The sequence below is a fragment of the Belliella calami genome (genome assembly GCF_022549695.1).
Classification (GTDB): Bacteria; Bacteroidota; Bacteroidia; order Cytophagales; family Cyclobacteriaceae; genus Belliella; species Belliella calami.
Window position 1 is genome coordinate 1 of record NZ_JAKZGS010000009.1, and the last position, 56,469, is coordinate 56,469.

At 38.1% G+C, this 56,469-nt stretch carries 63 protein-coding genes and 4 tRNA genes (1 of these 67 only partly in view); 49 read left to right on the plus strand and 18 right to left on the minus strand.

Annotated features, from left to right (window positions below):
• Positions 1-247, plus strand: a 247-nt coding sequence (locus MM236_RS11590) for a hypothetical protein (protein ID WP_241275152.1), incomplete at its 5' end; no start/stop codon positions are given.
• A gap of 1,008 nt (positions 248-1,255) precedes the next feature.
• Here the strand turns inward: MM236_RS11590 and MM236_RS11595 are convergent.
• Complete coding sequence (locus MM236_RS11595; RefSeq protein ID WP_241275153.1) at positions 1,256-2,122, minus strand: lysophospholipid acyltransferase family protein; 867 nt, start codon at positions 2,120-2,122, stop codon at positions 1,256-1,258.
• A 300-nt stretch (positions 2,123-2,422) separates the two neighbouring features.
• Between MM236_RS11595 and MM236_RS11600 the strand changes: the two genes are divergently transcribed.
• From MM236_RS11600 to trxA, 5 genes are all read left to right on the plus strand, one after another.
• Positions 2,423-3,016 (plus strand): sigma-70 family RNA polymerase sigma factor, encoded by a 594-nt coding sequence (locus MM236_RS11600; protein ID WP_241275154.1) that lies wholly within the window; start codon positions 2,423-2,425, stop codon positions 3,014-3,016.
• Positions 3,017-3,068: 52 nt separating this feature from the next.
• On the plus strand, positions 3,069-3,341 hold the full coding sequence (locus MM236_RS11605) for an anti-sigma factor (RefSeq protein ID WP_241275155.1): 273 nt from the start codon (positions 3,069-3,071) through the stop codon (positions 3,339-3,341).
• A 5-nt stretch (positions 3,342-3,346) separates the two neighbouring features.
• Positions 3,347-3,919, plus strand: coding sequence for a guanylate kinase (gene gmk, locus MM236_RS11610; protein WP_241275156.1), 573 nt, complete (start codon positions 3,347-3,349; stop codon positions 3,917-3,919).
• A gap of 2 nt (positions 3,920-3,921) precedes the next feature.
• The gene (nadD, locus tag MM236_RS11615) at positions 3,922-4,488 is read left to right on the plus strand and encodes a nicotinate (nicotinamide) nucleotide adenylyltransferase (RefSeq protein ID WP_241275157.1); all 567 of its coding nucleotides are present in this window, start codon (positions 3,922-3,924) and stop codon (positions 4,486-4,488) included.
• 259 nt (positions 4,489-4,747) lie between these two features.
• Positions 4,748-5,068, plus strand: a complete 321-nt coding sequence (gene trxA / locus MM236_RS11620; protein WP_241275158.1) for a thioredoxin — start codon at positions 4,748-4,750, stop codon at positions 5,066-5,068.
• 77 nt (positions 5,069-5,145) lie between these two features.
• On the opposite strand, the gene MM236_RS11625 is transcribed toward trxA, so the two are convergent.
• The 8 genes from MM236_RS11625 to cmk form a co-directional block, all read right to left on the minus strand.
• Positions 5,146-5,706, minus strand: coding sequence for a DUF502 domain-containing protein (locus MM236_RS11625; protein WP_241275159.1), 561 nt, complete (start codon positions 5,704-5,706; stop codon positions 5,146-5,148).
• Between the two features lie 85 nt (positions 5,707-5,791).
• Positions 5,792-6,403, minus strand: coding sequence for an NADH:ubiquinone reductase (Na(+)-transporting) subunit E (gene nqrE, locus MM236_RS11630; RefSeq protein WP_241275160.1), 612 nt, complete (start codon positions 6,401-6,403; stop codon positions 5,792-5,794).
• 14 nt (positions 6,404-6,417) lie between these two features.
• Entirely contained in the window at positions 6,418-7,098 is a 681-nt protein-coding gene (locus MM236_RS11635; RefSeq protein ID WP_241275161.1) for an NADH:ubiquinone reductase (Na(+)-transporting) subunit D, read from the minus strand.
• Between the two features lie 25 nt (positions 7,099-7,123).
• Entirely contained in the window at positions 7,124-7,900 is a 777-nt protein-coding gene (gene nqrC / locus MM236_RS11640) for an NADH:ubiquinone reductase (Na(+)-transporting) subunit C (RefSeq protein WP_241275162.1), read from the minus strand.
• Positions 7,887-9,101: an NADH:ubiquinone reductase (Na(+)-transporting) subunit B gene (locus MM236_RS11645; RefSeq protein ID WP_241275163.1), complete on the minus strand. Its 1,215-nt coding sequence runs from the start codon at positions 9,099-9,101 to the stop codon at positions 7,887-7,889. The genes nqrC and MM236_RS11645 overlap by 14 nt, the downstream gene beginning before the upstream one ends.
• Positions 9,102-9,106: 5 nt before the next feature.
• Entirely contained in the window at positions 9,107-10,492 is a 1,386-nt protein-coding gene (locus MM236_RS11650) for a Na(+)-translocating NADH-quinone reductase subunit A (RefSeq protein ID WP_241275164.1), read from the minus strand.
• Between the two features lie 130 nt (positions 10,493-10,622).
• The gene (locus MM236_RS11655; RefSeq protein ID WP_241275165.1) at positions 10,623-11,525 is read right to left on the minus strand and encodes a 4-hydroxy-3-methylbut-2-enyl diphosphate reductase; all 903 of its coding nucleotides are present in this window, start codon (positions 11,523-11,525) and stop codon (positions 10,623-10,625) included.
• Positions 11,526-11,540: 15 nt separating this feature from the next.
• A complete protein-coding gene (gene cmk / locus MM236_RS11660; RefSeq protein WP_241275166.1) occupies positions 11,541-12,218 on the minus strand; it encodes a (d)CMP kinase in 678 nt (225 codons plus the stop codon).
• Between the two features lie 307 nt (positions 12,219-12,525).
• Here cmk and ade point away from each other — a divergent pair, with 307 nt between their 5' ends.
• The gene (gene ade / locus MM236_RS11665; protein WP_241275167.1) at positions 12,526-14,163 is read left to right on the plus strand and encodes an adenine deaminase; all 1,638 of its coding nucleotides are present in this window, start codon (positions 12,526-12,528) and stop codon (positions 14,161-14,163) included.
• Between the two features lie 234 nt (positions 14,164-14,397).
• Positions 14,398-15,537: an acyl-CoA dehydrogenase family protein gene (locus MM236_RS11670; RefSeq protein WP_241275296.1), complete on the plus strand. Its 1,140-nt coding sequence runs from the start codon at positions 14,398-14,400 to the stop codon at positions 15,535-15,537.
• Between the two features lie 577 nt (positions 15,538-16,114).
• Here MM236_RS11670 and MM236_RS11675 read toward each other — a convergent pair.
• The 3 genes from MM236_RS11675 to MM236_RS11685 all read right to left on the minus strand — a co-directional run bounded on the left by MM236_RS11675 (position 16,115) and on the right by MM236_RS11685 (position 20,275).
• Entirely contained in the window at positions 16,115-16,861 is a 747-nt protein-coding gene (locus MM236_RS11675) for an MIP/aquaporin family protein (protein ID WP_241275168.1), read from the minus strand.
• The gene (gene glpK / locus MM236_RS11680) at positions 16,861-18,351 is read right to left on the minus strand and encodes a glycerol kinase GlpK (RefSeq protein WP_241275169.1); all 1,491 of its coding nucleotides are present in this window, start codon (positions 18,349-18,351) and stop codon (positions 16,861-16,863) included. The genes MM236_RS11675 and glpK overlap by 1 nt, the downstream gene beginning before the upstream one ends.
• A gap of 361 nt (positions 18,352-18,712) precedes the next feature.
• Positions 18,713-20,275 (minus strand): glycerol-3-phosphate dehydrogenase/oxidase, encoded by a 1,563-nt coding sequence (locus MM236_RS11685; RefSeq protein ID WP_241275170.1) that lies wholly within the window; start codon positions 20,273-20,275, stop codon positions 18,713-18,715.
• Positions 20,276-20,400: 125 nt separating this feature from the next.
• Between MM236_RS11685 and MM236_RS11690 the strand changes: the two genes are divergently transcribed.
• A complete protein-coding gene (locus MM236_RS11690) occupies positions 20,401-21,162 on the plus strand; it encodes a DeoR/GlpR family DNA-binding transcription regulator (protein ID WP_241275171.1) in 762 nt (253 codons plus the stop codon).
• A gap of 88 nt (positions 21,163-21,250) precedes the next feature.
• On the opposite strand, the gene MM236_RS11695 is transcribed toward MM236_RS11690, so the two are convergent.
• From MM236_RS11695 to MM236_RS11720, 6 genes are all read right to left on the minus strand, one after another.
• A complete protein-coding gene (locus tag MM236_RS11695; RefSeq protein WP_241275172.1) occupies positions 21,251-21,757 on the minus strand; it encodes a SixA phosphatase family protein in 507 nt (168 codons plus the stop codon).
• Between the two features lie 108 nt (positions 21,758-21,865).
• Positions 21,866-22,600 carry an RluA family pseudouridine synthase gene (locus tag MM236_RS11700; RefSeq protein WP_241275173.1) on the minus strand — a complete coding sequence of 245 codons (735 nt, stop codon included), beginning with the start codon at positions 22,598-22,600 and terminating at the stop codon, positions 21,866-21,868.
• Between the two features lie 173 nt (positions 22,601-22,773).
• Positions 22,774-24,354 (minus strand): peptide chain release factor 3, encoded by a 1,581-nt coding sequence (locus tag MM236_RS11705; protein ID WP_241275174.1) that lies wholly within the window; start codon positions 24,352-24,354, stop codon positions 22,774-22,776.
• Positions 24,355-24,657: 303 nt separating this feature from the next.
• Positions 24,658-25,218 carry a ribosome recycling factor gene (frr, locus tag MM236_RS11710; protein WP_241275175.1) on the minus strand — a complete coding sequence of 187 codons (561 nt, stop codon included), beginning with the start codon at positions 25,216-25,218 and terminating at the stop codon, positions 24,658-24,660.
• An 18-nt stretch (positions 25,219-25,236) separates the two neighbouring features.
• A complete protein-coding gene (pyrH, locus tag MM236_RS11715; protein WP_241275176.1) occupies positions 25,237-25,947 on the minus strand; it encodes a UMP kinase in 711 nt (236 codons plus the stop codon).
• A gap of 102 nt (positions 25,948-26,049) precedes the next feature.
• Positions 26,050-26,544 carry an acyl-CoA carboxylase biotin carboxyl carrier protein subunit gene (locus MM236_RS11720; RefSeq protein WP_241275177.1) on the minus strand — a complete coding sequence of 165 codons (495 nt, stop codon included), beginning with the start codon at positions 26,542-26,544 and terminating at the stop codon, positions 26,050-26,052.
• 47 nt (positions 26,545-26,591) lie between these two features.
• Here MM236_RS11720 and MM236_RS11725 point away from each other — a divergent pair, with 47 nt between their 5' ends.
• The 40 genes from MM236_RS11725 to secY form a co-directional block, all read left to right on the plus strand.
• Positions 26,592-29,183: a M1 family aminopeptidase gene (locus tag MM236_RS11725; protein WP_241275178.1), complete on the plus strand. Its 2,592-nt coding sequence runs from the start codon at positions 26,592-26,594 to the stop codon at positions 29,181-29,183.
• A 143-nt stretch (positions 29,184-29,326) separates the two neighbouring features.
• Positions 29,327-29,409, plus strand: a tRNA-Tyr gene (locus MM236_RS11730).
• 121 nt (positions 29,410-29,530) lie between these two features.
• Positions 29,531-29,603 (plus strand) — tRNA-Gly (locus MM236_RS11735).
• Positions 29,604-29,636: 33 nt separating this feature from the next.
• A tRNA-Thr gene (locus MM236_RS11740) sits at positions 29,637-29,708 on the plus strand.
• A 67-nt stretch (positions 29,709-29,775) separates the two neighbouring features.
• Positions 29,776-30,963 (plus strand): elongation factor Tu, encoded by a 1,188-nt coding sequence (gene tuf / locus MM236_RS11745; protein WP_241275179.1) that lies wholly within the window; start codon positions 29,776-29,778, stop codon positions 30,961-30,963.
• A 116-nt stretch (positions 30,964-31,079) separates the two neighbouring features.
• Positions 31,080-31,150: transfer RNA gene (locus MM236_RS11750), tRNA-Trp, on the plus strand.
• An 18-nt stretch (positions 31,151-31,168) separates the two neighbouring features.
• Positions 31,169-31,357 (plus strand): preprotein translocase subunit SecE, encoded by a 189-nt coding sequence (gene secE / locus MM236_RS11755; protein WP_241275180.1) that lies wholly within the window; start codon positions 31,169-31,171, stop codon positions 31,355-31,357.
• Positions 31,358-31,374: 17 nt separating this feature from the next.
• Entirely contained in the window at positions 31,375-31,932 is a 558-nt protein-coding gene (nusG, locus tag MM236_RS11760) for a transcription termination/antitermination protein NusG (RefSeq protein ID WP_014772283.1), read from the plus strand.
• Between the two features lie 3 nt (positions 31,933-31,935).
• Complete coding sequence (gene rplK, locus MM236_RS11765) at positions 31,936-32,379, plus strand: 50S ribosomal protein L11 (protein WP_241275181.1); 444 nt, start codon at positions 31,936-31,938, stop codon at positions 32,377-32,379.
• A gap of 10 nt (positions 32,380-32,389) precedes the next feature.
• Entirely contained in the window at positions 32,390-33,088 is a 699-nt protein-coding gene (rplA, locus tag MM236_RS11770) for a 50S ribosomal protein L1 (RefSeq protein WP_241275182.1), read from the plus strand.
• A 2-nt stretch (positions 33,089-33,090) separates the two neighbouring features.
• Positions 33,091-33,627, plus strand: coding sequence for a 50S ribosomal protein L10 (gene rplJ, locus MM236_RS11775; RefSeq protein ID WP_241275183.1), 537 nt, complete (start codon positions 33,091-33,093; stop codon positions 33,625-33,627).
• A 51-nt stretch (positions 33,628-33,678) separates the two neighbouring features.
• Positions 33,679-34,059: a 50S ribosomal protein L7/L12 gene (gene rplL / locus MM236_RS11780; RefSeq protein ID WP_241275184.1), complete on the plus strand. Its 381-nt coding sequence runs from the start codon at positions 33,679-33,681 to the stop codon at positions 34,057-34,059.
• Between the two features lie 152 nt (positions 34,060-34,211).
• Positions 34,212-38,087: a DNA-directed RNA polymerase subunit beta gene (rpoB, locus tag MM236_RS11785; protein ID WP_241275185.1), complete on the plus strand. Its 3,876-nt coding sequence runs from the start codon at positions 34,212-34,214 to the stop codon at positions 38,085-38,087.
• Positions 38,088-38,134: 47 nt separating this feature from the next.
• Positions 38,135-42,442 carry a DNA-directed RNA polymerase subunit beta' gene (rpoC, locus tag MM236_RS11790; protein WP_241275186.1) on the plus strand — a complete coding sequence of 1,436 codons (4,308 nt, stop codon included), beginning with the start codon at positions 38,135-38,137 and terminating at the stop codon, positions 42,440-42,442.
• Positions 42,443-42,608: 166 nt separating this feature from the next.
• Entirely contained in the window at positions 42,609-42,932 is a 324-nt protein-coding gene (locus MM236_RS11795; RefSeq protein WP_241275187.1) for a DUF3467 domain-containing protein, read from the plus strand.
• 101 nt (positions 42,933-43,033) lie between these two features.
• The gene (rpsL, locus tag MM236_RS11800) at positions 43,034-43,417 is read left to right on the plus strand and encodes a 30S ribosomal protein S12 (protein WP_014772291.1); all 384 of its coding nucleotides are present in this window, start codon (positions 43,034-43,036) and stop codon (positions 43,415-43,417) included.
• A 23-nt stretch (positions 43,418-43,440) separates the two neighbouring features.
• On the plus strand, positions 43,441-43,908 hold the full coding sequence (rpsG, locus tag MM236_RS11805; RefSeq protein ID WP_241275188.1) for a 30S ribosomal protein S7: 468 nt from the start codon (positions 43,441-43,443) through the stop codon (positions 43,906-43,908).
• Positions 43,909-43,913: 5 nt separating this feature from the next.
• On the plus strand, positions 43,914-46,034 hold the full coding sequence (gene fusA / locus MM236_RS11810) for an elongation factor G (protein ID WP_241275189.1): 2,121 nt from the start codon (positions 43,914-43,916) through the stop codon (positions 46,032-46,034).
• A 13-nt stretch (positions 46,035-46,047) separates the two neighbouring features.
• Positions 46,048-46,353 (plus strand): 30S ribosomal protein S10, encoded by a 306-nt coding sequence (gene rpsJ / locus MM236_RS11815; RefSeq protein ID WP_241275190.1) that lies wholly within the window; start codon positions 46,048-46,050, stop codon positions 46,351-46,353.
• Between the two features lie 252 nt (positions 46,354-46,605).
• On the plus strand, positions 46,606-47,238 hold the full coding sequence (rplC, locus tag MM236_RS11820) for a 50S ribosomal protein L3 (protein ID WP_041779291.1): 633 nt from the start codon (positions 46,606-46,608) through the stop codon (positions 47,236-47,238).
• A 4-nt stretch (positions 47,239-47,242) separates the two neighbouring features.
• A complete protein-coding gene (gene rplD / locus MM236_RS11825) occupies positions 47,243-47,872 on the plus strand; it encodes a 50S ribosomal protein L4 (protein WP_241275191.1) in 630 nt (209 codons plus the stop codon).
• Positions 47,873-47,876: 4 nt separating this feature from the next.
• The gene (rplW, locus tag MM236_RS11830) at positions 47,877-48,164 is read left to right on the plus strand and encodes a 50S ribosomal protein L23 (RefSeq protein WP_241275192.1); all 288 of its coding nucleotides are present in this window, start codon (positions 47,877-47,879) and stop codon (positions 48,162-48,164) included.
• A gap of 13 nt (positions 48,165-48,177) precedes the next feature.
• A complete protein-coding gene (gene rplB / locus MM236_RS11835) occupies positions 48,178-49,002 on the plus strand; it encodes a 50S ribosomal protein L2 (RefSeq protein WP_241275193.1) in 825 nt (274 codons plus the stop codon).
• Positions 49,003-49,004: 2 nt separating this feature from the next.
• The gene (gene rpsS / locus MM236_RS11840; RefSeq protein WP_009034213.1) at positions 49,005-49,283 is read left to right on the plus strand and encodes a 30S ribosomal protein S19; all 279 of its coding nucleotides are present in this window, start codon (positions 49,005-49,007) and stop codon (positions 49,281-49,283) included.
• Between the two features lie 2 nt (positions 49,284-49,285).
• A complete protein-coding gene (gene rplV / locus MM236_RS11845) occupies positions 49,286-49,675 on the plus strand; it encodes a 50S ribosomal protein L22 (RefSeq protein WP_241275194.1) in 390 nt (129 codons plus the stop codon).
• A gap of 9 nt (positions 49,676-49,684) precedes the next feature.
• Positions 49,685-50,419, plus strand: a complete 735-nt coding sequence (gene rpsC, locus MM236_RS11850) for a 30S ribosomal protein S3 (RefSeq protein ID WP_241275195.1) — start codon at positions 49,685-49,687, stop codon at positions 50,417-50,419.
• Between the two features lie 22 nt (positions 50,420-50,441).
• Complete coding sequence (rplP, locus tag MM236_RS11855; RefSeq protein WP_241275196.1) at positions 50,442-50,861, plus strand: 50S ribosomal protein L16; 420 nt, start codon at positions 50,442-50,444, stop codon at positions 50,859-50,861.
• Between the two features lie 8 nt (positions 50,862-50,869).
• A complete protein-coding gene (gene rpmC / locus MM236_RS11860) occupies positions 50,870-51,064 on the plus strand; it encodes a 50S ribosomal protein L29 (protein ID WP_241275197.1) in 195 nt (64 codons plus the stop codon).
• Positions 51,065-51,072: 8 nt separating this feature from the next.
• Positions 51,073-51,336: a 30S ribosomal protein S17 gene (rpsQ, locus tag MM236_RS11865; RefSeq protein ID WP_241275198.1), complete on the plus strand. Its 264-nt coding sequence runs from the start codon at positions 51,073-51,075 to the stop codon at positions 51,334-51,336.
• A 1-nt stretch (position 51,337) separates the two neighbouring features.
• Positions 51,338-51,706 (plus strand): 50S ribosomal protein L14, encoded by a 369-nt coding sequence (rplN, locus tag MM236_RS11870; RefSeq protein WP_075349330.1) that lies wholly within the window; start codon positions 51,338-51,340, stop codon positions 51,704-51,706.
• Positions 51,707-51,708: 2 nt separating this feature from the next.
• Positions 51,709-52,053 carry a 50S ribosomal protein L24 gene (rplX, locus tag MM236_RS11875; RefSeq protein ID WP_241275199.1) on the plus strand — a complete coding sequence of 115 codons (345 nt, stop codon included), beginning with the start codon at positions 51,709-51,711 and terminating at the stop codon, positions 52,051-52,053.
• Positions 52,046-52,606, plus strand: coding sequence for a 50S ribosomal protein L5 (gene rplE / locus MM236_RS11880; protein WP_241275200.1), 561 nt, complete (start codon positions 52,046-52,048; stop codon positions 52,604-52,606). Before rplX ends, rplE begins: the two co-directional genes overlap by 8 nt.
• 2 nt (positions 52,607-52,608) lie before the next feature.
• The gene (gene rpsN, locus MM236_RS11885; RefSeq protein ID WP_076501213.1) at positions 52,609-52,878 is read left to right on the plus strand and encodes a 30S ribosomal protein S14; all 270 of its coding nucleotides are present in this window, start codon (positions 52,609-52,611) and stop codon (positions 52,876-52,878) included.
• A gap of 83 nt (positions 52,879-52,961) precedes the next feature.
• The gene (gene rpsH, locus MM236_RS11890) at positions 52,962-53,357 is read left to right on the plus strand and encodes a 30S ribosomal protein S8 (protein ID WP_241275201.1); all 396 of its coding nucleotides are present in this window, start codon (positions 52,962-52,964) and stop codon (positions 53,355-53,357) included.
• A gap of 9 nt (positions 53,358-53,366) precedes the next feature.
• Positions 53,367-53,924, plus strand: a complete 558-nt coding sequence (gene rplF, locus MM236_RS11895) for a 50S ribosomal protein L6 (RefSeq protein ID WP_241275202.1) — start codon at positions 53,367-53,369, stop codon at positions 53,922-53,924.
• Between the two features lie 5 nt (positions 53,925-53,929).
• Positions 53,930-54,277 carry a 50S ribosomal protein L18 gene (rplR, locus tag MM236_RS11900; protein WP_241275203.1) on the plus strand — a complete coding sequence of 116 codons (348 nt, stop codon included), beginning with the start codon at positions 53,930-53,932 and terminating at the stop codon, positions 54,275-54,277.
• Positions 54,278-54,285: 8 nt separating this feature from the next.
• A complete protein-coding gene (rpsE, locus tag MM236_RS11905) occupies positions 54,286-54,804 on the plus strand; it encodes a 30S ribosomal protein S5 (protein ID WP_241275204.1) in 519 nt (172 codons plus the stop codon).
• A 4-nt stretch (positions 54,805-54,808) separates the two neighbouring features.
• Complete coding sequence (rpmD, locus tag MM236_RS11910; protein WP_241275205.1) at positions 54,809-54,988, plus strand: 50S ribosomal protein L30; 180 nt, start codon at positions 54,809-54,811, stop codon at positions 54,986-54,988.
• Positions 54,989-54,990: 2 nt separating this feature from the next.
• A complete protein-coding gene (gene rplO, locus MM236_RS11915; RefSeq protein WP_241275206.1) occupies positions 54,991-55,437 on the plus strand; it encodes a 50S ribosomal protein L15 in 447 nt (148 codons plus the stop codon).
• A 3-nt stretch (positions 55,438-55,440) separates the two neighbouring features.
• A protein-coding gene (gene secY / locus MM236_RS11920; RefSeq protein WP_241275207.1) for a preprotein translocase subunit SecY crosses the window boundary here: on the plus strand, positions 55,441-56,469 show its 5' portion. 294 nt of this gene lie beyond the right edge of the window; the window shows 1,029 of its 1,323 coding nt (coding positions 1-1,029); its start codon is at positions 55,441-55,443; its stop codon lies off the right edge, out of view.

Sequence of the window (56,469 nt, forward strand, 5' to 3'; positions counted from 1 at the left end):
TGGATTTTTTATGTTTTTGTACTTTCTGCGTAAATCTGTGGTATCTGCGGGAGAAGAATTATTGCCCGCTGATTACGCTGATGTTCGCAGATTTTTATGTTGTGTTTTGGATTTTTTATGTTTTTGTACTTTCTGCGGAAATCTGTGGTATCTGCGGGAGAAGAATTATTGCCCGCTGATTACGCTGATGTTCGCAGATTTTTATGTTGTGTTTTGGATTTTTTATGTTTTTGTCCTTTCTGCGTAAATCTGTGGTATCTGCGGGAGAAGAATTATTGCCCGCTGATTACGCTGATGTTCGCAGATTTTTATGTTGTGTTTTGGGTTTTTTATGTTTTTGTCCTTTCTGCGGAAATCTGTGGTATCTGCGGGAGAAAAATTATTGCCCGCTGATTACGCTGATGTTCGCAGATTTTTATGTTGTGTTTTGGATTTTTTAAGTTTTTGTACTTTCTGCGTAAATCTGTGGTATCTGCGGGAGAAGAATTATTGCCCGCTGATTACGCTGATGTTCGCAGATTTTTAAATTGGATTTTGGATTTTTTAAGTTTTTGTCCTTTCTGCGTAAATCTGCGGTATCTGCGGGAGAAAAATTATTGCCCGCTGATTACGCTGATGTTCGCAGATTTATATGTTGTGTTTTGGATTTTTTATGTTTTTGTACTTTCTGCGTAAATCTGCGGTATTTGTGGGAGAAAAATTATGGCCCGCTGATTACGCTGATGTTCGCAGATTTATATGTTGTGTTTTGGATTTTTTATGTTTTTGTACTTTCTGCGTAAATCTGTGGTATCTGCGGGAGAAAAATTATTGCCCGCTGATTACGCTGATGTTCGCAGATTTTTAAATTGGATTTTGGATTTCTTCAAGTTTTTGTACTTTCTGCGTAAATCTGCGGTATCTGCGGGAGAAGAATTATTGCCCGCTGATTACGCTGATGTTCGCAGATTTTTATGTTGTGTTTTGGATTTTTTATGTTTTTGTACTTTCTGCGTAAATCTGCGGTATCTGCGGGAGAAAAATTATTGCCCGCTGATTACGCTGATGTTCGCAGATTTTTATGTTGTGTTTTGGATTTTTTATGTTTTTGTACTTTCTGCGTAAATCTGCGGTATCTGCGGGAGAAAAATTATTGCCCGCTGATTACGGCTGATGATCGCAGATTTTTAATCAATATATCTTCTATTTCTTTGTGAATCAGTGGTAAATGAGGGAGTAATTCAGGAGCACAAGGGAAAAATTAGTATTTATTTCTTCAATCAATTTTGTCTGGATTAAATTCCCTACTCACTTTCCATCTATTATGACTCCATAGATAGAGACTTGGACTGTGTCTGATAGTATGCTCGGTACGTCGGATGAATTCATCGGTGATGCTATGTTCTGCAGCTTGGTCATAGGGAGGATTATCCATTAGACTATAGGTGAAAATGTAATGCCCTCGTTTTGGTTTGCGAACATCAGAATAGATTACGGTATGCCCAAAGCGCTTGGCAAGTTTCTCTGCACCTTCAAAGAAAATCGTTTCTCTATTCATAAAAGGTGCCCAATAGCGGATTTCAGCTTTTGTGGGTCTTTGGTCGGCTGCTAGGACAATCAGCCGAGGTACCTCTCGATTCCTCAAATATTCTCTTTGAAAGGAAGCTCTTTCCACCAACATACCTCCAAATCTCCCTCTGATGTTTTTCATCAGTTTCTCGAAAAATGGGCTGTTTACTTTTAGATAGACCACTTCACACTGTGTGCTTATATTGCCCATCATTTGAAGCAAATGCATTTCCCAATTGAAAAAGTGTCCTGTCATTCCTACCACAACTTCGCCTTTTTTGATCAATTCAAGTGGTATATTTACATTTTCTATTTGTACCCTTTTTGCTAATTCTTTCTTGGAAATGGTGTACATTTTGAAAGTTTCGGCAAAAGAATCTGTCAAGTTTCTGAAAAACTCCCTTTCAATTTTAAGTCTTTCTATTTCTGTTTTTTCAGGGAATGCATATTTTAAATTTTCCTTAATTACTTTTTTTCTATACCCAACTATATAATAACCAATCAAATACAAGATATCCGAAAAAATGTAGAGGATACTCAGTGGGAGGTAGGATATTAGTTTGAAAAAGATCATTTTATAGGTAGGTTTCTTTTACGTGAAAGTGTTTTATTGGCAAATATCTAAATATCCTATGTTAATACCTGTATCCTAAGCAATAAGTTTAAAAAATTGCAATGGAAAAGACTTTTATAAAATTCGTTTCGCATCCATTATCTCAGTATCTAGTTTCGATCAATACCAAAATGATGGCAGCCATATGAATTTGAAAATCAAACTATCATTAATCAAATTTTTATTTGAGAAAATGGATTGTCAACCACTTTCTTCAAAAAAATTAGCTAAAATTTATTGCAATGATTACTTTTGGTACTTATGTCTGAAGTGCAGAGAAAAAAATATTCCGATCAGGAAAAAAACAGGATTTTTGACGGGGAATTTATGCCACACATAGATTCCATGTATAATTTTGGTTATAGGTTGACCTTTGATGAGGACGATGCCAAAGATTTGGTGCAAGATACTTATCTTAAGGCATACCGATTTATCAATTCCTTTGAGCAAGGTACAAATGCAAAGGCATGGTTGTTTAGGATATTGAAAAATAGTTTTATAAACGATTACAGAAAGAAAAGCAAGCAGCCAGCCAAAGTTGATTATCAGGAAGTTGAAACTTATTACAACTCTGATGATGTTGACTATGGTATCACCTCAGATTTACGTGTGGATTCTCTCAAGGATATGCTTGGGGATGAGATTTCAAATGCACTCAACAGTCTTGCGGTGGATTTTCGAACAGTTATCATTCTATGTGATTTGGAAGGATTTACTTACGAAGAAATGGCGAAGATTTTGGATATTCCGATCGGAACAGTTAGGTCTAGGTTGCATAGAGCGAGGAACTTATTGAAAGAGAAGTTACGTTCATATGCTCAAAACATGGGATATAAAACCGATGAAGAGGAATAGTTTCAGATTAATTATGAATAAGTATTAAAGATTACCCTAGATTAATATTAAAATGGAGAATAATTTAGAAGGAACAGGAGAGAGGAAATTGCAGTGTGATGATGTGAGCAAATGCTTTCAATTGCTGGAAAGTATTCTAGATGGGAATGAAAGCGCCGATTCGCAGGAAGTCCTCAAATCAAAACTTGCAAAATGTCAACCATGTTTTGAGCACTATCATTTGGAACAGGCGATCAAAGAAGTACTACGTACTAAGTGTACTAAGCATGAAGTGCCATCTCAGCTGGTAGAAAATATCCGTCAAAAAATCGAAGAGATAAAATAAGGGATATGTCATCAGGAAAAGCAATTATTTTTTCAGCACCGTCAGGTTCAGGCAAAACAACAATAGTTCGTCATTTAATAGGGAAAATTCCGAATCTAGGTTTTTCTATTTCTGCTTGTACGAGAGACAAGAGAGGTAGGGAAGAGGAGAATGGCAAGGATTATTATTTTTTGAGTCCGGATGAATTCAAATCCAAAATAGATCAGGATTCATTTATAGAATGGGAAGAGGTATATGAAGGTAATTTTTATGGTACTCTCAAAGAAGAAATTCAGCGTATTTGGGATTCAGGAAAACATGTGATTTTTGATGTAGATGTCAAAGGAGGGCTAAATCTAAAAGATTATTTTGGAGATAAAGCTTTGGCTATATTTGTAAAAGTACCTTCCATGGATGTACTTACGGAAAGACTTAAAGACAGGGGAACAGAATCGGAAGAGAGCTTATCGAGGAGGTTATATAAAGCAAAGTTTGAAATGGGCTTTGAGAATAAATTTGACGTTACTATCGTCAATGACGACATGCAAAAGTCATTCATGGAAGCAGAAGCAATCGTAGGGAAATTCTTAGAACAGTAATTTTGAAAATCGGCTTATTTTTCGGATCTTTTAATCCTATTCATATTGGACATTTGATTATAGCCAATGTGATGCAGGATCAGACTGAATTGGATGAAGTCTGGTTTGTAGTCAGTCCTCAGAATCCTTTCAAGACAAAGAAATCACTATTGCACGAATTTGATCGGCTTAGGATGGTAGAGCTCGCCATCGCCGATCATTTTCATTTTAAGGCCTCTGACGTAGAATTTCACATGCCTAGGCCAAGCTATACAATCGATACACTCACTTACTTAAGTGAAAAATACCCAAAGCACGAATTCAAACTTATAATAGGTAGTGATAATCTAACCCATTTTCACAAATGGAAAAATCATGACCTTATTTTGGACAGATATGGGCTATACGTATATCCAAGGCCAGGTGATCATCAGACATTCGATCATCCTAAAATCAAATACATAGCAGCACCAATGATGGATATCTCAGCTACATTTATTAGGAAAGCAATCAAGAACCAAAAATCTACTCGCTATTTAATTCCAGAAAGTGTAGACGAATATATAAAAGACAAAAAACTTTTTGTCTAAATATCTTCATAAGGATAACTAAACTTACTCCACATAAGTTGCGTTTACACTTTCCATAAAAAACATTTTAGAAAAGACATATTCATTGCTGCAGTCAGTTTATGATGGTCAGCAACGTGAAGGATTACACTTATAGTCAAAAAAGCAGACTATCTTATTCCTTTTTATGAATTATTTACAAGCAAAAGGAACTAATTAATTTCGAAATTACTTTTGTAGTATATTTGAGAATTTAGAAATAACATAAATCATATAAAAAATGGCAAAAGCAATAGAAATTACTGATTCTAATTTTGAAGAAATTATGAAAACTGGACAGCCTATCCTTGTGGATTTTTGGGCTGAATGGTGTGGACCATGTAAAATGATCGGTCCGGTAGTTGAAGAACTCGCTGGTGATTACGATGGCAAAGCTGTAGTTGGAAAAGTAGATGTAGATGCAAATCCTGGAGTTGCTGCTCAGTTTGGTATCAGAAGTATTCCAACCTTACTATTCTTCAAAGATGGTCAAATTGTAGACAAACAAGTAGGGGCTGTACCTAAGTCAGTATTGGCTCAGAAACTTGATGCGCAATTGTAATAGCTTTTAAATAGAGCAAAAAAAAACCGCTAAGAGTAATCTTAGCGGTTTTTTTAATAAAGGCAATTTTTTTAAACTTATAATCTTTCCAGATTCGAAACCCCACCTGAAACAATAAATTTCATTACATCCGAACTTTTGACATTGGTAAGGATTCTGACATTGTCTCTTGGTACGAGATAAAGGTTTCCTGAGAAGTTATAGCTGTGAGGAAAATAGATGGCTACCAAGCTTTCCTCCTCTAGTGAAGCCAAGTTATCCTGTGTTATGAAGCCAAGTCGAGACATACCTTCGGAAAGTTTTACTATGACCGGCGTATTGAATTTTTTCTTGTCACCTACAAAGGCTGACATCAAGTCCTTGATACTTGTATAAACGATATTTATCAAGGGAATTTTAAAAATCCATTTCTCAAATAAGTCAAATAGAGGTTTGGTGATGAATAGACTAGCCAAATACCCTACAAATGTAATAAATCCCAGCATGACTAAAATGCCCAGTCCTGGTACAGGAATAGGTATGATGCCATCCAAAAAATTTATTGTCAAGATGATCACATAAATAGTCAAACCCAAAGGGACTACAAAAAGTAACCCTCGCAGAAAGTATTTTATAAATCTTTTGTAGGTAAATGCCATTTTGAAAATTTGTTAAGTTCGTAAAACTACAAAAAAGCCCCAGATTACTCTGAGGCTTTTTTTAATTTTATTTATGACTATGTTATTATAAGTCAATTCCCATAAATGACATAAAGGCAATTCCCATCAACCCAGTAAGGAGCATGGTAATACCAAGACCTTTAAGACCATTAGGTACATTTGAATATTTCAATTTTTCTCTGATAGCTGCCAAGGCTATGATAGCCAAGAAGAAGCCAGTCCCCGAACCGAAACCATAAACAGCTGATTCAGCCAATGTATAGTCTCTCTGAGCCATGAACAAAGAACCACCAAGGATTGCGCAGTTTACAGCGATCAAAGGAAGGAAGATACCCAAAGCTCCGTAAAGTGCAGGAGCAAATTTCTCAACAACCATCTCTACCAACTGAACCATAGCTGCAATGATGGCGATGAACATAATGAATCTCAAGAATGAAAGGTCAATAGTAGCAAATGTTTCACCTGCCCAAGACAATGCACCTTCTTTCAATACAAATTCATTCAAAAGCCAGTTGACAGGTACTGTTACAGTCAGTACGAAAATTACTGCTGCACCAAGACCCAAAGCTGTGCTTACTTTTTTGGATACCGCCAAGAATGAACACATTCCTAGGAAGTACGCAAATACCATGTTGTCAATAAATATTGATCGTATAGCTAAATTAAATAATTCCATATCTCTTTTATTTATTAATGTTCAACATATCCAGTTTTGGTACGCTGTACCCAAATGATCAATCCAAGAATGATAAATGCACCTACTGGAGATACCATCAATCCGTTGGTAGCCAAGCTGAAATCTTCTCCAAACAATCCAGAGATTGGTTCATATATGGCAACACCGAAAACTGACCCTGAACCTAATAGCTCTCTAAAGAAAGCAACGGCCAGGATAATCCACGAATAACCCAAAGCACTACCAAACCCATCAAGAATGGCGTCATATGGCTTGTTTCCTAATGCAAATGCTTCCAAACGACCCATTACGATACAGTTGGTGATGATCAATCCAACAAATACTGAAAGCTCTTTGTACATATCAAATGCAAATGCTTTCAACACTTCATTTACCAATGTCACCAAAGTAGCCACTACCGCAAGTTGCACGATAATCCTTACCCTTGAAGGAATGGTGTTTCTCAAAAGTGAAATTGTCAGGTTTGCCATAACAATTACGAAAATAACCGAAATTGCCATTACCAAGGTTGGCTGCATCTGAGTTGTAACCGCTAGTGCCGAACAAATTCCAAGTACTTGAATGGTAATTGGGTTATCGTCAACCAATGGGTCAGATATTAATTTTTTTCTTCTTTTCGACAGAAGCGCCTCTGAGGACTTTTTTACTTCTGCTTGTGCTGTTTCTGTACTCATTATATAAAGATTGAAACGTTCAAAATCAATTTAAGACTGCTACTTCCGTAGAGTTTCCGGATTTTTTCTTTTCGATGTAAGATTCGTAGTAGCTGATGTAGTTTTTCAACATGTCATTTACACCATTTGCAGTAATAGTTGCACCTGATAAGCCATCTACTTTGTGTTCTTCTCCATCATAATCCTTTCCTTCACCCTTTTGCATGATCACGGCTCTCAATTCCCCACTCTCGTCAAAGATTTTTTTCCCCTGATATCTTGCCTGAACATTGTTTTCTGTGATTCTTGCACCTAGACCAGGCGTTTCACCTTTGTGTGAGAAAGTAACTCCTTCTACTGTGTTAAGGTCTGTTTGAAGTGCCAAATAGCCCCATATTTCGTCCCATAGTCCCGCTCCATATACTGGAAGGATATATGAATCAACTGCATCTTCATTTCCTTCTTCGTGATAGATAAAGATTGGATATAATCGATCTTCAGGAGATTTCTTGTAGTTTTTACCTACATCTACTGACTCCGCTACTATACTATTTCCCTCAGAATCTTTTTCTACTTCATTTCCTTCAATATCAACTACTTTTGAAGCAATTCTAGATTCATAATATTCTAATACTTCTTCAGGACTCATTGCTCTCAAATCCTCAGGTGCCATTACAGCTCCCAAAATCTGTTTTTTATTGTCGAGATCCTGCGCTTTCTTTTGTATAGGCCCAAGTACTTGAGATGTTCCCGATAGCAATAATCCAAGTACTACTGTTAGGATTACTGAGAAAGTGATGATATAACCGTTAGACTGTTGCACGTTGTAACCTCCTTTTCTTGTTTGCTTTTACTACATAATAATCTACCAAAGGTGCAAATACATTCATAAATAGAACTGCTAGCATAATTCCCTCTGGATACGCTGGATTAGTTACCCTGATGATTACTGTCAAAACACCAATCAAAAGACCATAAATCCATTTTCCTGTTTCTGTTTGAGCTGCCGATACTGGGTCAGTAGCCATGAATACGATTCCAAAAGCTAATCCACCCATTACCCAGTGGTATTCCGGTCCCATCGCCATATATTCATTTACAGCAACTAGATTCATGATAAATCCCATGATATAAGCACCTGCAAATCCACTTACTATTATTTTCCAACTTGCTACACCTGTTCCAACCAAAATTGCTGCTCCGATCAATGCCATCAGTGTGGAAGTTTCGCCTATTGAACCTGGAATCCAACCCATAAATAAATTTGCAAATTCATAAAGTCCAGACCCGATTGCGCTATTGTGCGAGGAAAGTGCTGCATTTACAGTTTCTCCTTCTACACCTGCTGTATATGCAACTGCCAATGCTGTGGCTCCTGAGAATCCATCTACAGCTGTCTTATCTCCCAAATATGTCCATACTTGATCTCCTGAAATTTGCGCAGGATATGCAAAGTATAAGAATGCTCTTGCTGTCATGGCTACGTTGAGAATATTCATCCCTGTTCCGCCAAAAACCTCTTTTGCTATAACTACAGCAAATATAGTTGCCAAAGCTACTTGCCATAATGGCATCGTAGCTGGTACTACTAACGGAATCAACATTCCTGTCACTAAGAAGCCTTCGTTGATCGGGTGCTTTCTGATTACTGCAAATGCTGCTTCCACCAGACCACCAGCTGCGTAAGCAACAATAACGATTGGTAAAACTAATGTTAGACCTAAAATTGCCTTGTCGGCAAAGTTATCCCACAAACCAGCTGTCTGACCAGTAGCCAAAAAGTGCTGATGTCCTGTATTATATATACCAAATAGCAAACAAGGAATCATTGCAATCACAACCGTGATCATCATTCTCTTCAAGTCAATGGCATCTTTTACCTGAGCTCCTTTTATACCGTTTGTATGGTTTGGCGAAAACAAAAATGTCTCACCAGCCTCAAAGGCATAATATAGGTTCTCTAATTTTCCTCCTTTGTGAAAAAGGGGTTTCTGCTTATCCAACAGATCTCTTAGAAACTTCATATTGATTAACTGTATTGAATTAAATCTATTCCTTTTCTAACTATTTCCTGCACTGGGTGTTTAGATACATCTACGAATTCGCATAAGGCTAAATCCTCTTCCACGATTTCATAAATCCCCAATTCTTCCATTTCATCAAAATCTTCAGCCATGATAGCTTTCAATAAGTAAACTGGAAGGATGTCCATTGGGGTAACACTTTCGAATACACCTGTCTGTACAAATGCTCTTTCTTCACCTCTTACGTTGGTGTCCAATACAAATTCTTTGCTTGGCTTCAAAAAAGACAAGAGTCCTAGCGCTCTATGATAGCTTAACTTTTCTGAAGTTGGTTTCATCCAACCTAAGAATTCATAATATTCACCTTCAGGTAGCAAGGTAATTTGGTTATGATAATAGCCTAAGTAGCCATCTTTGTTGATTTTTTCGCCAGTCAAGACATTTCCTGAAACTACTCTCGTGTCAGGAGCAATTTCTGATTTTTCGTCTTCTTTCAAGTTTCCGTTGACTAATGGGTCTACACATGCTCCAATATAGGTTTTTGTGTATGCCGCTGTTTTTGCTCTAGAACCTGTGATTGCGATTGTTTTTGAGGCGTCATATCTGCCTTCCAGAAAAAGTTTCCCTATCTGAGAAACTCCATATGGACTGATAGTCCAAGCTACTTCTCCTTTGTTGATAGCGTCAATGTGATGGATTTGTACTCCAACATTGCCAGCAGGGTGTGGTCCTGAAAATTTATTGATTTGGGCATTTTGTATATTTGCGAAAATAGCAGGTACTTCAGCATTTCCATTCAAGTTGAGATGAACTGTGCCCTCTGTAAGCTTTTTCAAAATATTTATCCCCGTTTGGAAGTATTTTTCTTCACCTTTTAATGTCACAGCATAATCTGGCGCCAATGGATGTGTGTCGAATCCTGAAATAAATATTGCCTTTGGTTTGTCATCTGGGTTGGCAACAATTCCGAAAGGTCTTTGGATCAATTGAGGCCATACGCCACCTTTTGTAAGATTGGCAATGGCATCTTCTCTGGAAATCGATTTGATGGAAGATTCTGCATATTTCTCGAAACTTTCATAGCTTATTTCACTATCTGCAAGAATCTTGATCTCTAGCAATTTCCTCTTTTCACCTCGTTTGATCTCGACGATTTCGCCGGACACAGGCGCGACATATTGAACTTGATCCAACGCTTTGTCGAATAAAATCGGAGTTCCAGCCTTTACGGTATCACCCTCATTTACAGTGACCTTTGGTCTTTGTAGACCAATGAAGTCTGTAGGTTTGATAGCAAAGGTTTTCGCTGACTGGAATTCTACAAGCTTTTTCTCAGCTTTTCCAGCGAGCTTAATGTCGAATCCCTTCTTAAGCTTAACTAGTTTTGACATATTATATGAACTGTATGGTCTTTTGAAAAACGCCTCAAATCTAATAAAATACATCAGTTATTAGAAGATAATTTTGGTATTATTTATCACCTTCTTGCTAAGTTGACATACTTTTGAGTTGTCGTTCAAATTAATTATTTTCAAATTCAAGGTTTGTTTCAAAGGTATTGATGTGCTTCATGACTTGTTCCATGAGCCACATTGGTGTAGAGGTAGCTCCACAAATACCCACTTTATCTTCAGTTGTAAACCACAAAGGGTCTATCTCTGTTTCATTTTCTACAAAATAACTTCTTTCGTTTTCTGCTTTGCATACTTGGTAAAGCGCTTTTCCATTTGAACTCTTCTTGCCGGAAACAAAAATAATTACATCATTTTCCTTTGAGAAATTCAATAATTGGGGTTCTCGGTTGGAAACTTGACGACATATGGAATCATTGGCATTGAAATCAACTTCATTCAGTTCGCCTTTGGCTTCTTTGATTCTGTTTTCAATTTTTTCTTTTAATTCATAAAAGCCCTTAGTGCTTTTGGTTGTTTGACTAAATAGTGTGACTGATTTTGTAAAATCAATCTTATCTAGGTCTTTGTCTTCCATGACTACAATCGCTTTTTCTAAAGTCTGCCCAGTCAACCCGATAACCTCGGCATGGCCTTTTTTGCCATAGATCACTATTTGACCTTTCTCCTTCTCCATTTTGTCAAATGCAGTTTTGACTCTATGCTGAAGCTTCAATACTACCGGACAAGATGCATCTATAAGCTCAATATTATTTTCTATCGCAGTTTTGTAGGTCTCAGGAGGTTCGCCATGAGCCCTGATCAAAACTTTGCAGTTGCTTAACTCTTGTAGCTTTTCTCTATCGATTACCACTAGACCTTTTGCGCTTAGTCTCTTGACTTCCATGTCGTTGTGTACAATGTCTCCAAGACAATACAATTGGTCAGATACTTCCATCTCATCTTCAGCCATTTTTATGGCGAATTCTACCCCAAAACAATATCCTGAGTTTTTATCTATGGTAACTTTCATAATTCAAATTGATTTTTAGCCAATTTTCTCTTTTGCCAGTGAAACTATCCTATCTACTTGATCATCAAATTCCAATAAGCTTGTGTCAATTTCAACGGCATCTTCAGCCTTTTTTAACGGACTTTCTTTTCTTGTGGAATCTATCTTGTCTCTTTCGTCTAGATTTTGGATGATCTTTTTGATTTCTACCAAATCACCCTTCTCCAAGATTTCTTTTTGCCTTCGTACGGCTCTTATATTCAGATCGGCTGTCATAAAAACCTTGAGCTCTGCTTCAGGAAAAACTACTGTGCCTATATCTCTTCCATCCATCACAACCCCCTTTTTCTTGCCAAGTTTTTGTTGTTGGGAAACGAGCTCTTGTCTTACTTCTTTTATTTTGCTTACTTCACTCACATAGTTTGAAACCCGCATACTACGTATCTCTTTCTCAACATTCAAACCATTGAGATAGGTTTCTTGTTTTTGATTAGCTGGATTGATTTGAAAACTTACATTTAAGCTTTCAAGAGCATTTCTTATATCTCTGGGATTGGTTAATACAGTTAGTTTATTCAAGAAGTGGAGTGTAGTGGCCCGATACATGGCTCCAGAATCTATATAGGTGTAATCCAAAGCTTTTGCTACTGCTTTTGCTGTAGAGCTCTTGCCACATCCAGAAAATCCATCTATTGCAATTACGATTTTACTCATTTACTAAAAGTTGACTTTCGCTTTTCTTTTCAGGTGCAAATATAGTAGTTTTAAATCTAATTCTTCTAGGAACTAATTGTAATCCTTAGATCTACGTTATTACAACTGAATTCTGTTGAAAATAATTATAAATTTTCGTGCTGAGATCATATACAAATTATAGTTTGTATGGGTTTTCATAGTGGTATCATTTCTCGATTAACAATCGTTATCATTTAAAGGAAAAATATTGGATATAAATTCAAATCCTTTTTGCCACTTAAAATCATCTTAAAATTCAAATCCTCAAAAGTTTAAAAGAAAAAATATGACAAATTGTTTTAGTGTTGAAGGAAAATTGATTGATATTGAAATAGGTGAAATATATCCTGCAGAAGTCAAAGTAGGTGATGGGAAAATCATTTCCATTCGCAAAATTCAACACAACGATCAAATGCCATATATTTTGCCTGGCTTTATAGATGCACATGTACATGTGGAATCGTCCATGTTGGTCCCTTCAGAATTTGCCAGGTTGGCGGTAGTGCACGGTACTGTGGCAACTATTTCTGATCCACACGAGATTGCCAATGTCTGTGGGATGGAAGGGGTGAATTATATGATTGAGAATGGACAAAAGGTACCTTTCAAGTTTTATTTCGGTGCGCCATCTTGTGTGCCTGCCACACCTTTTGAGACTGCAGGAGGAGAAATTACAGCTGCTGACATCAACAAACTTCTTGAGAGAAAGGAAATCGTTTACTTGGCAGAAATGATGAATTGGCCAGGGACGGTAAATCGTGATCCTTTGGTTATGGAAAAGATTGCTTTGGCAAAGAAATATGGGAAACCAGTTGATGGTCACGCACCTGGACTTATGGGAGAGGTAGCTGCTAAGTATGCTTCTGCTGGGATCACGACTGACCACGAATGCTTCACTAAGGAAGAAGCATTGGATAAAATTCAATTGGGGATGAAAATTGCCATTCGGGAAGGAAGTGCTGCTAAGAATTTTGAAGCTTTGATAGACTTGATTGATGATTATCCAGAGATGATCATGTTTTGCTCTGATGATAAGCATCCTGATAATCTGGCTGTTTCGCACATTAATGAGCTTGTAGCAAGAGCATTGAAGAAAGGGAAGGATTTGTTCGATGTCCTTAGGGCAGCTTGTATTACACCTGTAGAGCACTATCGCTTAGACGTTGGTACGCTTCGTATTGGAGATCCTGCTGATTTTATTGTTTCTGAAGATATAGTTGATTTCAAAATCAAAGAGACTTACATCAATGGTAAGCTTGTGTCGAGTAATGGTAAAACTTTGATCAATCGTGTGGAAAATAAAATCATCAATAATTTCAATGCTTCTGAAAAATCACATGATGAATTTAGCGTGAAGTCAAATGGTGAAAGGGTGAGGGTTATAGAGGCGTTGGACGGGCAGCTGATAACACCAGCTGTCGAAGGGGAAATTATCTTAAATGATGGTTTTGCCGAATCCAATGTTGAAGCTGATATTTTGAAAATAACGGTGGTCAATCGCTACGAGAATGCAGCACCAGCTGTAGCTTTTATCAAAAATTTCGGTATCAAATCAGGGGCAATAGCCTCTTCTGTAGGTCATGATTCGCATAATATTATTGCTGTTGGAGTAGATGATCAGTCCATTGCAAAAGCCGTGAATCTATTGATCAAAGAAAAGGGTGGGGTAGCAGCTGTCGATAATGGAGAAGAAATGGTTCTTGCCTTGCCAATAGGGGGAATTATGTCAGCCGATGATGGCTATGAGGTAGCAAAAGCCTATACCAAGATCGACCAAATGGCAAAAGCCATGGGTTCAAAGCTCCAATCGCCATTTATGACTTTAAGTTTTATGGCTTTGTTGGTGATCCCAGATCTTAAATTGAGTGATAAAGGACTGTTTGATGGACAAAAGTTTGAGTTCGTGGATGTCTTTTTGGGTTAAAATCAAATAGTTATAGAAATCCTTTAAAAATTAAATTAGTTGAAAATTTGGAAATTTATGTTAAGTAAAAAATTGAGTTGATCAATTTTGTTAATAGCATAGTTTTTTCTATTGATTTCTGAATAAAAAGTTCTTGATAGCTGGTTTTGTTTGATGTATAGCAAACTTATGGTTTGGATGGAAGTTGTTATATTAGTAAAAAATATAACCCAATTAATAACTTAATATATTATGATGAATTTTGAGCTCAATGAAAATCAGGCGATGATCGCCCAGATGATTAGAGATTTTGGAGCAAAAGAGATTACCCCATTCAGAAAAGAATGGGATGATAACCAACATTTCCCTTTGGAAGTATTTAAAAAGCTTGGAGAACTTGGTTTGATGGGCGTATTGGTTCCTACCGAATACGGTGGGTCTGGTTTTGGATACTTTGAATATGTCACGGCTATTTTGGAATTGTCAAAGCTAGATCCTTCAGTAGGATTGTCCATGGCAGCACACAATTCGCTTTGTTCTGGACATATCATGATGTTTGGGAATGAAGAGCAAAAAAGCAAATATCTTCCAAAGCTTGCTACTTGCGAATTTTTGGGTGCTTGGGGATTGACAGAGCCAAACACAGGTTCTGATGCTGGCAACATGCGAACAGTTGCAGTAAAAGATGGTGACTACTATGTCATCAATGGAGCAAAAAACTTTATCACGCATGGAGTTTCTGGAGATGTTGCAGTAGTCATTGCAAGGACAGGAGAAGTTGGGGATTCCCATGGAATGACAGCTTTTGTTGTGGAAAGAGGTACTCCAGGATTTAAGGGGGGCAGGAAAGAAGATAAGCTCGGCATGCGTGCTTCAGAGACAGCAGAAATGATTTTTGAAGATTGTAGAGTTCACAAAGATCAGATTCTTGGAGAAGTTGGCAATGGGTTCATTCAGTCAATGAAAATATTAGATGGAGGTAGAATCTCTATCGCTGCTTTGTCATTGGGGATTGCTGAGGGTGCTTTGGAAGCTTCAATTCAATACTCTAAAGAGAGACAACAGTTCAATCAACCTATCAGCAAGTTTCAGGGAATATCTTTCAAACTAGCAGATATGGCAACGCAAGTAGAAGCTGCGAAACTTTTGACTTTCAAAGCTGCAGATCTCAAAAACAGAGGAGAAAAAGTTACTCTTGCAGGAGCAAAAGCAAAACTTTATGCTTCCGAAGTTTGTGTGTCTGTTTCCAATGAAGCAGTGCAGATTTTCGGTGGATATGGATTTACAAAAGATTATCCAGTAGAGAAATTCTACAGAGATTCCAAGCTTTGTACTATTGGTGAAGGAACATCTGAGATTCAGAAGTTGGTGATATCAAGAGAGATTTTGAAGTAGTCAGCTAGGCCACGACGCACAAGTGTCGATGGTCAATAGACAACGGAGTTTAAATGACCTTTTCTAACTTATGATGATTATCCGTAGCTTTCATGGTTTCATATAGCTAAATTGATAAATAATCATAGGGTTAAATTAAGAGTCTAACCCTTCCAAAGTTTTAAATTTTGGAAGGGTTTTTTATTCTATTGCTTTCCAGTTTCTGATTTGAACACCTTCTCTTTCTTGATCGTCTTGAGCCTATTAATATTAATGCAAAAAAAAAAGGATGTCGTCCAAATAATGCCAAAACCTTGTTGCTCCAGGTTTCTTTTCTTTATTTAATGTAATCTTGGAATTCAATTCCTTATTTGCATAAAATAGTGTGATTTTCATTATGTGTAAAAATCTTAGCGGTGGTTGCAATTTGGTAAAATCTGGTTGATAAGATAGATCAGCGCCAATTGAAATCAAACGGTTACATCTTGAATTAGTACGCAATAGAACACTGAAGACGCAGATCTAGCGGATTGACACAGATAAAAATCAGCGTTCATCAGCTTAATCATGATTCGAGGCAGGCTCTGGTGTATTCCTATTAAACCATCCCACCGACTCCAAGCAAGAGATAGATCCCGGCGGCCAAAGAAGCCCCTATGATTGGGCCTAGTATCGGTACCCAACTATATGCCCAATCACTACTTCCTTTTCCTCTGATTGGTAAGATTTGATGCATGATTCTTGGGCCAATGTCACGGGCTGGGTTGATCGCATAGCCGGTAGTTCCACCCAAAGACAAACCAATCACCCAAACCAAAAAAGCTACTGGCAATGCACCTAATGAACCTAGGCCAATGGGGGTGTTGCTGCCATCTTGCAAAATAGGCTCAGTAGAATAAAGAATCACGATAATCAAAACCGAAGTACCGACAATTTCTGAAATAAGATTTGAAGAATAATTTCTGATCGCAGGTGCTGTGGCAAATGGAGCGAATTTCAAGCCTTGGTCATCAGTGGCATCGAAATGATCCTTGTAAACGATCCAAGAGATGCCCGAACCAAACATGGCTCCAAGTACTTGCGCAAATACATAGCTAGGAACATCTCCCCATGGAAAATCTCCAGTAATTGCCAAAGCGATACTTACTGCTGGGTTCAGGTGTGCACCGCTATATGGGCCTGCTACTGCCACTCCTATAAATACACCAAGTGCCCAAGCTGTAGTAATTACGATCCAACCACTATTTTGTCCTTTGGTTTTGTTCAATACTACATTGGCTACAACTCCAGATCCCATCGCAAGCAGGAGGGAGGTTCCGACAAACTCTGCTACAAATGCATCCATTATTCTACCCAGTTTTTAGATCGTTCAACTGCCTTATGCCAAAAATGTAAATATTTTTCGACTTTTTCCTTATCCATCTTTGGTTCGAAACTCTTATCAGCTTCCCAAAGTGATTTGAGTTCCTCTTCGTCTTTCCAGAATCCAACAGCCAATCCTGCCAAAAATGCTGCTCCGATTGCAGTAGTCTCTATGATTTTTGGTCTGGTGATTTTGCAATTTAATATATCTGCTTGAAACTGCATCAAGAAGTTATTTGCCGTAGCACCACCATCTACTCGAAGTTCTTTGGTAGGTTCACCACTGTCTTTTTCCATGGCCTTGAGCACATCATTTACTTGGTAGGCGATAGCTTCCAGAGCGGCTCGAGTCATGTGGGCAATGGTTGTTCCTCTGGTGATACCAAAAAATGCCCCTCTGGCATCTTGATCCCAATGTGGTGCCCCAAGTCCTGACAAAGCTGGGACGAAATACACCCCATCGTTATCCTCCAAACTAATGGCTAACTTTTCACTTTCTTTTGCATGTCCAAAAAACTCAATTCCATCTCTCAGCCACTGGATGGCAGCTCCACCTATAAAAACTGAGCCTTCCAAAGCATAATTCACTTTTCCATTGATTTCCCAGGCCACAGTAGTTAATAAGCGATTTTCTGATTTTACAGGCTTTTCTCCTGTATTCATGACCAAAAAACATCCGGTTCCATAGGTTGTTTTTGCCATGCCTGATTGTGTACAAAGTTGGCCGAAAAGTGCTGCTTGCTGATCACCAGCGATTCCTGCTATTGGAATTTTGACAGATAAGATATCACCTGAAGTTTCGCAATATACCTCTGAACTAGATTTGACTTCTGGAAGCATAGACTCAGGGATGTCAAACAATTCCAAAAGTTCCTTATCCCATTGCTTTTCATGTATGTTAAAAACCATTGTTCTACTGGCATTGGAGATATCAGTTATATGATTTTTTCCACCTGTAAGTTTCCAAACCAGCCAAGTGTCGATTGTCCCAAAAGCCAATTCGCCTTTTTTGGCACGCTTCCTAGCTCCTTCTACATTGTCTAGAATCCATTTGATTTTGGTAGCCGAAAAGTAGGCATCTAAGATTAGCCCTGTTTTTGAAGCGATCATCTCGGCTTTTCCTGCTTCCTTCAATTCATCACAGTAAGCTGAAGTCCTTCTGTCTTGCCAAACAATCGCATTGTATAGTGCTTTGCCTGTTTTCCTATCCCACACAATTGTCGTTTCTCTTTGGTTGGTGATACCAATACCCGCTATCTGATTTGCTTTGATATCCTCATTTGCCAATGATTCTATCATCACTGCTGATTGGCTAGTCCAGATCTCCTGAGGATCGTGTTCCACCCACCCGGATTTTGGGAAATGTTGCTTAAAGTCCTTTTGAGCAACAGAAACAATCTGACCTTTCTTGTCAAAGACAATTGCTCTTGAACTTGTAGTTCCTTGATCAAGTGATAAAATATATTGGGACATTTTTTCTGGGTTAATGGTTAATTAGGTGTTTGGTTATCTGATTATTGGTTATTTCGTAGAAATATAGTAGATATAAGGTTGGAATATTGTAGAAATAAGATTGAAATACAATGGAAATAAAGTTGAAATATTGTAGAAATACTTTTGGTCAACAGCCATTATTTCTGATAAGCTATATCTCAATAATACTTCGCCAGACTTGTCTGCAAAAGCCAAAGGCATACTTCAGAGAAGCAATATTTCCATTCTATTTCACGTCAGTAATATTTCGCTATAGGCTTATTTCATTTCCAATATCAATATCCATAAGTATCAATCAATATTTTATCCGCTACGCCTAAGGTGCACAAGCGTGGCGGATTTATTTCAATATATACTTATTTGCTGTTTTTTCGAAATCGGAGATTTCTTGGTTTGTCCATTCTTCATCTTTGGCAAATTCCTGCGCCATGATTTCTGCTACTTTAGGTGCCATTTCAATAGCGGCTCTTGCGTCTAGGAACAAAATGCGCATTCTCCGTGCTAGGATGTCTTCTACTTTCATAGCCATTTCATTTTTCACGGCCCAGACTACTTCTGCGACTGTATAGGGATAGCAGGGATGTAATCGATCCCCAAATTCCGGTTTATCCTCAATCATTTTTTGGATAGTGGCTGCATCTGAGCCATAGCCTTGCCAATGACCTTCTTGTGGATCTGTTGTATAGCCTCGATAATGGATATTTGCAGATGCGCTTTCCTTAATGCTTTCTCCAGTGACCATTGTGAATTTCTCAACAGTGTCTTCACCCATTTTTCGAAAGGTAGTCCATTTGCCCCCGGTGATGGAAGTCAATCCACTTTCAGAAACAATAACTTTATGTGAACGTGAAATTTCCTTTGTTTTGGTGCTGCCTTCTTTTGGAGCAGCAAGTGGCCTCAGACCTGCATAGACTGAAAGAACATCGGCTTTGGTTGGTGTTTTTACCATGTAAGCAGCAGCAGTTTCCAGCACAAAATCAATTTCTTTGCTCAACGCTTCTGGCTCTAGTTTGGCTTTTTCACGCAAAGTGTCTGTAGTGCCTACTACCAATTTGTCTTGCCATGGGACTGCAAAAAGAACCCGACCGTCCGAAGTTTTAGGGATCATCAGCGCATCATTTCCTCCAATGAATGATTTGTCCAAAACCAAATGAATTCCTTGGCTTGGCTGAATGCTTTTTGGTGCATCAGGTTGATCTAGCTGTAGGATTTTATCCGCAAACACACCCGTAGCATTTACGACCATTTTAGCCTTTATTTTGTAATTTTTCTTTCCAATCAAATCCCTGACTTGGATTCCGGTGATTTTCCCTTTTGTATTTTTTATCAAAGCATTGACCTTGGTATAGTTGAGGATATTACCACCCATTTCATTGCAAGTGATGGCTATACTCAAAGCCAATCTAGCATCATCAAATTGTCCATCATGATAGACGACACCTCCTTTGAGTCCATCTTGTTTGATCTGTGGTAATCTCTTTAAGGTTTCTTTTTTGGAAATAAATCTGGATTTTCCCAATCGAAGTCTTCCTGCCATCCAGTCATAGATTTTCAATCCAATACTGTACTGTAGTCTGTCAAAAAATGTATAGATAGGTATGATGAAAGGTTGATTATGGGTAAGGTGCGGAGCATTTTGTAAAAGTCTTCCCCTTTCTTTCAGTGCCTCGAATACTAGTGAAACATCTCCTTGAGCCAAATATCGAACTCCTCCATGGACAAGTTTGGTACTTCTGCTTGAGGTTCCTTTTGCAAAATCCGCTTTTTCTACCAACACCACAGAAAGTCCCCTTGAAAGCGCATCTAGTGCTACGCCAAGACCTGAAGCACCACCGCCAATTACTGCTATGTCCCAGATTTTGTTTTCTATTTCTAGTTTTTTGAGGTTTTCTATTCTATTCATTTTAGTGATATTTACTTCAAAAATAATATAAAAAGAAACAAAAAGAAATAAATAGAAATATTTAAATCAAAATAATTTACTTTTTGTATCTAATGAGCTATCTTTATCAAAAAAAGAAAGCTTTCATGACTATTGCAGAAAGACATAAATTTATATTGGAAAAGCTTAGCGAAGCTGGAATTGTGCATGTAGCTGACCTTAGCAAAGAGCTGGATGTCACTGTTGTTACAGTTAGAAAGGATTTGAAGTTGCTGGAAGACAAAGGACTTTTGTATAGATCCCATGGGTCAGCGACCTTAAATTCACCTTATGTCAATGATAGGCCTGTGCAGGAAAAGAAACTAGAAAGGGTTGAAGAAAAAATGAAAATAGCCCAAGCTGCTATCCAATTGGTAGTGGAGGATGAAGCGATTATCATAGGTTCGGGAACTACAGTGGTATCGTTTGCGCAAATGCTTCCAAAGAATCAAAAACTAACTGTGCTTACAGCAGCAATGAATGTGACACTAGCTTTGATTGATTCCCCTGATGTCGAGATCGTACAGCTTGGAGGTGTGGTAAGAAAAAGCAGCAGTTCTGTTGTGGGTAATTATGCTGAGGAAATGATGCGGAATTTTGCTTGTAGTAAGTTGTTTCTGAGTGTGGATGGGATCAGTTTGGATTTTGGGTTGACTACTTCACATTTGATGGAGGCACATCTCAATGCCCAAATGATCAAATCTGTCCAAAAAACCATCGTCTTGGCAGATTCCAGCAAATTTGGAAAAAAGGGCTTCGGTAAGATCTGTAATTTGGACGATATAGATGTGGTCATTACCGACGCTGGAATTCAGGAAATGTATAGGGAAAAATTGGAGGAAATGGGAATAGAAGTAAGGGTGGTTTGAATTGAGTTTTTCTTATAGTTTAAATTTTGTATAAAATCCAGTAAGTTTTATTTTCAACCAATCAGAATACTAGATTTAATGGGGGATATTAGTTAAACTCTTTGTACAACCTTCTCTCTACGCTCGAACTTCCATCGGATTCCAGAGTCACTTCAAATATGTAATCATACTCTATATCTTCCAATTCCTCAAACTTGTCTCCAGTCATAACAAAGTAATTCACGAGATGGTGAATGGTGTTGCTGTGGCCGACTACTACAGCATTTCCCTTTCTTGTTCTTAACTCCTCTACCAAATCATCATGGTTTTGTGGGTCGTAGATTTCTACAGCAATGCCAGCATTGTTAGAGACATGTTGAAGGGTAGCTTTGGTTCTTATGGTACTTGTGCTGAAAGCATGCTTGATTTGTTTATCTTCTAATATCTGCCCCAGTTTTTTTGATCTTACTGTGCCTGCTACACTTAATTGAGGATCTTCTGCATTAAGCATCTTTTCGGCATGCCTTACGATATAGATAGTTTTGGCTTCTTGTTTCGGAGTACAGGCAAAACCAATGATTATCAATGACAATATGAGCAGAATATTATTTTTCATTTTTGGGTGTTTTTAATTTTTTTGAACGTGCTAAAACTAAAGTAACTTTTCCGCTGCGGTAGAGCTATTATCAGAAATTCGCCTCTTCAATTTAGAAGATGCGATAGATTATCCACTAAAGGTATTGTCCAAATATTGATCTTTGGCTTTGATTTCCTCAAATTCTAAGAATTGTTCCCAGAACGGTTCTTCGGGCAATGCAGCTCTTAGGATCAGTTTTTCTTTTTTGATAGGATGGATGAATACCAAATGGAAAGCATGAAGATTGATGCTCAAATCAAGGTTTGGTTTCACAAAACCATATTTTACATCACCTCTGATAGGGCATCCTATGGAGGCTAGCTGCACTCTGATTTGATGGGGTCGCCCTGACACTGGCCTTACTTCCATTAGCCAATGATCATTGAGCTTACCCAATCTTTTGTAAGTCAATTCAGCTTTTTGTGAACCTGGAGCTTCTTTTTCGAAAGCACTCACATAGTTTCTCTGCTCATCTTTTACCAAATAATGGGTCAATTTGTCCATTTCCTCTCTTGGCTTCTTTTTTACGATAGCCCAGTACACTTTGTGGATGTCTCTTTTTCTGAAGAGTTCCATCATTCTTTCTAGGCCTTTTGATGTTCGTGCAAAGACTACAAGCCCACTCACAGGTCGATCTAGTCTATGTACAGGATGAAGAAATACGTCACCAGGCTTGTTATATTTTTCTTTGATGTACTCTCTACAATAATCTGTGAGAGTTTTATCTTTGGTCTTATCTCCTTGTACCAATATTCCGGCAGCCTTATTTACCACCAAAAGATGGTTGTCTTCATAGACGACTGAGAATGGTTTCTTTTTCATGTTTTATAAATTGTTTTCAATTGTCACGTGGTCTCGAGACCTTTCGTGATGTTGATAAAAATAATCTTTTTGTGTATTTTGATGATTATTTTAATCGTGTCAATTTCATGTTTTTAAATTTAACAAGTTCAAAAAATATCTGCAATACCTTTAAGAGAATCGCTTAATTTAAATCAAAATTCCGATGTGAAGTGGAATTCTATTTCCGGGTAATTGTCCTGAACCATCTGCAACCATGATCGGGATTCAGCCATAAATACCAATTTACCATCTTTATCTCTAGCAATATGGCGGTTTTTTGACTGTACAAATTCATCCAACTTCTTTTTATCAGAGCTACTAATCCAGCAAGCCTTGTAAAGTTGCATTGGAGCAAATTCCACAGAGGCATTGTATTCTTGCTTTAATCTAAACTGAATTACCTCAAACTGAAGCTGACCGACAGTGCCAATTACTTTTCTAGAGCCCATGTCAAAAGTAAATAACTGCGCTACTCCTTCTTCCATCAGTTGTTTCAAGCCTTTTTCCATTTGCTTGGTTTTCATCGCGTCCTTGTTGATGACTTCTTTGAAGATCTCAGGAGAGAAGCTTGGGATTCCTTTGAATGTCATGTTTTCGCCATCGGTTAGCGTATCACCGATTTTCAGATTCCCAGTGTCATAAAGACCAATGATATCGCCAGGAAATGCCTCGTCAACCATTTCTCTATCCTGCGCCATAAACTGTGTTACATTCGAGAAGCGAAGTGGTTTTGGTCCACGCACATGATTGTAAGGTTTGTTTCTTTCAAATTTACCAGAACAGATTCTTAGGAATGCGATTCTGTTTCTGTGGTTCGGATCCATGTTTGCGTGGATTTTAAACACAAATCCAGAAAATTTCGATTCGGAAGGAAGCACTTCCCTGTCTTCCGTATTTCTGCTTTTTGGAGCAGGTGCTATTCTGATGAAGGTGTCCAACATTTCATTTACACCGAAATTATTCACGGCAGAGCCGAAAAAAACAGGTGCTACTTTTCCTTCAAGGTATTCCTTTGTGTCAAAGTCAGGATACACTCCTTCGATCAATTCTACATCTTCCCTCAATTGGTCTGCATTGTTACGACCGATCAATTCATCTAACCGATCTTCTGATAGATCATCAAAAACAGCTCGATCGTCACTCAGTTTTCTTTGGCTGGGACTGAAAAGATTCAGCTTTCTGTCATAAAGGTTGTATACACCCTTGAACCCTTTACCCATGCCAATTGGCCAAGATAAAGGTCTGACCTGAATGTTCAGTTTCTCCTCTACTTCATCCAAAAGCTCGTAAGGATCACGGCCTTCACGGTCAAGTTTATTAATGAAACAGATCACTGGTGTATTTCGCATGCGACATACTTCCATCAGCTTTTCTGTCTGAATTTCCACACCTTTCACACAATCTATTACCATGATTACAGAATCGACAGCAGTCAATGTTCTATAAGTATCTTCAGCGAAGTCTTGGTGACCTGGAGTATCGAGAAGGTTTATCTTGATGTCTTTATATTCAAATCCCATGACGGAAGTAGCCACAGAAATACCTCTCTGCTTTTCTATTTCCATCCAATCGGATTTAGTAGCGGTGTCAATTTTATTTGATTTTACTGCACCCGCAGTCTGAATTGCACCTCCGAAAAGGAGCAATTTCTCTGTCAATGTGGTCTTACCAGCATCAGGGTGGGCAATAATGGCGAATGTTCTTCGCTTAGCTATTTCTTTATTCAAACTCATCTGGAAGGGATTCAATATTTTTCCAAGGGGCAAAGGTACGTTTTTAACCTGAATTATGTACTAGGTTTAGAATTAGCGTGACTTAACGATTTTTGTGGATAGTCTTTAAAACAAAAAAAAGCCTTCACCAAATGTATGGCGAAGACTTGAATTTAGGTATTAAATTATTTTTGAAAGGTTTGTTTGCCTTTTAGTTTTTTTGAAGTTGATTTATTCTAAAAACTTCTCAGGAGAATCCTGCGAGGTTTCTTTGTTGTAAGATTATCAATTCTGTAGGAAATTGACTGGTCTATTAGGAGTCAGTTAAACAGTCATTATTTCCACTTCTTTTTTTGCAAGAAGTTCATCTACCTTTGTGGAAAATTGATCTGTCAATTTTTGAACGATATCTTCCGCCCTTTTGATTTCGTCTTCAGAAGCACCGTCTTTTTGTAGTTTCTTCAAAGAATCATTTGTGTCTTTACGGACTGTTCTGATACTCACTTTGCCAGATTCGCATTCTGCTTTGGCCATCTTTACCAATCCTTTTCTTCTTTCTTCTGTCAAAGGTGGGATTGTAAGGATGATGATTTCTCCGTTATTCTGAGGGGCAAGACCTAAATCAGAATTCACTATTGATCTTTCAATCTCAGAAATCAAATTTCTTTCCCATGGTTTGATCGACAAAGTTCTTGCGTCAGGAGTCGTCACAGATGCCACTTGTTGCAATGGGGTAGGTGCTCCATAATAATTCACCATGATGCCATCTAGCAAATTAGGCATTGCTTTACCTGCGCGGATTTTTACCAACTCTTGGGCAGTGTGGTCCACTGCTTTTTGCATAAGTTCTTTTGATTCGTCTAGGTGCAATTGAATTTCTTCCATGATTTTTTTCTATATGGATTATAATGATGTGATTAATGTTCCGATTTCTTCACCAGTCGCCAATTTCATCAAATTCCCTTCTTTATTCATATCAAATACTACAATAGGCAAATTGTTTTCTTGACAAAGTGTAAACGCAGTCATATCCATAATGTTGAGGTTTTTCTCGTATGCTTCTTGGAATGACAATGTGCTGTATTTTGTGGCCGACTTATCTTTTTCAGGATCAGCTGTATAGACGCCATCTACTCTTGTACCTTTCAATACTACTTCTGCTTCGATTTCTATGGCACGCAAACTTGCAGTTGAATCGGTAGTAAAATATGGGTTTCCTATACCGGCACCAAATATCACGATTCTACCTTTTTCCAAATGTCTGATTGCTCTTCTTCTGATGAATGGCTCACAAACGCTTTCTACTTTAATCCCAGACATTAATCGGGTAAACATATCGTTTTTTTCAAGTGCACTTTGCAAAGCCATTGCATTGATCAAAGTGGCCAACATACCCATGTAGTCACCTTGAACTCTATCTATACCTGTCTTTTCGGCCTGAACTCCTCTGTAAATATTACCCCCTCCGATCACAATGGCAATTTCTACTCCAAGCTCTTTGACCTTTTTGATTTCTTCGGCATACTTCTGCAGTCTATTGGGATCGATACCGTAATTATTCTCTCCCATTAGCGACTCTCCGCTTAGCTTTAGTAATATTCTTTTGTACTTCATTTCTGGCGTTTATTTGAAAAGATGTGCTTGATTTAATAATTTATGAAAATGATAAATTTTACAAATATAAACGCTACATCTTAGAATTCTAAAGTTGAAAGCTTAAAATTGAATTAGAACTTGGTTTTTCTCCACACTGTCGCCTTTTTTTATCTTGATTACTTTGACGATACCATCTCCAGGGGATTTGATGATGTTTTCCATTTTCATCGCCTCAAGGATCAATACAGCGTCTCCTTTTTTGACCTCTTCCCCTTCTGTGACTTTTATGTCAAATATCAATCCTGGCATCGGAGCCTTGATTTCTTTGGCTTGATTTCCTTTGTTGGTATTCATCCCCAATTTTTCCAAGAGTAAATCAAACTTGTCCTGCAACTTCACTGTCGCAGGCTTGTTGTTGAGTTTTAACTTGATCGTTTTTTCTTCAGGAACAATACTCACCACTTCCAAGTTGAATGACTTACCTTCGTGGATAATATTGTAGAACCTATCACCAGTTTTTTTTAAATCCCAAGTCAGGATTTCTTCGTTGACAACTATGGAATCACCAGATTTCTCAACTTTAATTACGGAATTATCAATATTTACTGAATACATTTCTATTATTTTGCGCCAATATACGATTTATCTTTAAAGGTCTTTTTATGAAAACCCAATATATCAAGCTTCTCCCTTACCTGATGGTCTTGTTTTTCTTTTCCTGTAAAAGTAACAAAACCCTGTCCATTGAGGAAAAAGATGAAGAGAAAATAGAAACTTCCATTATACCTAGTAATGACGATATTATCAGGAAGAAAGAAGCTTTGATTTCAGACTACAAACCTTCTAGGACAAGGCATTTTGATTTGCTACACACCAATCTTGACATTGCTTTTGACTTTGAGAAAGAGTGGGTTTATGGACAAGCTCATTTGACCTTAAAGCCATACTTTTTTGATCAGAATGAATTGGTTCTAGATGCGAAGGATTTTGATATTCATTCCTTTAGGTTAATTACAGAAGAAGGAGAAAATGAGTTGAATATCCGCTATGATTCAAAACAGATTACGGCTTATCTTCCTAAGAATTTTTCTGCAAATGATACATTGAATGTGATCATTAAATATACAGCAAAGCCCAACGAAAATCCCAAATCTGGAAGTGCTGCAATTACCGATACCAAAGGGCTTTATTTTATCAATGCCTCAGGTGAAGAAGATGGAAAGCCTATTCAAATATGGACTCAGGGAGAGACAGAGCATAATTCCAAATGGTTTCCAACCTTGGACACTCCCAATGAAAGAGCTACACAAGAAATCAAACTGACAGTCGATCAGAAATTCAAAACGATCAGCAATGGGGAATTGATTGATTCCAAATTGAATGCTGATGGCACCAGGACAGATCATTGGGATATGAACTTACCACATGCGCCATATTTGGCAGCAGTCATTGTTGGTGATTTTGTTGAGATTAAAGATTCATGGGAAGATATCCAAGTGAATTATTATGTAGAAGAGAAATATGCAGAGGGAGCAAAGAAAGTTTTTCAAAACACACCGGAAATGATTGGTTTTTTCTCTGAAGTACTTGGAGTGAGATATCCTTGGCAGAAATATGATCAAGTAGTAGTGAGGGATTTTGTCTCTGGAGCCATGGAAAATACCACAATTTCCGTGTTTATGGAGGAATTGAATTTGACAGAAAGAGAAGCTTTGGACAGTGAGTGGGATGGGATAATTGCGCATGAGCTTTTCCATCAATGGTTTGGTAATTATGTCACCACAGAATCTTGGGCAAATTTGACATTGAATGAAGCTTTTGCAAATTATTCTGAATATTTATGGTATGAATACAAAGAAGGGTCTGATGAAGCAGATCTTCATCATATCTCTGAAATGGAGCAATATTTAGACGAAGCCATTGGCAAGCAAGTTGATTTGATTAGGTTTTATCATGAAGATTCTGAAGAAATGTTTGACAGTCATTCTTATGCAAAAGGCGGTAGAATTCTTCATATGCTTAGAAGAAGCATTGGAGATCAGGCATTTTTCAAATCCTTAAATCACTATTTGACAAAACATGCCCTTTCAAGTGTGGAAGCACATGATCTTCGTTTAGCTTTTGAGGAAGTAATAGGTATGGATTTGAATTGGTTTTTCAACCAATGGTTTTTCGCTTCTGGTCATCCTATTCTAGAATATGAAGTGGATTACAGTGAAAAAGAAAATTTACTTTTGACAATAAGGCAAAAGCAGGATTTAGATACAACCCCTTTGTATCGAATCCCCTTTAAAGTAAGCTGGTATACCGATGGGAAAAGGTTTGAAAAGGTATTTGAATTGACTAAGGGTGTGCAACAATTTGCAATAGAAAATGCGGAACCCGTATCTGTACTCTATTTTGATGAAAGATCAGAATTGTTGGCAGAAAAAGTTAGTAAAAGAGGAAGGGATCATTTTGTGAGGCAATTTAATGAATCTGAGTTTGGAATAGCAAGATATGAGGCACTCGACAGTCTAGGAAGTGAATTTGCAGACGAAGAAATTTTTGCAGAAGTGGTTGAAAAAGGGCTAAATGATTCTTTTTGGTCTGTAAGGGAAAAAGCACTGCTTCAAATAGCGAGAAATCCAAACTTGCTGATGCAGATTACTTCAATTGAGGAAAAACTATTTGAAATGGCTGAAAATGATGTGCAAAATACAGTGAGGACAGGAGCTATAGAGCTACTTTCCCTAATAGATGCCAACAAGTATGCACCTGCATTTATCAGGTGGATCAATCATCCTTCTTATTATGTGTCAGGCGCAGCATTAAGTGCCTATTTGGACAACGAAGAGAACACAAATAGGGAAGAGGTCTCCCAAAGATTTGTTGAGGAAGAGAATATCAGGATTGTAGTCGCCTTAGCTGACTATTATATTACGGAATCTATTGAAGGTAAGGGTGAATGGTTTCATGATAAATTGAAAGTAATGAATGGTCAATCCTTGTATTACTTCATTGGATATTATGGAGACTACTTTTCAAAACTTCAGTCCGAAAAAGAAAATAAAGTAGCAGTTGAAAATCTATATCAAATTGGTTTAAATCATCAAGCAAATTATATCAGGGCTGTAGCTTTTCAGTCGCTTTTTGGGTTTGTAGACGAAGAAGGAGTCTTAGATAAAATCAAGGCTTTGTATGAGAAAGAAGAGGATGAGCAGGTAAAAAGGTACAAGGAATTTTATCTTTCTCCTTATCTAGAAGAAAATTAATTCATTGATTTCGAAAAGCTTAATTTGTACTTTGAAAAAAACATAAGAAAAAGATTAACATAATTTTGAATGTTTCAAAAAAGGGTATAATTTTGCCATCCGTTAAGACAACCAAAAGTATCAAAGTCTTAATGAAAAAAGTTGGGGGAATACCAAAGCGGCCAACTGGGACGGACTGTAAATCCGTTGACTTATGTCTTCACAGGTTCGAATCCTGTTTCCCCCACATTGCGATATTGTCAAAAATTTCATTACTTTTGCAATCACGTAATCAGAAGAGGTTTTAATTTGATTCAAAATCCGGTATTTTTCGGAAGTGAAAAAAGTTGGTAACCAAACAATAATAAGCGGGAGTAGCTCAGTTGGTAGAGCGGCAGCCTTCCAAGCTGCAGGTCGCGGGTTCGAGCCTCGTCTCCCGCTCTATGCTTTTATAGGGCATCAGTAATGTTACCAGCCGACGTAGCTCAGGGGTAGAGTACTTCCTTGGTAAGGAAGGGGTCACGGGTTCAAATCCCGTCGTTGGCTCAGAAACATTGGAATTAGAAAAAATAAATAAATTTATATCTTTAACTAAAACAGAGGATTTTCACGCATGGCAAAAGCAACCTTTGACCGTTCCAAACCGCACGTTAATATCGGTACGATTGGTCACGTAGACCATGGAAAGACAACTTTGACTGCTGCCATTACTACAGTATTGGCCAAAAAAGGTCTTTCTGAACTAAGAGATTTCTCTTCTATCGACAACGCTCCAGAAGAAAAAGAAAGAGGTATTACTATCAACACTTCTCACGTAGAATATCAGACTGAAAAAAGACACTACGCTCACGTAGATTGTCCAGGTCACGCTGATTATGTGAAGAACATGGTAACTGGTGCTGCTCAGATGGATGGCGCTATTCTTGTAGTAGCTGCAACTGACGGACCAATGCCTCAGACTAGAGAGCATATCCTTCTTGCTCGTCAGGTAGGTGTACCAGCACTTGTTGTTTTCTTAAACAAAGTGGATTTGGTAGATGATCCTGAACTTCTTGAACTTGTAGAAATGGAAGTAAGAGAGTTACTATCATTCTATGATTTTGATGGTGACAATATCCCAGTTATTTCTGGATCTGCCCTTGGTGGTTTGGAAGGAAATGACAAATGGGTAGATAAAATAATGGATTTGATGGACGCAGTTGATGAGTTCATTCCAATTCCTGAGCGTCTAGTTGACAAAGACTTCTTGATGCCTGTTGAAGACGTATTCTCGATCACTGGTCGTGGTACTGTTGCAACTGGTAGAATCGAAAGAGGTGTAATCAACTCTGGCGAGCCAGTTGACATTATCGGTATGGGTGCTGAAGGCTTGAAGTCTACAGTAACTGGTGTTGAGATGTTCCGTAAGATCCTTGACAGAGGAGAAGCTGGAGATAACGTAGGTCTATTGTTGAGAGGTATTGAAAAATCTCAAATCAAGAGAGGTATGATTATCTGTAAGCCAGGATCTGTTAAACCACACGCTCATTTCAAGGCTGAAGTTTACGTTCTTTCTAAAGAAGAAGGTGGACGTCATACACCATTCTTCAACAGATACCGTCCACAGTTCTACCTTAGAACTACTGACGTAACTGGAGAGATCAAACTTCCTGAAGGAGTTGAAATGGTTATGCCAGGTGATAACGTTACAATCGAAGTAAACTTATTGAATAAAGTTGCTCTTGAGAAAGGTCTTCGTTTTGCTATCCGTGAGGGTGGTAGAACAGTAGGAGCTGGTCAGGTAACTGAAATTCTTGACTAATCTTTAAGATTATCACATATTTTCAAATGCGATCTTGAATATTTTTTCGGGATCGCATTTGTTTCTTCCACCTTTTATTACTACTTTTGCGTTCCTTTTAGGAACCAAATGATCCTACGGGCATAGTTCAATGGCAGAATAGCGGTCTCCAAAACCGTTGATGGGAGTTCGAATCTCTCTGCCCGTGCAACAAGAAAGTAAAACCATGAATATCAAAAACTTTGTCGTTGAGTCAATAGACGAAATGAAGAATAAGGTCACATGGCCTTCCCATTCGTTTTTACAAAACAGTGCTGTTTTGGTCATCGTCGCTTCATTAATCTTTTCACTGTTGATCGGTGCTATAGATTTGGGTTTCGAGAATTTGATGAAATGGTTTTATGATTTATTTTAATTGAATTAGAATTACTGATGGCTGAACATAAGTGGTATGTACTTAGGGTGGTAGCAGGACAAGAGAAAAAGACTAAAGCTTATTTAGACAATGAAATTGTTCGCCAAAAACTGGAGGATTATATTCCCGAAGTTTTGATACCTTCCGAGAAAGTTTACGAAATGCGCAATGGCAAGAAAAGAGTTAGGGATAGAAATTTCTTTCCTGGCTATGTCTTGGTTAATGCGGATTTGACTCACGGTGAAGCAAATCATGTAATTACAAGTATTCCGGGTGTAATCGGTTTCTTAGGGTCAAACCAAGGGGGGGCTTCCAAAACTCCTGAGCCATTACGTCAATCAGAAATCAATAGGATTTTAGGTCGTGTTGAGGAGATTGATGAGTTTGCAGAGAAATTAGATACTCCATTTATAGTTGGGGAGACCGTAAAAGTAATGGACGGTCCTTTCAGTGGATTCGCGGGTACAATAGAAGAGGTGTTTGAAGATAAGAAGAAATTGAATGTTATGGTCAAGATCTTTGGACGAAATACCCCTGTAGAGTTAAACTTTATACAAGTAGAAAAACAAGACTAGGAAATGGCTAAGGAAATCACTGGTTATGTGAAATTACAGGTGAAAGGTGGCCAGGCAAATCCATCGCCTCCAGTTGGTCCAGCCCTTGGTTCAAAGGGTTTGAACATCATGGAGTTCTGTAAGCAATTCAATGCCAGAACCCAAGATAAAATGGGTTCAGTATTGCCTGTTTTGATTACTGTTTATTCTGACAAATCTTTTGATTTTGTAGTAAAAACTCCTCCAGCTGCAAATATGCTGATAGAGGCTGCAAAAATCAAAGCTGGTTCATCAGAACCAAACAGGAAAAAAGTAGGAACTGTTACTTGGGATCAAGTAAAAGAAATTGCTGAAGTGAAAATGCCTGACTTAAATGCTTTTAAGATAGAGTCTGCCATGAAAATGATTGCAGGAACTGCTAGAAGTATGGGTATCACAGTATCTGGAAAAGCTCCTTGGGAGGAATAAAATAAAAACTATGGCTAAGTTAACAAAAAAGCAAAAAGAAGCTCTTTCTAAGTACGACGCAAGCCAACAGTACTCCCTAGAGGAAGCTTCTTCTATTGTGAAGCAAATCACTAACACCAAATTTGATGCTTCGGTTGATCTTGACGTTCGTTTGGGCGTGGATCCTCGTAAAGCAGACCAAATGGTAAGAGGAGTAGTTGCATTGCCACACGGCACAGGTAAAGATGTTAAGGTATTGGTACTTTGTACCCCTGACAAAGAAGCTGAAGCTAAAGAGGCAGGTGCGGACTATGTTGGATTAGACGACTATATAGCGAAAATAGAAGGCGGTTGGACTGACATTGATGTCATCATAACTATGCCAAATGTAATGGCTAAGGTTGGTAGATTAGGTAGGGTTTTGGGACCTAGAGGCTTGATGCCTAACCCAAAATCAGGAACAGTAACTTTGGAAGTTGGTAAAGCTGTTAAAGAAGTAAAAGCTGGTAAAATCGATTTTAAAGTCGATAAGTTTGGAATTATCCATGCTGGCGTTGGTAAAGTATCTTTTACAGCTGAACAAATTCAGGACAACGTAAGAGAATTGATCAGCACTATTTCTAAGCTGAAACCTACTTCATCAAAAGGAACCTATTTCAGAAGTATTCATTTGTCGAGCACAATGTCTCCTGGAATTATTGTAGATAAAGGTAGTATTCAAGGAATTTAATCATGACTAGAGACGAAAAAAGAGAAATAATCGAAAGTCTTACCGAGAAATTCAAGGAAACCCCGTATTTCTACATTACTAATGCTTCAGGTTTTAATGTCGCTCAGGTAAATGCTTTCAGAAGAGCATGTTTTGAAAAAGGAGTCGAGTATAAGGTTTATAAAAATACACTAATTGCGAAAGCATTAGAGAACCTTGACGGAGACTACGCAAAATTTTCAGAAGCTACTCTAAAAGGCTTTTCAGGTATCGTATTTTCAAAAGAAATCAGTAACCTACCTGCAAAAGTAATTCTTGATTTCAGAAAGAAACAAGGTAAGAAAGAAACAAGACCAGTCTTCAAAGGCGCGTACATAGATTCAGATGTTTTCATCGGAGAGAATCAACTAGAAATGTTGTCAACTCTTAAATCTAAAAACGAACTTTTGGGAGATGTTATCGGTCTTCTTCAATCTCCAGCAAAAAACCTTATCTCTGCCCTTCAATATGGACAGAATACTGTGGCTGGGCTTGTTAAGACTCTCTCTGAGAAAGAATAATCATAATCATCAAATCAATTAGTTAAAAACAACAATTTAAATATTAATACAATGGCAGATCTTAAACAACTTGCTGATCAGTTGGTAAACTTGACTGTAAAAGAAGTAAAAGAATTGGCTGATATTTTGAAAGACGAGTATGGTATCGAACCTGCTGCTGCTGGTGCTGTAATGGTAGCTGGTGGTGGTGCTGGTGATGCTGGTGCTGCTGAAGAAGAAAAAACAGCTTTCGATGTAATCCTTAAAGCTGCTGGTGGTCAGAAACTAGCTGTAGTTAAGCTTGTGAAAGAATTGACTGGTCTTGGCTTGAAAGAAGCTAAAGAACTAGTTGATAGCGCTCCAAAAGCTGTTAAAGAAGGTATTGCTAAGGACGAAGCTGAAGCTTTGAAAAAGTCTCTTGAAGAGGCTGGAGCTGAAGTAGAAGTTAAGTAATTTGAAAATCTTTACCTTTTGGTAAAGGTATGGTATTAGACCTGACTGTAAAGTCAGGTCTTTTCCTGTTTGTGCTCAGGGAAAAAATTGCACTATTTCAAGCGAAAATTGTCGCATTTGGTTATTAATTATCACTATAAATATATACTGCCTTGGCTATCCAGAATCAAACCGAAAGGAAAAGTTTCTCATCTATTAAGGTAGTCAAAGACTATCCGGATTTCTTAGATATCCAATTACAATCCTTCAAAGATTTTTTCCAGCTGGATACTCCTGCTGAAAGAAGAAGACAGGATGGTCTTTTCAAGGTGTTTTCTGAGAATTTCCCAATTAGTGATTCTAGAGAAAACTTCACACTTGAATTTATTGACTATACAGTAGATCCTCCAAAATACAACATCGAAGAGTGTATTGATAGAGGCCTAACCTACTCTGTACCGCTTAAAGCAAAACTTCGTCTATTGTGTTCTGATGAAGACAATGAAGATTTTGAAACTATTGAGCAAGAGGTTTTCTTGGGAAACCTTCCATATATGACAGAGAAAGGTTCCTTTGTGATCAATGGTGCAGAAAGAGTTATTGTATCTCAGCTTCATAGATCTCCAGGTGTATTCTTTGCTCAAAGTAAACATACCAATGGTACCAAGTTATATTCAGCCAGAATTATTCCTTTCAAAGGTAGCTGGATTGAATTTGCAACGGATATCAATAATGTAATGTATGCTTACATTGATAGAAAGAAAAAATTCCCTGTTACTACTTTGTTGAGAGCTATTGGTTTTGGTTCAGATAAGCAGATTTTAGACCTTTTTGGTCTATCTGAAGAAATTGCTGCAACTAAAGCTAATCTTAAAAAAATTACCGGTAGAAAACTTGCTGCTAGGGTTTTGAGAACTTGGGTAGAGGATTTCGTTGATGAGGATACTGGTGAGGTGGTTTCTATTGATAGAAACGAAGTACTTTTAGAAAGAGATTCTATTCTTTCTGACGAGGATATTGAGTTGATATTGGAATCTGGAGCGAAGTCTATTATTCTTCATAGAGAAGATGTAAACGTTGCTGATTATTCTATTATCTACAATACCCTTCAGAAGGATAACTCTAACTCAGAAAAAGAAGCTGTTGAGGTAATTTACCGACAACTTAGAAATACAGAAGCTCCTGATGAAGCTACTGCAAGAGAAGTTATTCATGGGTTGTTCTTCTCGGATAAGCGTTATGACTTAGGTGAAGTTGGTAGATATAGGATCAATAAGAAATTAGGATTGAATATCGATTCCGAAAAAATCGTATTGACTACAGAAGATATTATCAACATTGTGAAATATCTGATTGGTCTTATCAACTCTAAAGCTGTAGTCGATGATATTGATCACTTAAGTAATAGAAGGGTAAGAACTGTAGGAGAACAATTGTATTCTCAATTTGGAGTAGGTCTTGCAAGAATGGCCAGGACGATCAGAGAGAGAATGAATGTTCGTGATAACGAAGATTTCAAACCTGTTGATTTGATCAATGCAAGAACACTTTCTTCTGTTATCAATTCATTCTTTGGAACGAATCAGCTTTCTCAGTTTATGGATCAAACCAATCCTCTAGCTGAGTTGACTCACAAAAGAAGACTTTCTGCTTTGGGCCCAGGTGGTCTTTCAAGAGAAAGAGCTGGTTTTGAAGTTCGAGATGTTCACTATACTCACTATGGTCGTCTTTGTACCATTGAAACCCCTGAAGGTCCAAATATTGGTTTGATCTCTTCTCTATGTGTTCACGCGAAAGTGAATTCAATGGGATTCTTGGAGACTCCTTATAGAAAAGTAAAAGAAGGGAAAGTAAGCATGAATACTGAAGATATAGTATTCTTGACTGCTGAGGAAGAAGATGACAACAATATTGCTCAGGCAAATGCTCCTTTGGATGACGAAGGTCTTTTCTTGAATGATAGGGTTAAAGCAAGATTTGAAGGTGATTTCCCTGTGTTGGATCCCAAAGAGATCAGTTACATGGATGTAGCTCCTAACCAAATCGTATCGGTAGCAGCTTCTTTGATTCCATTCTTGGAACATGATGATGCAAACCGTGCCTTGATGGGTTCTAACATGCAGCGTCAGGCAGTTCCTTTGTTGAAAGCTGAAGCGCCTATCGTAGGTACTGGCTTAGAAGGTAAAGCTGCTATTGATTCAAGAGCATTGATCATCGCTGAGACAGATGGTGTTATTGAATATGTAGATGCTACTAAGATTACCGTAAAATATGACCTTACTGAAGATGACTTATTGGTTAACTTCAGTGATGAATATAAAACATACAACTTGGTGAAATTCAGAAGAACTAACCAAGACACAACTATCAACTTGACTCCGTTGGTTCTGAAAGATCAGAAAGTAACGAAAGGCCAAGTTTTGGTAGAAGGTTATGCTACCAATAATGGTGAGCTTGCATTAGGTAAAAACCTAAGAGTAGCTTACATGCCTTGGCAAGGATATAACTTTGAAGATGCAATTGTAATTTCGGAAAGAGTTGCAAGAGAAGATATCTTCACTTCAATTCACATCGAAGAATTCCAATTAGAAGTTAGAGATACCAAAAGAGGTGAAGAAGAATTGACTTCTGAAATACCAAACGTTTCTGAAGAGGCTGTAAAGAATCTTGACGAAAATGGTATCATCAGAGTTGGTGCTGAGCTGAAAGAAGGAGATATCATCATCGGTAAAATCACTCCAAAAGGTGAAACTGACCCTACTCCAGAAGAGAAATTGCTTAGAGCAATATTTGGAGACAAAGCAGGTGACGTAAAAGATGCTTCTTTGAAAGCTTCCCCTTCATTGAATGGTGTTGTTATCGAAACAAAACTATTCTCTAGACCTAAGAAGGATAAAGATCTAAGAGCAAAATCAAAGGCCGAAGTAGAGAAACTTAAAGGCCAATATTCCAAAGATCTTTTGGGAATGAGAGCCAGGATGATCAATAAGCTTGTTCAGCTTTTGGACGGAAAGACTTCTCAAGGAGTAAGACATAAATTTGGTGATGAAATCATCAGCAAAGGAGTGAAGTTCAATGCTAAGAACATTGAGCAAAACTTATTCCCTGCAAAGAACCCATATAGAGATGAGTCAAACTATAATGTTCAGGAAGAAGCGAATCTTGTTTCTGATATTATTTTGGATGACTGGACTGATGACCAACATGTGAATGGTTTGATCCAAAAACTTGTTAAGAATTATATCAACTCTAGAAACGATATTTCTGGTATCTTCAAACGTGATAAATTCACCCTTGAAGTAGGGGATGAATTGCCAGCTGGAATTGTTCAACTTGCTAAAGTTTATGTAGCTAAGAAACGTAAGCTAAAAGTGGGTGATAAAATGGCAGGTCGTCACGGTAACAAAGGTATTGTTGCTAGAATCGTAAGAGACGAAGATATGCCATTCCTAGAAGATGGAACCCCAATGGATATCGTATTGAATCCTCTAGGTGTACCTTCCAGGATGAATATTGGACAGATCTTCGAAACAGTTCTTGCTTGGGCTGGACACAAGATGGGTAAAAAATATGCTACTCCTATTTTCGATGGAGCTACAATGGAAGAAGTTGCGGCTGAATTGGAAAAAGCAGAATTACCTGCTTATGGAAGAACATACCTATACGATGGTTTGACAGGTAAGAAGTTTGACCAGCCAGTTACAGTAGGGATTGCATACATGTTGAAACTAGGTCACCTGGTAGATGATAAGATGCACGCAAGGTCTATTGGTCCATATTCACTCATCACACAGCAGCCACTTGGTGGTAAAGCTCAGTTTGGTGGGCAGAGATTTGGAGAGATGGAAGTGTGGGCATTGGAAGCATTCGGTGCGTCTCATGTTCTACAAGAAATCCTAACTGTGAAGTCTGATGACGTAGTGGGTAGAGCGAAAGCCTATGAAGCAATTGTAAAAGGAGAAAACCTTCCGAAACCTAATATTCCGGAATCTTTCAACGTATTGGTTCATGAACTTAGAGGTCTTGCTCTAGAAATTACCTTAGACTAATTCAAAAAATACGGGCCGAAAGGCCCTTAACATACTCATCAATTATTATGGCGTTCAGAAAAAACAAAAAACTAAACAACGACTTTTCTAGAGTCACTATTAGTTTGGCCTCTCCAGAATCAATTCTGGATAGTTCACATGGTGAAGTAACGCAGCCCGAAACAATCAATTACAGAACGTACAAGCCAGAAATGGGAGGGTTGTTCTGTGAGAGGATTTTCGGTCCTGTTAAAGACTGGGAATGTCATTGTGGAAAATATAAGCGCATAAGATATAAAGGTATCATTTGTGACAGATGTGGTGTTGAAGTCACAGAAAAGAAAGTGCGTAGAGAGAGAATGGGCCATATTGAGCTTGTTGTCCCCGTAGCGCATATTTGGTACTTCAAATCTCTTCCAAACAAAATTGGATACTTGTTGGGTCTTCCAACAAAAAAATTGGATCAAATAGTATATTATGAAAGATATGCTGTCGTTCAAGCTGGAATCAAAGCTGAAGACGGGATACAATATCTTGACTTTTTGACTGAAGACGAGTATTTGGACATCATGGATAAACTTCCAAAAGAGAACCAAATGCTTGATGATGAAGATCCAAATAAATTCATCGCCAAAATGGGTGCTGAAGCTATTGAAATGTTATTGGCAAGACTTGATCTTGATGACCTTTCTTACAGCCTAAGACACCAAGCAGCTACAGATACTTCTCAGCAAAGGAAAGCGGAAGCTTTGAAAAGACTGAAAGTTGTAGAAGCATTCAGAGATGCTAGAACCAGAATCGAAAACCGTCCTGAGTGGATGGTTGTAAGAATGGTTCCTGTGATTCCACCAGAATTGAGACCGTTGGTTCCTTTGGATGGTGGTAGATTTGCAACCTCTGATTTGAATGATCTTTACAGAAGGGTGATCATTAGAAATAACCGTCTGAAGAGATTGATAGATATCAAAGCACCAGAAGTTATTTTGAGAAACGAAAAAAGAATGCTTCAGGAAGCTGTCGATTCTCTTTTTGATAACTCAAGAAAGGTCAATGCTGTAAGATCTGATGGTAACCGTGCTTTGAAATCACTTTCTGACATGTTGAAAGGTAAGCAAGGTCGTTTCCGTCAAAACCTATTGGGTAAGAGGGTCGATTATTCTGGCCGTTCTGTTATCGTCGTAGGTCCTGAATTGAAACTTCACGAGTGTGGATTGCCAAAGAATATGGCTGCTGAGCTTTTCAAACCATTTATTATCAGGAAGCTGATAGAAAGAGGTATTGTAAAGACTGTAAAATCTGCAAAGAAAATCGTAGATAGAAAAGATCCTGTGGTATGGGATATCCTTGAAAATGTATTGAAAGGACACCCTGTGCTTCTAAACAGAGCTCCTACACTTCACAGATTGGGTATTCAAGCTTTCCAACCGAAATTGATCGAAGGTAAAGCAATTCAACTTCACCCATTAGTATGTACTGCATTCAACGCTGATTTTGATGGTGATCAGATGGCGGTTCACGTTCCATTGGGACATGAAGCCATTTTAGAAGCCTCAACATTGATGCTTTCTTCGCATAACATCCTAAATCCTGCAAATGGTGCTCCAATTACAGTACCTTCACAGGATATGGTTTTGGGACTTTATTATGTAACCAAAGGGAAAAAATCTACGCCTGAAGAGATTGTTTTGGGTGAAGGTCAAACTTTCTATGGTGAAGAAGAAGTCATCATTGCAATGAATGAAGGACGTGTGTCTCAACATGCATTTGTAAAGTGTAAAGTTAAGGTAAGAGAAGATAACGGTGATATTGTCGAAAAGATTATAGAAACCGTAGCTGGTAGATTGATTTTCAATCAATTCGTGCCTGAAGAAGTTGGTTATGTAAATGAACTCTTGACAAAGAAAAAACTTCAGCAGATTATCGCGGAAGTTGTAAAAATATGTGGTATTGCCAGAACTGCCCAGTTCCTTGATGATATCAAGCACCTAGGTTTCCAGATGGCATATACCGGTGGACTTTCAATGGGATTGAACGATGTTATTATCCCTGATGAAAAAGACCCATTGATCAATAAAGCAAAAGAAGAAGTTGACCAAGTTTGGAACAACTATCTAATGGGGCTCATTACAGACAATGAAAGGTATAACCAAGTAATCGATATTTGGACTAGAACCAACTCTAATTTGACCAACATCTTGATGCGTCAAATGGAAGAAGATAAACAAGGTTTCAATGCAATCTATATGATGATGCACTCTGGAGCCAGGGGTTCTAGAGAACAAATTCGTCAGCTGGGTGGAATGAGAGGATTGATGGCTAAGCCTCAGAAAAACCTTCAAGGTTCTGTAGGTGAAATCATCGAAAACCCAATTCTATCAAACTTTAAAGAAGGTTTGGATGTATTAGAGTACTTTATATCTACCCACGGTGCACGTAAAGGTCTTGCCGATACTGCATTGAAAACTGCTGATGCTGGTTACTTGACCAGAAGATTAGTGGATGTTGCTCAGGATATGATTATCTCAGAAGAAGATTGTGGTACATTGAGAGGTCTTGTAGTTCAGCCTTTGAAAGACAATGACGAAATCGTAGAGCCACTTTCTGAACGAATTGTAGGTAGAGTATCTGTTCATGATGTTGTAGATCCAATTTCTGAAGAGATATTGGTAAGTGCAGGTGAGGAAATCTCTGATGATATTGCAAAAAGAATAGATGAATCTGCAGTTGAAGAAGTTGAGATCAGATCTGTATTAACGTGTGAAACTAGAAGAGGTGTATGTTCTAAGTGTTATGGTAGAAACTTGACTACTGGTAACATGGTTCAGAATGGAGAGTCTGTAGGTGTAATTGCCGCGCAGTCTATCGGTGAGCCAGGTACTCAGTTGACATTGAGAACATTCCACGTAGGGGGTACAGCATCTAACATTTCTGTTGAAGCAAGCATCAATGCCAAGTTTGAAGGTGTTATTGAATTTGAAGAAGAATTGAGATGGATCAATACAACCAACAAGGATGGCGAAGCAATTGCAATTGTGATGGGAAGATCTGGTGAAATTAAGATAAACGACTCTAAAGGGAAGTTGCTTGTTTCTAACCACGTACCTTATGGTGCGATCTTGAATGTGAAAGATGGTCAGAAAATTGGTAAAGGTGATTCACTTTGTACTTGGGATCCATACAATGCTGTGATTTTGTCAGAGTTTGATGGGGAAATCGAATTTGATGCAATCATTGAAGGTGTTACTTTCAAAGAAGTAGCGGATGATCAGACTGGTTACAGAGAAAAGGTAATCATTGATACAAAAGATAAGACTAAAAACCCTGCTGTAATTGTAAATTATGGTGAGGAAAATAAATCATACAATATTCCAGTAGGAGCTCACTTAGCGGTAGAAGCAGGTGAAAAAGTGAAAGCTGGTCAAATTTTGGTTAAAATCCCAAGATCTGTTGGTAAGACAAGAGATATTACTGGGGGTCTTCCAAGAGTAACAGAATTATTCGAAGCCAGAAACCCTTCCAACCCGGCGGTAGTTTCAGAAATCGATGGAGTTGTGACTTATGGAGGTATCAAAAGAGGTAACCGTGAGATCTTTATCGAATCCAAAGATGGTGTAAGAAAGAGATATATGGTGTCATTGTCTAAGCATATTCTTGTTCAGGAAAATGACTTTATCAGAGCTGGTGAGCCACTTTCTGATGGAGCAATTACTCCAAACGATATCTTGGCTATCAAAGGACCAACTGCTGTACAGGAATATTTGGTAAATGAAATCCAAGAAGTATATAGACTTCAAGGTGTAAAAATCAACGATAAACATATTGAGGTAATCGTAAGCCAAATGATGCAAAAAGTAGAAATACTTGATGCTGGTGACACAGGTTTCCTTCAAAACCAAGTTGTTGATAAGTGGGCTTTCAGGGAAGAAAATGACAACATCTTGGATAAGAAAGTTGTAATGGAACCTGGAGATTCGAGCACATTGAAGGCAGGTATGATTATCTCTGCAAGAAGATTGAGAGACGAGAATTCCAGTTTGAAGCGTAAAGATTTGAAATTGGTGCAAGTTAGAGATGCTGAAACAGCAGTTTCTAGACCAACACTTCAAGGTATTACAGCTGCATCTTTGGGTACAGAAAGCTTTATATCGGCTGCATCTTTCCAGGAGACTACCAAAGTCTTGAGTGAAGCTGCTATTAGAGGTAAGCGTGATGAACTTCTCGGATTGAAAGAAAACGTTATCGTAGGTCACTTGATTCCAGCAGGAACAGGACAAAGAAACTTTAAAGATATTATTGTAGGTTCTTTGGATGATTACGAGAGACTATCTGTTGAGAAGGAAAGATCAGTAAAAAAGTCAAAAGAGGTAGTTAAGTAATACCGGTTTTGATATAGAAATAAAGAGGCCTGTGTAAAAGCAGGCCTTTTTTATCTTTAATTATTTCTTAGAAAATAGAAAGGAAGTTTTAAACTAAAATCAAAACTAGCAATTGATACATAGTCTGGAAGTATAATCTGGAGTAAAACAAAATTCATTTAATCTTATGGAAGACGATAAATTAGCCAATCAAAATCAACAAATCAACGTTGAGCTCTCAGAAGAAGTGGCCGAAGGTGTCTATTCAAATTTGGCAATGATAGCACATTCAAATTCAGAGTTTGTGATTGATTTTATTAGACTGATGCCTGGAGTACCAAAAGCAAAAGTTAAATCAAGAATCATCATGACCCCTGATCACGCAAAAAGATTGCTAGCAGCTTTGAAGGATAATATAAATAAATACGAAAATGCATTTGGTAAAATTCAGGGAGGAGATGAAAGTCCGTCTTTTCCATTGAATTTTGGAGGGACTCCTGGGGAGGCATAGTAAAAATATAACATCTTAATTTTGTTTGTTTTACCTATTTGTTTACCTTTGCAGTCCAAAATTCACAAGTTTACAAGGAACAAAATAAATTTTATCAGTTAATGCCTACTATACAACAGTTAGTAAGAAAAGGTAGAACTACCCTTGAGACCAAGTCCAAGTCTAGAGCTTTGGATGCATGTCCTCAAAGAAGAGGGGTTTGTACAAGGGTGTACACTACCACGCCTAAGAAGCCTAACTCAGCGATGAGAAAAGTGGCTAGGGTAAGATTGACGAACGGAAAAGAGGTTAACGCCTACATTCCTGGAGAAGGTCACAATTTGCAAGAGCACTCGATCGTATTGATCAGAGGTGGTCGTGTGAAGGATCTTCCAGGTGTACGTTACCACATCATCCGAGGTGCACTAGATACAGCAGGAGTAAAAGACCGTAAGCAAGGTCGTTCCAAGTATGGTGCGAAGCGTCCTAAGGCCGCTAAGAAATAATATTACAAAAACATTTAGAAAAAATGAGAAAAGCGAAACCAAAAAAGAGATATATTCTTCCTGATCCGAAGTTTAATGACACTTTGGTAACAAAGTTTGTTAACTGTCTAATGGTGGATGGTAAGAAGAGTATTGCTTACAGAATTTTCTACGACGCAGTCGAGAAAGTTGAACAAAAAGTAGGTGAGAACGGTCTTGAGGTTTGGAAAAAAGCGCTTAACAATATAACTCCCGCTGTCGAGGTGAAGAGTCGTAGAGTTGGTGGTGCTACTTTCCAGGTCCCAATGGAAGTTAGACCTGAAAGAAAGTTGTCCCTCGGAATCAAGTGGATGATCACTTATGCCAGAAGAAGGGGTGAGAAAACTATGATGGATAGATTAGCTGGAGAAATCATCTCTGCCGCAAAAGGCGAAGGTGCTGCTGTGAAGAAGAAAGATGATACCCATAGAATGGCGGAAGCAAATAAAGCATTCTCACACTTTAGATTTTAATTGAAATGGCAAGAGATTTAAAATTTACAAGAAACATTGGAATTGCTGCACATATTGATGCAGGTAAGACCACAACTACTGAACGTATCCTATTTTATTCTGGTGTAAGCCATAAAATCGGTGAGGTTCATGATGGTGCGGCTACCATGGACTGGATGGCACAAGAGCAAGAAAGAGGTATCACAATTACTTCTGCTGCGACCACTGTTTTTTGGAATTATAGAGACAACAAGTACCAAATCAACATCATCGATACTCCTGGGCACGTGGATTTTACCGTAGAGGTAAACCGTTCCTTAAGAATTTTGGATGGGTTGGTATTCCTTTTTAGTGCTGTGGATGGTGTTGAGCCTCAATCAGAAACTAACTGGAGACTAGCTGATAATTACAAAGTAGCTCGTATCGGTTTCGTTAACAAAATGGACCGTGCAGGTGCTAACTTCCTTGAAGTTTGTAAGCAAGTAAAAGAAATGTTAGGTAGCCATGCAGTTCCATTGCAACTTCCTATCGGTGCTGAAGACAAATTTAGAGGTGTAGTTGATTTGATCAACAACAGAGCTATTGTTTGGAATGAGGATGATTTCGGGATGACTTTCGAAGAAGTTCCTATTCCTGAAGATATGAAAGAAGAAGTTGCTCAATATAGAGAATATCTTTTGGAGTCAGTTGCAGAATTTGACGAGTCATTGATGGAGAAATTCTTCGAAGATTCTGAGTCAATTACTGAGGCAGAAATCCTAAACGCACTTCGTCAGGCTACTATCGCAATGAAAGTAGTTCCTATGGTTTGTGGTTCATCTTTCAAAAACAAAGGTGTACAAACTATGCTTGACCTAGTGATGGAGTTGCTTCCTTCTCCTTTGGACAAAGATGATATTATTGCTCATTCTTTGGATAATGAAGATGAAGAAGTAAAAATCGCTCCAGATGAATCAGAACCTTTCACAGGTTTGGCATTCAAAATCGCTACGGATCCATTTGTAGGTCGTCTTTGTTTCGTGAGAGCTTATTCAGGTGTTCTTGAATCAGGTTCTTATGTATTCAATAGCCGTTCTGGAAATAAAGAGCGTATCTCAAGAGTTTTCCAAATGCACGCGAACAAGCAAAATCAGATTCCAAGATTGGTAGCTGGTGATATTGGTGCAGTAGTTGGATTTAAAGATATCAAGACTGGAGATACACTTTGTGATGAAAAACGTAAAGTAGTTCTTGAGTCAATGGTATTCCCTGAGCCAGTTATTGGTTATGCTATTGAGCCTAAGACACAAGCTGATGTAGATAAGCTAGGTATGGCTATCGCTAAGCTTGTAGAAGAAGATCCTACTCTTGTAGTTAATACTGACCACGAAACTGGACAGACTATCTTGAGAGGTATGGGTGAACTTCACTTGGATATCATTATCGATCGTTTGAAAAGAGAATTCAAGGTTGAGATTAACCAAGGAGCACCTCAAGTTGCATATAAAGAAGCTTTGTTTGGTTCTATTGAGCACAAAGAAGTCTATAAAAAGCAGTCAGGTGGTAAAGGTAAATTTGCAGATATCGTATTTGAACTTGGACCGAAAGATCCAGATCCAGAGACAAACGAAATCAAGGCAGGATTGGATTTCGTAAACGGAATCGTAGGTGGTGTAATTCCAAAGGAATTTATCCCTGCTATCCAAAAGGGTTTTGCTGAATCTATGAAAAATGGTCCTTTGGCAGGTTATCCTGTAGAGTCTATGAAAGTAAGATTGTTCCATGGATCATTCCACGATGTCGATTCAGACGCATTATCATTTGAATTGGCAGCAAGAATTGGATTCAAGGAAGCAGCTAAAAAATGTAGACCACAATTGTTGGAACCAATCATGGCAGTTGACGTAGTTACGCCAGATGAATACACTGGTCCAATTACTGGTGATTTGAATAGAAGAAGAGGATTGATGAAAGGTATGGATACAAAAGGTACTTCTACTGTAGTCAAAGCTAGTGTACCTCTTTCCGAGTTGTTTGGCTATGTTACTGATTTGAGAACAATCACATCAGGTAGAGCAACAGCTTCATTGACCTTCTCACATTACGAGCCTGTACCTAACAATATCGCAGAAGCTGTGATAGCGAAAGTTAAAGGTGAAAAAGCCTAAATTCTAAGCGAAAATGAATCAGAAAATCAGAATAAAATTAAAATCATACGATCACAGCCTGGTGGATAAGTCATCAGAGAAGATTGTGAAAGCAGTAAAAGCAACTGGTGCAATTGTCGTAGGACCAATTCCTTTGCCTACTAAGAAGGAAAAGTTCACGGTGTTGAAATCGCCACACGTAAATAAGAAAGCTAGAGAGCAATTTCAACTTTGTACTTACAAAAGATTGGTTGATATCTATAGCAATAGTTCAAAAACTGTTGATGCTTTGATGAAAATCGAACTTCCTAGTGGAGTTGATGTAGAGATCAAAGTCTGACAGTAGGAACTTTCAGAATGAAAAACCTATCCGCTTCGGGGGATGGGTTTTTCTTTTGTCTTTATCAAAGAAAAGGTATTCGGTACTGATCAAACAATAAAAAAGTTTCAAAATACCAAATATTTTTTCGTAAATAATTGAAAATATTAAAGTTGGAGTTTGTAAGGTGGAATTAAATTCCTAACTTTGCAGTCCTTTAAAAAGGGCACTTGCGTCTAATCGCTTGTGCGTAATTATATTATATATCAGAAGATGTCTGGAATAATAGGTAGAAAAGTAGGAATGACTAGCATTTTTAGTGCCGATGGACGTAACGTCGCATGCACGCTAATAGAAGCTGGTCCTTGCGTAGTGACGCAAGTAAAAAATTTAGAAACAGACGGGTACAACGCTGTTCAGTTGGCTTATGGTGAGCGTAAGGAGAAAAACACTCCTAAGCCACTAATCGGACACTTTAAAAAGGCCGGTACAACTCCAAAGCAGAAAGTTGTAGAATTCAGAGACTTTAGGGTCGAATTCGAAGGTCAGGTTGATCTTGGAAAAACCGTAGAAGCAGGACAAGTATTCATCGAAGGTGACTTCGTAGATGCTATCGGAACTTCAAAAGGTAAAGGTTTCCAAGGTGTAGTTAAGCGTCATGGTTTTGCCGGTGTTGGTGGACAGACTCACGGTCAGCACAACAGAGGTAGACACCCTGGCTCCATTGGTGCTTGTTCTTGGCCATCAAGAGTATTCAAAGGCATGAGAATGGCAGGTAGAACTGGTGGTGATAGAGTTAAAGTTATCAACTTGAAAGTGTTGAAGATTTACGCAGAAAAGAACTTGCTATTAGTGAGTGGTTCTGTCCCTGGTCCAAAAAATTCTTTCGTTATCCTAGAGAAGTAAGACAATGGAATTAGCAGTATTAAAACATAACGGCGAAGAGACAGGTAGAAAAGTAACGCTTTCAGAAGAGATATTTGGTGTTGAGCCAAATGATCACGCTATCTACCTTGATGTAAAACAGTTTTTGGCAAACCAAAGACAAGGAACGCACAAATCAAAAGAGAGAAATGAGATTGCTGGATCTACCAAAAAGATCAAAAAGCAAAAAGGTACTGGCGGAGCTAGAGCCGGATCTATCAAATCTCCAGTGTTCAGAGGAGGAGGAAGAATCTTCGGTCCAAGACCAAGAAGTTATTCTTTCAAATTGAACAAAAAATTGAAGCAAGTGGCAAGAAAGTCTGCTTTGACTTATAAAGTAAGAGAAAATAGCCTAATGATTTTGGAAAACGTTTCATTTGACGCTCCAAAGACAAAAGATTATATAGCATTCTTGAATGGACTTTCTTTGACAGATAAAAAGACACTTTTGGTACTTCCTGAGGAAAACAAAAATGTCTATTTATCTAGTAGAAATTTACCTAAAGCAAAGGTGGTTTCAGTAAATGAAGTAAACACTTATGAATTGCTTAACGCAGACAACTTGATGTTGTGCGAAGGTTCTGTAAGTATGTTAGAAACCCTATTATTGAAGTAAGACAATGGAAATTCTAAAAAAACCTTTGATTACGGAAAAGATTTCTGCGATGAACGAGAAAGGTGTTTATGGATTTGTAGTTGAGAAAACTGCAAAGAAGCCAGAAATCAAGAGAGCTGTAGAAAAAATGTACGGTGTGAAAGTTGTTGACGTGAGAACCATGCGTTATGCTGGTAAATCAAAGACAAGATACACCAAAGCAAAAGTTGTAAGTGGATTTACGAATGCCTTCAAGAAAGCAATTGTACAAGTTGCAGAAGGTGAAGTGATCGATTTTTACGGAGAAATTTAATTGAATCAGAATCATGGCAGTTAAAAAATTAAAGCCTGTAACCCCAGGAACCAGATTTAGAGTTGCTCCAGCATTTGATGAAATTACAACATCAAAGCCAGAGAAATCTTTATTGGCTCCTTTGAAGAAGTCAGGTGGTAGAAATAATGTAGGTAAAATGACCTCCAGATATATTGGAGGTGGCCATAAAAGAAGACTTAGAATCGTAGATTTTAAGAGAATCAAGTTTGGAATACCAGCAGTAGTTAAGTCTATTGAATATGATCCAAACAGAACAGCACGTCTAGCTTTATTGTATTATGTTGACGGTGCAAAGGCTTACATTATTGCCCCGGAAGGTTTGCAAGTTGGACAAACAGTGATTTCCGGTGAAAGCGTAGCTCCAGAAGTTGGAAACGCAATGCAATTGGTAAATATCCCTTTGGGTACCATTGTTCACAATTTGGAATTGAAGCCTGGTAAAGGTGGTGCATTGGCAAGAAGTGCTGGTGGATACGCTCAGGTAGTAGCTAGAGACGGCAAGTATGTTACAGTTAAATTACCTTCTGGGGAAATGAGACTTATACTTGGAGTTTGTATGGCAACGATAGGTGTTGTTTCTAATGGAGACCACATGAACGTAGTGTTAGGAAAAGCTGGTAGAAACCGTTGGTTAGGAAGAAGACCTAGAACAAGAGGTGTAGCCATGAACCCTGTCGATCACCCTATGGGTGGTGGTGAAGGACGTTCATCAGGTGGACATCCAAGATCTAGGACTGGTTTACTTGCAAAAGGTAAGAAGACTAGGTCTCCTAAAAAATATTCAAATAAATTCATTATCAGTAAAAGATCTAAATAACTATGGCACGTTCATTAAAGAAAGGTCCTTATATAGAGCATCACTTGGCCAAAAAAGTGGATGTAATGAACGAGTCCGGAAAAAAATCAGTCATCAAGACTTGGTCGAGAAGATCAATGATTTCTCCGGATTTTGTAGGCCATACCTTTGCTGTGCATAATGGAAACAAGTTTATTCCAGTATTTGTAACAGACAACATGGTAGGTCATAAACTAGGAGAATTTGCTCCTACAAGAAACTTTAGAGGTCATATTGCCAAAAAGGATAAAGGAAAGAGATAATCATGGAAGCAATAGCAAGATTAAACAACGTTCCTACTTCTACTCGCAAAATGCGATTGGTAGCTGACCTTGTAAGAGGTAAAAGAGTAGGACAAGCATTAAGTATATTGAAGTTTACACCTAACCACGGTGCTATTAAATTAGAGAAACTTCTTCTTTCTGCTGTGGCCAACTGGCAAGCAAAAAATCCAGATGAAAAACTTGAAGAAGCTGATTTATTTATCAAGACAATTCAAGTAGATGGTGGTCGTATGTTGAAAAGACTGAGACCTGCTCCTCAAGGAAGAGCACACAGAATACGTAAAAGATCAAATCATGTGACTTTAGTAGTTGATGCATTCAGCACTGCAGTTACCGCTGATGAAGTACAAACAAAAGAAAACTCTAATTAAGATTAGACTATGGGACAAAAAGTAAACCCTATTGGTTTTAGACTTGGTGTAGTCAAAGGTTGGGATTCTAACTGGTATGGAGGTAAAGATTTTGCTGAGAAGCTTTATGAAGACCAACAGATTAGAAAGTATGTAAATGCTAGAATCCCTAAAGGTGGTATCTCTAAGGTAATTATCGAAAGGACTTTGAAAAGAATCACCCTAACAATTCATACTGCCCGTCCGGGAGTAGTAATTGGAAAAGGTGGAGCTGAAGTTGATAAACTTAAAGAGGAGTTGAAAAAATTGACCAACAAGGATGTTCAAATCAACATTTTTGAAATTAAGCGTCCTGAATTGGATGCGAAATTGGTTGGAGAGTCAATTGCACAACAACTACAAGCTCGTATTTCCTTCAGAAGAGCAATGAAGCAATCTATTGCTGCTACAATGAGAGTTGGAGCTGAGGGAATCAAAGTAAAACTTTCAGGTAGATTGGGCGGAGCTGAGATGGCAAGATCGGAGATGTACAAAGAAGGAAGAATTCCTTTGCATACATTGAGAGCAGACATCGATTACGCTATTTCTGAAGCAAACACTATCTATGGTATCATCGGTATCAAAGTTTGGATATTCAAAGGTGAAGTATACGGTAAGAGAGATCTTTCTCCAAACGTAGGCGCAGCCAACGAACCAAAAGGTGGAAACAACGCTAGAGGAAAGAGAAGAGAAGGCGGTCCAAAAAGAAGAAAGAGAAATAACTAATTTTCACCCTAAGTGAGAAATCATGTTACAGCCAAAAAGAACTAAATATAGAAAAATGCACAAGGGCAGAGTCAAAGGCATTGCACAAAGAGGGCACACGCTTTCTTTTGGCAACTTTGGCATCAAGTCCCTTGAAGCTGGATGGATAACCTCTCGTCAGATTGAAGCAGCAAGGATTGCTATGACGAGAGCGATGAAAAGAGAAGGTCAGGTTTGGATCAGAATTTTCCCTGACAAGCCTATCACCAAAAAACCTGCAGAGGTTCGTATGGGTAAAGGTAAGGGAGCTCCTGAATACTGGGTTGCAGTAATCAAACCAGGTACTATCCTTTTCGAAGCAACAGGAGTTAGTCAAGAAGTAGCTAAAGAAGCATTGAGACTAGCACAACAGAAACTTCCTGTAAGTACAAATTTTGTAGTACGTAGGGATTACGTAGGATAAGACAAGCTATGAAAAATTCAGAAATCAACTCACTTACAACAAGTGAACTAATCGAGCGCATCGCCGCTGAGCAAGCAAATTTGACAAAAATGCGTTTTGCTCATGCAATCTCTCCGATTGAAAATCCTAATAAATTAAAAGAGACAAAGCGTACAATCGCAAGATTGAAAACTGCTTTGACGGCATCACAATTAGCTAAATAAGAATCAAGATGGCTACTACTGAGAGAAATCTACGTAAAGAAAGAATAGGAAAAGTAGTCAGCAACAAAATGGACAAGTCCATAACCGTTGCCGTTGAAAGAAGGGTTAAGCACCCTATCTACGGTAAGTTTGTTGCCAAGACTACAAAATTTATGGTTCATGACGAGAATAACGAGTGCCAAGCTGGCGACCTTGTTAAGATAAGCGAAACTCGTCCGCTGAGTAAGAATAAGCGTTGGAGATTAGTAGAAATTATAGAAAAGGCTAAATAACATGATACAACAAGAATCCAGACTAAGCGTAGCGGACAATTCGGGTGCTAAGGAAGTGCTTGTAATCCGTGTATTGGGAGGAACCAAGAAAAGATATGCTTCTATCGGGGATAAAGTTGTAGTGACTGTTAAATCCGCACTTTCTTCCAGCAACATGAAAAAAGGTACCGTTTCTAAAGCGGTTATCGTGAGAACAAGGAAGGAAATTAGAAGAAAAGACGGTTCTTATATCCGATTTGAAGATAATGCTGCCGTGCTCTTAAACAACAACGACGAACCTAGAGGGACTCGTATCTTCGGTCCTGTTGCTAGAGAATTGAGAGAGAAGCAGTTTATGAAGATTGTATCTTTGGCCCCAGAAGTATTGTAATCATGGAAAGAAAATTCAATAAACAACCCAAATTACACATCAGAACTGGTGATACTGTAAAAGTATTGTCAGGAGATGATAAGGGTAAGACAGGTAAAGTACTTTCTGTAAACCTTGAAAAAAGGAGAGCAGTAGTAGAAGGTATCAATACAGTGACTAAACACGTAAAGCCAACTGCTACAAATCCTCAAGGTGGAATTGAAAAAAGAGAGGCTGCCGTACATATTAGTAACCTTATGTTGGTTGATCCTAAAACAGGTGACGCTACCAGAACTGGTAGGAAACAAGGTGAAAACGGAAAATTAGTTAGGTATTCTAAGAAAACTGGGGAGGTGATCAATGGCTAATCCTAGAATGAAAGAAAAGTATATTACTGAAATTGCTCCTGCTTTAAAGGATAAATTCCAGTATAAGTCAGCAATGCAAGTTCCTAAGTTGACCAAAATTGTGTTGAACAAGGGTATCGGTGCAGCTGTAGCTGACAAGAAATTAGTAGATCAAGGTGTTGAAGAGCTTTCTTTGATCACTGGTCAAAGAGCAGTAGCGACAAAAGCTAAAAACTCAATATCCAACTTTAAGTTGAGAGAAGAGATGCCAATTGGAGCTAAAGTTACTTTGAGAGGTGATAGAATGTATGAATTCCTTGATAGATTAGCTACTGTAGCTCTTCCACGAGTAAGAGATTTCAAAGGAATCAGCGATAAAGGTTTTGATGGTAGAGGCAATTACACTTTGGGTGTGACTGAACAGATTATCTTCCCTGAGATCAGCATTGAGAAAGTAAATAGAATCTCTGGCATGGACATCACTTTTGTGACTACAGCAGAGACAGATGAAGAAAGTTTTTCACTATTGAAAGCTTTTGGAATGCCTTTTATCAACAAAAATAATCCTGAATAATCATGGCAAGAGAATCATTAAAAGCTCGTGAGAGAAAAAGAGAACGTCTTGTAGCCAAGTACGCGAAAAAGAGAGCAGAATTAAAAGCTGCTGGTGATTACGAAGCCTTGGATAAGCTACCTAGAAATGCTTCTCCTGTCAGACTTCATAATAGATGTAAATTGACAGGTCGTCCAAAAGGTTATATGAGAAAATTTGGTATCAATAGGGTAACTTTCAGAGAAATGGCTTCTGCTGGAAAGATTCCTGGTGTTACCAAATCAAGCTGGTAAAAATCGGACAAAAGTTTTTATTCTTAAAATCATTGTGTAACTTTGCACGCCCGAAACGGGTGTGCAGTTAGACTTATATAAATATGACTGATCCAATAGCTGATTATTTGACCAGATTAAGAAATGCCATAAAGGCATCTCACAGAATCGTTGAGATTCCTGCTTCTAACATCAAAAAAGAACTTACTAAAGTTCTTCATGATAAAGGGTATATTCAAAATTACAAGTTTGAAGAAGAAGGTCCTCAGGGATCTATCAAAATTGCTTTGAAATATAATCCTGCAACAAAGCAGAATGCAATTGTAAGCCTTACTAGAGTTAGTAAGCCTGGTCTAAGAAAATATGTTAAACATGACGAACTACCTAGAGTAATCAACGGCCTAGGTGTTGCGATTATGTCCACTTCGAAAGGTGTAATGACCGATAAAGAAGCCCGTACTGAAGGTATAGGTGGCGAAGTACTTTGTTACGTTTATTAATTAACCGTTATGTCTAGAATAGGTAAAAAACCAATAAATCTACCAGCGGGTGTTACTGTAGACGTGTCAGCACACAATACTGTCACTGTTAAAGGTCCCAAAGGTACTCTGACTCAGGATGTGAATCCCGATATTACCGTTGCGGTTGAAGATAACCAAATCGTAGTAACAAGACCTACTGAATCTAAGAGACACAAATCTCTTCACGGTTTGTATAGATCGTTGTTAAACAACATGGTTATCGGTGTTGCCGATGGTTACAAGAAAGAATTAGAATTAGTGGGTGTAGGTTACAAAGCCTCCAACCAAGGTCAAATTCTTGAATTGTCACTTGGCTACTCCCACAATATTTTCTTTGCACTTCCTGATTCAATTTCATTGAAAACAGAAACTCCTAAAGGTAAAAATCCTTTAGTGACTTTGGAAGGTATCGATAAAGAATTGATCGGGCAAGTAGCTGCAAAAATCAAATCTCTACGTAAAGTAGAACCTTACAAAGGTAAAGGTGTTCGCTTCGTAGGTGAGATTGTAAGACGTAAAGCTGGTAAAACCGCAGGTAAAAAATAAATAAGATGGCTTTTAATAAGAATTCAAGAAGACTTAGAATCAAGAAAAGTATCCGTAGAAAAATCAACGGAACAGATTCTAGACCTCGTTTGTCAGTATTTAAAAGCAATACTGGTATATACGCTCAATTGGTTGATGACCTTAAGGGTCATACTCTTGCGCAAGCCTCTTCCAAGGAACTTGGTGCTAAGAATAATACCATCTCTGTATCTAAAGAGGTTGGTAAGAAATTAGCTGAAAGAGCTGTTGCTAATGGTTTCGATTCTGTTGTTTTTGACAGAAGTGGATACCTATATCATGGTAATGTTAAAGCTCTTGCTGATGGTGCAAGGGAAGGTGGCCTTAAATTTTAATAGATATTATGTCTCAAGTTAAAAGAAAACCCATAAGGGCAACAGATACAGAACTAAAAGAGAAAGTAGTTGCTATCAACCGTGTTGCTAAGGTAGTTAAAGGTGGTAGGAGATTTTCATTCTCTGCTATTGTTGTGGTAGGTGATGGTAATGGTGTTGTAGGTTACGGTTTGGGTAAAGCCAATGAAGTGACTGATGCAATCACTAAAGGTATTGAAGATGCAAAGAAGAATCTTGTGCGTGTTCCTATCTTGAAAGGTACTATACCTCACGAACAATTAGGTAAGTATGGTGGCGGTTTTGTATTGATCAAACCAGCAGCTCCAGGTACTGGAGTTATTGCAGGTGGTGCGATGCGTGCTGTACTTGAAAGTGCTGGTGTAACTGATGTACTAGCTAAGTCAAAAGGATCTTCCAACCCTCACAATGTTGTAAAAGCAACTATTGATGCTTTGATTCAATTGAGAGATGCGATTGCTGTTTCTCAGCAAAGAGGTGTAAAAATGTCAAAAGTTTTTAACGGTTAAGGATATGGCTAAGATTAAAGTAACGCAGTTAAGAAGCACTATCAAAAGACCAAAGGATCAAAAAGCTACAATTACTGCTTTGGGTCTAGGTAGAATCAACAAATCTGTAGAAGTTGAAAACACTCCTCAGATTGCTGGAATGGTAAGAAAAGTAAGTCACCTTGTAAAAGTGGAGGAAGCTTAATTATGAAATTACATACATTAAAACCTGCTGAAGGGTCTGTAAAAAACAGAAAGAGAATTGGTCGTGGTACTGGTTCTGGTAGAGGTGGAACTTCTACTAGAGGTCACAAAGGGGCTAAATCTAGATCTGGTTACAAATCCAAATTAGGATTTGAAGGTGGTCAAATGCCACTTCAAAGAAGAGTACCTAAGTTCGGTTTCAAAAATCTTAATAGAATAGAGTGTAAACCAATCAACCTTTCTGCATTGCAGGAATTGGCAGATAAATTCAGTTTGGATACTGTTTCATTCGACAATTTGGTAGAGCACGGATTAGTTTCTAAAAAAGATGTTGTAAAAGTCCTTGGTAGAGGCGAACTTACAGCGAAATTGAATGTAAGTGCTCATTATTTCTCGGCTTCTGCTACGGAAGCTATTGAGAAAGTTGGCGGAACAGTTAACAAGATTTAATAAATGAAAAAGTTTATCTCAACAGTTAAGAATATCTTTTCTATTGAAGATTTAAGAGTTCGAATCTTGAATACAATCGGATTTCTGGTTGTATTCAGATTGGGTTCTTTTATCGTTTTACCAGGTGTAGATCCTTCCAAATTGGCAGATGCTCCTGAAGGTATTTTCGGTTTAATAGATACATTCTTAGGTGGTGCATTTAGTAATGCCTCCATTTTTGGTTTGGGTATTATGCCTTATATATCTGCATCCATTGTGTTGCAGTTATTAACTGTTGGAGTACCTTATTTTCAAAAGTTACAAAAAGAGGGAGAATCTGGTAGAAAGAGAATTACTCAAATTACCAGGGTATTGACCATCGCAATCACTATTGCTCAAGGTATAGGCTATATTACAGCTACAATCTTGCCTACAGGGGCTGTTATGGTAAGTACTACACTCTTTATGTTTAGTTCTTTGGTGTTGTTATCTGCAGGGACTATGTTCTGTATGTGGCTGGGTGAAAAGATTACTGAAAAAGGAATTGGAAATGGTATTTCCATGCTTATTATGATCGGTATTATCTCAAGATTTCCAGGTGCTATTATTGCAGAAGGTCTTTCGAAAGGTACTTCAGGAATGCTTTTAATCATAATCGAAGCAGCTGTATTGTTCTTCGTGGTGTATGGTGTAGTTGCATTGACAGAAGCTACTAGAAGAATTCCAGTTCAATATGCAAAGCAAGTAGTAGGAGGTAAGGTATATGGAGGACAAAGACAGTATATACCTATCAAGGTTAATGCTTCAGGTGTAATGCCTATTATCTTTGCCCAATCGCTGATGTTTTTACCTGCAATGATTGCTCAGATTTGGTCTTCGGAAAATGACATCGCTAATTATATTGGTAGTACATTTTCAGATTTCACTTCTTGGCAGTATAACTTAGTGTTTGCATTGATGATCATCCTTTTCACATTCTTCTATACAGCTATCACGGTCAATCCGGAGCAGATTTCAGAGGATTTAAAGAGAAATGGAGGATTCGTTCCTGGT

What these genes read in the sequence shown, in the direction of transcription:
- MM236_RS11595 (WP_241275153.1), bottom strand. Translation starts at nt 2,122, where the DNA reads ATGATCTTTTTCAAACTAATATCCTACCTCCCACTGAGTATCCTCTAC.
- MM236_RS11600 (WP_241275154.1), top strand. Translation starts at nt 2,423, where the DNA reads ATGTCTGAAGTGCAGAGAAAAAAATATTCCGATCAGGAAAAAAACAGG.
- MM236_RS11605 (WP_241275155.1), top strand. Translation starts at nt 3,069, where the DNA reads ATGGAGAATAATTTAGAAGGAACAGGAGAGAGGAAATTGCAGTGTGAT.
- gmk (WP_241275156.1), top strand. Translation starts at nt 3,347, where the DNA reads ATGTCATCAGGAAAAGCAATTATTTTTTCAGCACCGTCAGGTTCAGGC.
- trxA (WP_241275158.1), top strand. Translation starts at nt 4,748, where the DNA reads ATGGCAAAAGCAATAGAAATTACTGATTCTAATTTTGAAGAAATTATG.
- MM236_RS11625 (WP_241275159.1), bottom strand. Translation starts at nt 5,706, where the DNA reads ATGGCATTTACCTACAAAAGATTTATAAAATACTTTCTGCGAGGGTTA.
- nqrE (WP_241275160.1), bottom strand. Translation starts at nt 6,403, where the DNA reads ATGGAATTATTTAATTTAGCTATACGATCAATATTTATTGACAACATG.
- MM236_RS11635 (WP_241275161.1), bottom strand. Translation starts at nt 7,098, where the DNA reads ATGAGTACAGAAACAGCACAAGCAGAAGTAAAAAAGTCCTCAGAGGCG.
- MM236_RS11645 (WP_241275163.1), bottom strand. Translation starts at nt 9,101, where the DNA reads ATGAAGTTTCTAAGAGATCTGTTGGATAAGCAGAAACCCCTTTTTCAC.
- MM236_RS11650 (WP_241275164.1), bottom strand. Translation starts at nt 10,492, where the DNA reads ATGTCAAAACTAGTTAAGCTTAAGAAGGGATTCGACATTAAGCTCGCT.
- MM236_RS11655 (WP_241275165.1), bottom strand. Translation starts at nt 11,525, where the DNA reads ATGAAAGTTACCATAGATAAAAACTCAGGATATTGTTTTGGGGTAGAA.
- cmk (WP_241275166.1), bottom strand. Translation starts at nt 12,218, where the DNA reads ATGAGTAAAATCGTAATTGCAATAGATGGATTTTCTGGATGTGGCAAG.
- ade (WP_241275167.1), top strand. Translation starts at nt 12,526, where the DNA reads ATGACAAATTGTTTTAGTGTTGAAGGAAAATTGATTGATATTGAAATA.
- MM236_RS11670 (WP_241275296.1), top strand. Translation starts at nt 14,398, where the DNA reads ATGAATTTTGAGCTCAATGAAAATCAGGCGATGATCGCCCAGATGATT.
- MM236_RS11675 (WP_241275168.1), bottom strand. Translation starts at nt 16,861, where the DNA reads ATGGATGCATTTGTAGCAGAGTTTGTCGGAACCTCCCTCCTGCTTGCG.
- glpK (WP_241275169.1), bottom strand. Translation starts at nt 18,351, where the DNA reads ATGTCCCAATATATTTTATCACTTGATCAAGGAACTACAAGTTCAAGA.
- MM236_RS11685 (WP_241275170.1), bottom strand. Translation starts at nt 20,275, where the DNA reads ATGAATAGAATAGAAAACCTCAAAAAACTAGAAATAGAAAACAAAATC.
- MM236_RS11690 (WP_241275171.1), top strand. Translation starts at nt 20,401, where the DNA reads ATGACTATTGCAGAAAGACATAAATTTATATTGGAAAAGCTTAGCGAA.
- MM236_RS11695 (WP_241275172.1), bottom strand. Translation starts at nt 21,757, where the DNA reads ATGAAAAATAATATTCTGCTCATATTGTCATTGATAATCATTGGTTTT.
- MM236_RS11700 (WP_241275173.1), bottom strand. Translation starts at nt 22,600, where the DNA reads ATGAAAAAGAAACCATTCTCAGTCGTCTATGAAGACAACCATCTTTTG.
- MM236_RS11705 (WP_241275174.1), bottom strand. Translation starts at nt 24,354, where the DNA reads ATGAGTTTGAATAAAGAAATAGCTAAGCGAAGAACATTCGCCATTATT.
- frr (WP_241275175.1), bottom strand. Translation starts at nt 25,218, where the DNA reads ATGGAAGAAATTCAATTGCACCTAGACGAATCAAAAGAACTTATGCAA.
- pyrH (WP_241275176.1), bottom strand. Translation starts at nt 25,947, where the DNA reads ATGAAGTACAAAAGAATATTACTAAAGCTAAGCGGAGAGTCGCTAATG.
- MM236_RS11720 (WP_241275177.1), bottom strand. Translation starts at nt 26,544, where the DNA reads ATGTATTCAGTAAATATTGATAATTCCGTAATTAAAGTTGAGAAATCT.
- MM236_RS11725 (WP_241275178.1), top strand. Translation starts at nt 26,592, where the DNA reads ATGAAAACCCAATATATCAAGCTTCTCCCTTACCTGATGGTCTTGTTT.
- tuf (WP_241275179.1), top strand. Translation starts at nt 29,776, where the DNA reads ATGGCAAAAGCAACCTTTGACCGTTCCAAACCGCACGTTAATATCGGT.
- secE (WP_241275180.1), top strand. Translation starts at nt 31,169, where the DNA reads ATGAATATCAAAAACTTTGTCGTTGAGTCAATAGACGAAATGAAGAAT.
- nusG (WP_014772283.1), top strand. Translation starts at nt 31,375, where the DNA reads ATGGCTGAACATAAGTGGTATGTACTTAGGGTGGTAGCAGGACAAGAG.
- rplK (WP_241275181.1), top strand. Translation starts at nt 31,936, where the DNA reads ATGGCTAAGGAAATCACTGGTTATGTGAAATTACAGGTGAAAGGTGGC.
- rplA (WP_241275182.1), top strand. Translation starts at nt 32,390, where the DNA reads ATGGCTAAGTTAACAAAAAAGCAAAAAGAAGCTCTTTCTAAGTACGAC.
- rplJ (WP_241275183.1), top strand. Translation starts at nt 33,091, where the DNA reads ATGACTAGAGACGAAAAAAGAGAAATAATCGAAAGTCTTACCGAGAAA.
- rplL (WP_241275184.1), top strand. Translation starts at nt 33,679, where the DNA reads ATGGCAGATCTTAAACAACTTGCTGATCAGTTGGTAAACTTGACTGTA.
- rpoC (WP_241275186.1), top strand. Translation starts at nt 38,135, where the DNA reads ATGGCGTTCAGAAAAAACAAAAAACTAAACAACGACTTTTCTAGAGTC.
- MM236_RS11795 (WP_241275187.1), top strand. Translation starts at nt 42,609, where the DNA reads ATGGAAGACGATAAATTAGCCAATCAAAATCAACAAATCAACGTTGAG.
- rpsL (WP_014772291.1), top strand. Translation starts at nt 43,034, where the DNA reads ATGCCTACTATACAACAGTTAGTAAGAAAAGGTAGAACTACCCTTGAG.
- rpsG (WP_241275188.1), top strand. Translation starts at nt 43,441, where the DNA reads ATGAGAAAAGCGAAACCAAAAAAGAGATATATTCTTCCTGATCCGAAG.
- fusA (WP_241275189.1), top strand. Translation starts at nt 43,914, where the DNA reads ATGGCAAGAGATTTAAAATTTACAAGAAACATTGGAATTGCTGCACAT.
- rpsJ (WP_241275190.1), top strand. Translation starts at nt 46,048, where the DNA reads ATGAATCAGAAAATCAGAATAAAATTAAAATCATACGATCACAGCCTG.
- rplC (WP_041779291.1), top strand. Translation starts at nt 46,606, where the DNA reads ATGTCTGGAATAATAGGTAGAAAAGTAGGAATGACTAGCATTTTTAGT.
- rplD (WP_241275191.1), top strand. Translation starts at nt 47,243, where the DNA reads ATGGAATTAGCAGTATTAAAACATAACGGCGAAGAGACAGGTAGAAAA.
- rplW (WP_241275192.1), top strand. Translation starts at nt 47,877, where the DNA reads ATGGAAATTCTAAAAAAACCTTTGATTACGGAAAAGATTTCTGCGATG.
- rplB (WP_241275193.1), top strand. Translation starts at nt 48,178, where the DNA reads ATGGCAGTTAAAAAATTAAAGCCTGTAACCCCAGGAACCAGATTTAGA.
- rpsS (WP_009034213.1), top strand. Translation starts at nt 49,005, where the DNA reads ATGGCACGTTCATTAAAGAAAGGTCCTTATATAGAGCATCACTTGGCC.
- rplV (WP_241275194.1), top strand. Translation starts at nt 49,286, where the DNA reads ATGGAAGCAATAGCAAGATTAAACAACGTTCCTACTTCTACTCGCAAA.
- rpsC (WP_241275195.1), top strand. Translation starts at nt 49,685, where the DNA reads ATGGGACAAAAAGTAAACCCTATTGGTTTTAGACTTGGTGTAGTCAAA.
- rplP (WP_241275196.1), top strand. Translation starts at nt 50,442, where the DNA reads ATGTTACAGCCAAAAAGAACTAAATATAGAAAAATGCACAAGGGCAGA.
- rpmC (WP_241275197.1), top strand. Translation starts at nt 50,870, where the DNA reads ATGAAAAATTCAGAAATCAACTCACTTACAACAAGTGAACTAATCGAG.
- rpsQ (WP_241275198.1), top strand. Translation starts at nt 51,073, where the DNA reads ATGGCTACTACTGAGAGAAATCTACGTAAAGAAAGAATAGGAAAAGTA.
- rplN (WP_075349330.1), top strand. Translation starts at nt 51,338, where the DNA reads ATGATACAACAAGAATCCAGACTAAGCGTAGCGGACAATTCGGGTGCT.
- rplX (WP_241275199.1), top strand. Translation starts at nt 51,709, where the DNA reads ATGGAAAGAAAATTCAATAAACAACCCAAATTACACATCAGAACTGGT.
- rplE (WP_241275200.1), top strand. Translation starts at nt 52,046, where the DNA reads ATGGCTAATCCTAGAATGAAAGAAAAGTATATTACTGAAATTGCTCCT.
- rpsN (WP_076501213.1), top strand. Translation starts at nt 52,609, where the DNA reads ATGGCAAGAGAATCATTAAAAGCTCGTGAGAGAAAAAGAGAACGTCTT.
- rpsH (WP_241275201.1), top strand. Translation starts at nt 52,962, where the DNA reads ATGACTGATCCAATAGCTGATTATTTGACCAGATTAAGAAATGCCATA.
- rplF (WP_241275202.1), top strand. Translation starts at nt 53,367, where the DNA reads ATGTCTAGAATAGGTAAAAAACCAATAAATCTACCAGCGGGTGTTACT.
- rplR (WP_241275203.1), top strand. Translation starts at nt 53,930, where the DNA reads ATGGCTTTTAATAAGAATTCAAGAAGACTTAGAATCAAGAAAAGTATC.
- rpsE (WP_241275204.1), top strand. Translation starts at nt 54,286, where the DNA reads ATGTCTCAAGTTAAAAGAAAACCCATAAGGGCAACAGATACAGAACTA.
- rpmD (WP_241275205.1), top strand. Translation starts at nt 54,809, where the DNA reads ATGGCTAAGATTAAAGTAACGCAGTTAAGAAGCACTATCAAAAGACCA.
- rplO (WP_241275206.1), top strand. Translation starts at nt 54,991, where the DNA reads ATGAAATTACATACATTAAAACCTGCTGAAGGGTCTGTAAAAAACAGA.